A 55,333-nucleotide genomic window follows, 5' to 3' on the forward strand; every position below is an offset into this window, starting at 1 on the left:
CGAGCGTGCGGAAGACGCCGAAGACCCGGAAGACGCCGAAGACCCGGAAGACGCGGAAGACGCGGAAGACGCGGAAGACGCGGAAACAAGGAGGCAGGAGTGCTGGAGCCGTTCAACCGGGCCCTGGAGCACATCGAGGCGCGTCTCGACGGGCGCGTCGAGGTGGCCGAGCTGGCCCGGATCGCGATGACGTCGGAGTACCACTTCCGGCGGATGTTCTCCGCGCTGGCGGGCATCCCGCTGTCGGAGTACGTCCGGCGCCGCCGGCTGACCGTCGCGGGCGCCGAGGTCCTCGCCGGGGAGCGGACGCTCCTGGAGATCGCGGTGCGCTACGGCTACACCTCGGGCGAGGCGTTCGCGCGCGCGTTCCGCGCCGTGCACGGGGTCGGCCCGGGCGAGGCACGGCGGACCGGCGCGGCCCTGCGCTCCCAGCCCCGTATGTCCTTCCGCCTCGTCGTCGAGGGCAGCGGCAGCATGCGCTACCGAGTCGTGGACAAGGGGGAGTTCCGCGTGGTCGGCAGGAAGGCGAGGGTGCCCCTCGTGCACGAGGGCGTGAACCCGGCGCTCGCCGAGTTCATCCGGGGCACCGGCCAGGAGGCCGCCGGGCGCCTCACCGGGCTCTGCGACCAGGAGCCGCGGGGGATCGTCGGGGTGAGCGACGGCCTCGACCCGAGCCGGGCCGAGGGGACCATGTTCGACTACTACCACGGGGTCGTGACATCGGCCGCCGCGCCGAAGGGGCTGGACCAGCTCACCGTCCCGGCGGGCCCGTGGGCGGTCTTCGAGAACTCCGGCCCGTTCCCGGGGGCCCTGCAGCACCTGTGGCGGGACGTCTTCACGCAGTGGTTCCCGTCCAACCCCTACCGGAGCCGCCCGGGGCCCGAGATGCTGCGCACCCGGCTCTCGCCGGACGGGGCGCGGGCGGACGCCGAGCTGTGGATCCCCGTGGAGCGCGCGACGGGCTGAGCGGGCGGCGGCGCGGGCGGCTCCCGGCCCGGGAGGCCGCCGAGCGGGCTCAGTGGGGGATCGCGTCGATCAGCTCCCGCGCGCCCTGGCGCAGCAGCGTCACCGCCACGGACGTGCCGAGCGTCGCCGGGTCGAGGGGACCGGCCCACTCGTGGGCGTTGAGGACCCGCTTGCCGTCCGGGGTGAAGACGCAGGCGCGCAGGGACAGGTCGCCGCCGGGCTCGCTGCGGGCGTACCCGGCGATCGGCGAGTTGCAGTGCCCCTGGAGCACGTGCAGGAGCATGCGCTCCGCCGTGGCCTCGCGCCAGGCGTCGCGGTCGCCGAGGCCGGTCACCGCCTCGATGGTCGTCACGTCGTCCTCGCGGCACTGCAGGGCGAGAATCCCGGCACCGATCGGCGGGCACATCGTCTCCACCGGCAGCACCTGGGAGATCAGCCCGGTGGCGCCGATCCGTTCGAGGCCGGACACGGCGAGCAGCAGCGCGTCCGCGTCGCCCGCGGCCAGCTTCTCCAGGCGGCGGCCCGCGTTTCCGCGCATCGGCACGCACGTCAGGTGCGGGTGCGAGGCGGCGAGTTGGGCGACACGGCGCACCGACGACGTGCCGATGCGGCTGCCCGGCGGCAGCTCGTCCAGGGTCAGCCCGCCCGGGTGGACGAGCGCGTCGCGGATGTCGTCGCGCTTGAGGAACGCCGCGAACGTCGTGCCCTGCGGCAGCGGCCGGTCCGCCGGCACGTCCTTCACGCAGTGCACCGCCAGGTCGGCCTCGTCGGCGAGCAGCGCCGCGTCGACCTCCTTGGTGAACGCGCCCTTCCCGCCGAGCTGGGCCAGGTCCCCCATCCACCGGTCGCCGGAGGTCGTCACGGGCAGGACTTCGGTACGGATGCCGGGGTACAGCGCCGCGAGTTCCGTGCGCACGCGCTCCACCTGGGCGAGGGCCATGGGGGAGGAGCGGGACACGATGCGGATCAGGTCGGGAGCGGACATGCCGTACACCATAGGCCCTGCCGGGTGCGAATCCGTCACCGGTGCCTCATCCAACTGGGTTACACGCTCCAGGGGTTGACGTCCGCCCCGGGCCCGTGCCCGTCCGCGCGCCACGGCCGGCGTGCGGACGGCCGTGCCCGCTCGTACCGTGAGGACGAGCCCCCGGACCGTCCGGGGCCCGCCCCTTGGAGGCCCCATGACCAGGCCCGACGCCGAGCGCCAGTCCGTCGGGCTCGCCCCGATGGAGCCCGGCCACGCGCCCGCCGTCCTCGCCCTCGGCCGTCAGGTCTACGACACGTCCGTGAAGCCGTACACCTCCTGGTCGCTGTCGGCGATCGCCGGGCACCTGGACGCGGAGGCGCCCGCCTGCTGGGTGGCTCTGGCCGACGGCGCGCTCGCGGGGTTCGTGCTCGGGTCCATGGGGTTCGACCAGCGGGCCGACTGGGGGAACCTGGAGTGGATCGCGACGGCCCCCGCCCACCAGGGCCGCGGTATCGCGAGCCGGCTGGTGCGGGCGTGCTGCGGCACGCTCACCGAGGCGGGCGCCGCCGCCGTCGTCACGGACGTGGAGTCCCGCAACACGGCCTCCGCCGCGCTGATGCGCCGCAACGGCTTCGTGGAGGGCGTGACGGTGACGCTGTTCGTACGGGAGGTGTGAGCGGGCGTGCGGTCCGCGCGCCCGCGGCCTCCTGGGGGACGCGCCCGCTCACATGTGGACCGCGCCGTCGCTCAGGTGCCCGTCCGCGGGGCGGCCCCTGCGGTACAGCACGAACGTCACGACGAGCCCGATGGCGAAGAACAGGGCCGACCACCAGTACGCCGTCTCGTAGCTGCGCATCTGGGCCTCGGCCCGCGCGCCGGAGGTCGGCCTCCGGCCGGAGAGGTAGTGGGAGGCGGCGGTGGTGGCGAGCGTGTTGAGCAGCGCCGTGCCGATGGAACCGCCGACCTGCTGGGTGGTGTTGACCAGCGCGGAGGCGACGCCCGCGTCGTGCGCGGCGATGCCCGAGGTGGCCATGCTCATCGCCGGGGCGAAGATGAGGCCGAGGCCGAGCCCCATGACGAGCAGCGGCGGCAGCACGTGCGCGGCGTAGCCGCTGTCCGTGCCGAGGGCGGTCAGCCAGGCCATGCTCGCCGCCGACAGGCCCATGCCGAGCGGCACGATCGGCTTCGCGCCGAAGCGGGGCACGAGCACGTTGGTGGTCAGCACCGACACCACCACCATCACCGCGACCATCGGCAGGAACGCCAGGCCGGTCTTGATGGGGGAGTAGGCGAGGATCTGCTGCATGTAGTACGTCAGGAACAGGAACACGCCGAACATGCCCGCGCCGGAGATGAACATCGCGAGGAACGACGCCCCGCGGTCCCGGTCGAGCACCACCCGCAGCGGCAGCAGCGGGTGCGCGGCCCGCGTCTGCCACCAGGCGAACAGCGTCACCAGCACGGCACCGATGACCAGGAAGCCCCAGGTCATCCAGTCGCCCCAGGCGTGCGTCTCGGCGTTGGAGAAGCCGTAGACAATGCAGAACAGGCCCGCGGAGACCAGGATCGTGCCGGGCACGTCAAGGCGCGGCCGGTCCGGCGGCGCCCCCGGGTGCAGCAGGCGCGCGCCGCCGAGGATGGCGGCCGCCGCGAAGGCCAGGTTCACGTACAGGCACCAGCGCCAGTCCAGGTACTCCGTCAGGACGCCGCCGAGCAGCAGGCCCACCGCGGCGCCCGAGCCGGCGACGGCGCCGTAGATGCCGAACGCCTTGGCGCGTTCGCGCGGGTCGGTGAACGTGGTGGTCAGCAGCGACAGCGCGGCGGGCGCGAGCAGGGCGCCGAACACGCCCTGCAGCGCGCGGGCGAGGACCAGCATGCCGAAGCTGGTCGCGGCGCCGCCGAGCGCCGAGGCGAGCGCGAACCCGGCGAGGCCCGCGATGAAGACGGCCTTGCGGCCCACCAGGTCCGCGATGCGCCCGCCGAGCAGCAGCAGGCTGCCGAAGGCGAGGGCGTAGGCGGTGACGATCCACTGCCGGTTGCCGTCGCTGAAGTCCAGGTCGCGCTGGGCGGACGGCAGCGCGATGTTCACGATCGTCGCGTCCAGGACCACCATGAGCTGGGCGACGGCGATCACCGCGAGGATCAGCCACCGGTGTTCGTGCTTGCCGCCCGCTCGGTGCGGGTCGTGCGGGGCGGGACGCGCCGCCTCCTGGGGCGTGTGGTCCGCGGCGTCCCCGGGCTCGGGCGTGTGCTCCATGGCGGCCTCCAGACCCCCCGCCTCGAAAAACACCCCTGTCCACGCTAGGCGCCCCGCCCGGCCGCCGCGACCTGGGCGGACGGGGGCGGGGTGCTCGGCGGAAGGGGGGCGACGGCGGGGCGGAGGGCGGTCCGGGCGTCCGGGTGTCCCGCCGGTCAGCTCGCGTCGACGGCTCCGTCCGGTGTCCGCGCGCCGGACGCGGCCTCGCGCTCCGCCGCGGGCTCCGCACACGCCCGGGGGGCCGCCGCCGGGTCCTGCGGTGCCACCGAGTCCTGCGGTGCCACTGGACCCTGCGGTGCCACCGGCTCCTGCGGTGCCGCCGAGTCCTCCCGGCGGTGGGACAGACCGCTCACGAGGGCCGCGAGCGGCTCCACGTACCGCGCCGTCAACGGCCCCGCCACCACCAGGATCAGGACGTACGCCGTCGCCAGCGGGCCGAGCGACGGCTCGATGCCCGCGGAGACCGCGAGGCCCGCGATGACGATGGAGAACTCGCCGCGCGCGACGAGGGCGCCGCCCGCGCGCCAGCGCCCCTTGGCCGAGATCCCGGCGCGGCGCGCCGCCCAGTACCCGGTGGCGATCTTCGTGCACGCGGTGACGACGGCCAGCGCCAGCGCGGGCAGCAGCACCGGCGGGATGCTCGCCGGGTCGGTGTGCAGCCCGAAAAAGACGAAGAACACGGCGGCGAACAGGTCGCGCAGCGGCGCGAGCAGCGTGTGCGCGCCCTCCGCGGCCTCGCCCGACAGCGCGATGCCGACGAGGAAGGCGCCGACGGCGGCCGACACCTGGAGCTGCTGGGCGATGCCCGCCACGAGGATGGTCAGACCGAGGACCACCAGGAGCAGCTTCTCCGGGTCGTCGCTGGAGACGAACCGCGAGATGAGACGCCCGTAGCGGACGGCGACGAACAGCACCGCCCCCGCGGCGCCCAGGGCGATCGCCAGCGTGAGGCTGCCCGCGGCCCACCCGACCCCGGCCAGGAGTGCCGTGATGATGGGCAGGTACACGGCCATGGCGAGGTCCTCGAGGACGAGGATGCTCAGGATCACCGGTGTCTCCCGGTTGCCGAGCCGCCCGAGGTCGCCGAGGACCTTGGCGATGACGCCGGACGACGAGATCCAGGTGACCCCGGCGAGGACCACCGCTGCGACCGGCCCCCACCCCATGAGGAGGGCCGCGGCGGCGCCCGGCACCGCGTTGAGCGCGCAGTCGACGATCCCGGCCGGGTACTGCGTCTTCAGATTGCTGACGAGGTCGCTGGCCGTGTACTCCAGGCCGAGCATGAGCAGCAGCAGGATGACGCCGATCTCGGCGCCGATGGCGACGAACTCCTCGCTGGTCCCGAGCGGCAGCAGGCCGCCCGTGCCGAACGCGAGACCGGCCAGCAGGTACAGCGGGATGGGGGAGAACTGGAACCGCCCGGCGAGGCGCCCGAGCAGACCGAGCGCGAGGATGATCGCGCCGAACTCGATCAGGAGGACAGCGGAGTGCACGCGCTCACTCCCTGCCGAGTATCGCCGCGGCGCTCTCCACGCCCTCGCGGGTGCCGATCACGATGAGCGTGTCGCCGCCCGCGAGCCGGAAGTCCGGCGCCGGCGAGGGAATGGCCTCGGCCCGGCGCAGCACCGCCACCACCGACGCGCCGGTCTCGGTGCGCAGCCGGGTGTCGCCGAGCAGCCGCCCGTTCCAGTGCGAGGTCCCGGCGACCTCGATGCGCTCGGCGACCAGGCCCAGGTCGGTGGTGTGCAGCAGCGTGGAGCACTGCGGCGCGGGCAGCAGCGCGTCCGCGAGGGCGGCGGCGTCACCGGAGGACAGCCGCAGCGACAGGGCGCACGCGTCCGGGTCGTCGGACCGGTAGGCGCTGAGCGTGCGCCCGCCGTCCCGGTGCGCCACGACGGAGAGGCGGCGCTGCTCACGGGTGGTGAGGTCGTAGCGCGTGCCGATGCCGGGCAACGGGGTGCGGCTCAAACGTGAAGTGGACACAGCTCTCCCTCGGTGCTGATGGGGTTGATGGGCGACTTCGTGTTCATGCCACCCTATCGTCCGGATTTTGCCGCTCCTTGGTGGTGCCGGAGCCGGGGTGACGCTAAGAGCCCTCCGCGGGCCGGAGGGGCTGTCTCCCGGGCGCCGGTGTCCGGGCGGGAGGAGGCGCTCTCCTGGGCGCCGATGCCCAGGGCCGGAGGTGACGATTCCCCGGGCGCCGGCGCCGCCGAGGGGGCGCGCGGAGGCGGAGCCGCCGTTCAGGCGTCGGCCGACACCACGCTGTCGTACGGTTCCGCGGCGACGACCAGGACGCCCCGCTCCCCGCCGACCGGCAGGGAGGCGCGGCGGATCAGCGGCTCCCACTCCTCGGGCCAGAGCGTGGCCGCGTCCCACCTGATGCCCCCCAGTTGCACGCCGTCCAGCCGTGCGGCCCGCAGATCGGCGCCCACGAAGTCCGTGCAGGCCCGCTCCACCTCCGCGACCGAGCGCCGCAGCGCCACCGCCTGTTCGTACGCGTCCGCCACGTCGTCCACCAGGTCCTGCGCCACGACCCCGGCGCCCGGCGAGGGACCGGACCTGACCGCGTCCGCCAGGCAAGGGGCGAACTCCTCGTCGAGCAGCAGCCGCACGTCCCGTACGGAACGGACGAGGTGCTCCGCCCCCGGCGCGAGGAACTCCTCCACGGCGGTCAGGTAGTCGCTGCCGATCACGGGGGCCGGACGGCGCCGCGGCGCGGGCGGCAGCCGGACCCGCGCGAGGTGGACGCGGAGCCGGCTCGCGGCGGCGAGCGCCGCGACAGGGGGCACGTCCGCGTCCAGGGTCTCCGCCAGCCGGCTCGCCTGTCGAAGGGCGGCCTGCAGTGACTCCAGGAGCCCTCCGGGGCAGAGGGCGCGGGCGACTTCCAGCGCCTCCAGGCGGTACTTCAGGCGCACGGCCGCGGGCCGCCGCATCAGGGCGCCGCCCGCGTCCGACCCGGGCCCCCGCTCCGTCCGCGGCTGCTCGGCGGCCGCCTCGCGCGCCAGCCGCGCGGTGACGGCGAGCCCGGACTGCCGGTGCGCGGTGGCCAGCATCCGGTCCAGGGCGAGGTCCGGGTCGCGGAGCTCGGGCAGACCGCCCTGGCCCATGAGCCGGTCGTGGACGGCGATACCGACGCGGTGGTGCGCCGCCGCCAGAACGCCGTCCAGCACCCGCTCGGCCACCCCGGCGGCGTCGTGACCGGTGACCGCCTTGGTGCCGTGGCCGGTGGCTGCCCCGGCGTCGCGGCCGGTGACCGCCCCGGTGTCGTGACCAGTGGCTGCCCCGGCGTCGTGGCCCGTGTCCACCGCAGGCGTGTGACTAATGTCCACCGTGGCCGCGTGACCGGTATCCATCGCGGCCTCGCGTCCGGCCCCGTACGCACCTTGCCCCCCGCTCACGGCCTGCGCACCCCCGTCCCGGCCCATCACTGCCGCTCCCCGCGGACGTCCCGCCGCTCGTCCTCGCGTACGTGACCCTGCTCGTGCTCGTGGTCGTAGTTCTGGCCCCCGTCCCGGTCGCGGTCCCGGTTCAGGGCCTGGCCCTGCTGGTGGCCCGCGGCCCGCCGGGGTCGAGGCGGGCCCTGCTGTTCCCGGCAGGCGTCCCGCCCGTCCTCGCGTACGTCGTCCACGCCGCCGCCCTCCAGGCCGAGGCCCACGCGCAGTGCCGCCCGTGCCCGCGCGAGGTTCTGCCGTACGGCGGCCTGCGTCGTTCCCATCGCGCGGGCGCTCTCCTGTGTGGTGAAGCCGTCCAGGTGCCAGGCCATGGCGGCCCGTTGCTTGGCGGGCAGCCGCAGCAGCAGGGCCGTGACGCGCCGGGCCTCCTCGCCGAGCTCCGCCGCGTGCGCGGGCGTCTGCCACCGTACGAGCGCGCGAGGCTCCGGCGGCTCGGCGCAGCTGTCCTCCAGGCGGACCTGCTGCGCCACCCACGAACGCCAGGCCACCGTGCGCAGCCACGCCTTGGGGTAGCGGATGGCCACGCCCGGCGCGCACATCTGCGTGAACGCGTCCTGCGCGGCGTCCTGGGCCTCGTTCCAGGACGCGCCGTGCAGCAGCAGGAACCGCACCAGCGCCGGGTACTCCGTCTCGTGCAGCTCCTCGGCCAGGTCGCGGCCCGGCAGCGCCGCCGTGTCGGCCTCCAGCGGCCGTGGCGGGCTCAGCTCAGCGCTCGTCGCCTCCTCCACGGCGGCCACCCCCGATCCCGGGGGCCACGGCCGCGGTGCCGGCGGCCGTGCCGGCCGCGGCCGCCGCGGACGCGTGGTGCGCCGTGGCCACGACCCGTACCCGACGGCCGTCGTGGGTCTCCCGCAGCGACGCCCACGGGGCGGCGCAGCGCACCCGCTCGGTCAGGGCCTCATGGGTGATGCGCGCCAGCTCCACCTCCCTGCCGCGCCACTCGCGGACCGTCCTCACCACGCCGCTGACGACACTCACGACCACCGTCGCCACTGCCCCGGCCACCACAGGATCCACCCGTGCGCCCCTTCCCGTCGCCGCGCCGCGCACTCGCGCGGCACTCCCGTCCAACAGTGGTGTCGTAGCGGGGAGTTGTGACATGGCGCTGGTCGCGGGACGTTCCGGCACGCGGGACCTTCCGGCACACGCGAGAGCGGCGCCCCGGTGCGTGTCGGGACGCCGCTCTCGCGTGTGCCGGGGGTCAGAGGGCTCCGGTCCCCTTCTTGGCGCCGGTGACCTTGGACGCGGCCGAGGTGGCGTCGGTGTCCTTCAGTTTCTTGGCGAGGTGGTGGACGGTGGTGACGACCTGCTTGGTGTTCTGGCCGCCGACGGCGTCCAGCGGGGTCTTGTTGCCGGTGATGGCCGGCCTCACCGACTGCTCACCGCCGCCCAGCGGCCCGGCGGCGGCAGCGGGGGACACGGCTCCGAGGGCCATCGCGACACCGGCGAAACCGGCGGCGGCCTTGGCGATCTTCACGGTCGTTCTTCCTTCCCGGCAAGGGCGGCCTGCGGAACGCGACGGGCATGCCGTCGGGGGCGTCGCGGTCGGACGCTCATCTCGCCCTGCCGCAACCCGTAACCGCTCCTGGGCCGGAAAGGTGACCAGGCGTCACTCGTTCGGCTGTGCCGCACCGCCAAGCGTTTTGTAGGAGCTGACGACGTACCGCGCCTCGTCGTCGACCGCGTTCCTGTCCCAGTCCAGGGTGATGCGCGCCGGGTGCCCGTCGGCCGCGTACGCGGCCTCGGCCGTGTGCGCCTTGTCGCGCCGCGCCTGCGCCAGTTCGCGCACCAGGTCCCCCAGGGTGGGTACGCGGTCGGGCCTGTCCCGCACGAACCGGCGGGCGCTGTCGTCCAGGCCGACCGCCTCGACCACCTCCCCGTCGCGGACCGTCACCCGGAACGTGCCCAGCAGCGCCCGTTCGCCCTCGCTGGAGGTGAGCGTGTAGGTGTACGCCGACGGCTCCTTCCAGGCGGGCGGGCCCGGCGTGGTGAGCGCCGTGGGAGCCGACGCGGCGACCTCGGCGGAGGAGCCGTCGCCACAGGCCGCGGCGGCCCACAGGGAACTCCCGGCCAACAGCGCCACGGCCCAGCGCCGGGCGCGGCACCGGCGGTGGGTGCGGGAACCAGGGGAACCACGGAAGGCGCGTACGGCGGTCATGCCGGTCCTTTCGACGACGGATACGTCTATGACGTGGCGGGAGTCCGGAACGTTCGAACTCCTGGCCCCGGCTCCTGATCCCCCGGCCCCGCGCCCCGGGCACGGCGGTGTGCGGCGGCGGAGCGCAGGAGTTCGAAGCGGTTATCGGTCATTTGCTTGGCGGAATGCGGTTGTTTCAGGGGAGTTGGCGGGGCCCCGTCCGGAGCTGGTTAGGATCACGGCGTGGTTACGGCTTGGTCACCCCGGCGCATAGCGCGGGCCCGTGCTGCCGGCAGTCCGCTGCTGCGGTTGCTGGCCTTCGGCGTGCTGCTGTTCGGCGTCGCCCTCGCACACGGCGCGAGCGCCGAGACCGCCCAAGGCCACGTGGTCACCAGCGCGGTGTCCGTGCCGGGCACGTCAGAGGCCGCGCCGCAGGCCGACGTACAGCGAGTCGATGTGCAGCGAGTCGATGTGCAGCGAATCGACGTACAGCAAGCCAACGTGCGGCAAGCCGTCGTGCAGCGAGTCGAAGCACAGGATGGCGGCGGCGCGCAGCAAGGCGACGCCCTGCGAGCCGAGACACCGGAAGCCCGCGTGCCGGACACCGGCACCGGAACCACCGTGTCACTGGGTGCGGCCGACGACCGGCACGGGACCCCGGGCCCTGCGCACCCCGGCGAGCAGTGTGCCTCCGGGCAGCCGGTACAGGGGTCCGCGTCGGCGCCGCCGTGCCTCGCGCCCTCCGTAGGGCGGCCCGACACCTCCGGACAGCGCCCGGCCGGGCGGGGCCCCGGCGGTGCGGAAGGCGCCGCGACGTCCTCGGCGGGCCTCAAGTCGTCCGTGGTGCAGCAGGTTTAGAGCCTTCCGTCCGGCGTCCTGCCCTACTCCGCCTCTGTAGCGAAGCGGTGGGTGCGGGCCGCCGGACCGCGCAGGCGCCGCCCCCCACACCCGATCCACGTCTGTCGTCGCCTCCGCGAGAGGCTGCCGCCCTCGAAAACCCCTCCAGGACCACACGAGCCGTGAGGGGCCCCGAGGAGTCCGCGGGAGCCCTCCTCGTGCGGGCCGACGACCGGAGAACCCGTGTCCGTACCCCTCCGCCCGCCCCTTTGTCTGCCCGTCGGTCAGCCCGTCGGTCGGTCCGTCCGTCTGCCCGTCCGCTCCCCATGGCGCTCCCCGTGGGCGCGGCGGTTCGCCGCGTTCGTGCGCGGCGCCCTGCTCACCGTCATGGCGCTGTGCGCCCTGGCGCACGGGCCGTTGGAGGAGAACCGCGGGCCCGTCCCGCCGCCCCTCACCGCCACGGCCGCCCCCTCCCCCTCGGGGGACGCCGAACCCCACCGCCCCCATCAGCACCACGGAGCCGAGGAGTGCGCCCCGGACGGGCCCCTGCGCCCGCCTGCCGCCCCGGCGGCGGAGCACGCGCCCGCCGGGGCCGGAGCGGCGGCATCGGCTGCCACCGTCGTGGTCCTCCGCCGGCCGCGACCCCGGCGTGCGTACCAGTGCCGAAGAGCGCGGACCGGCCGTGCCGCGCTCGCCCGCACGGCCCGGTGGCGCATCTAGACCGCTCGCCCGCGGCCGCGACAGCGGCCGCCGCGCACGCGCCTCCGCGACGGGTCGCCCGTCCGCCGCGGGGCCGCGACGCGAGATGAACACGCACCGCGCATTCGTCGAGCGAGAGCGAAAAGAGAAGCAGTCGATGCAGTCACCGATGAACACCGCCAGGCCTGCCGACCGTTCCGCGCCGTCGGCCTTCCCCGTCCCGTCCGCCCCCGTCCCGTCCGCCCCCGTACCGTCCGTCCCGGTCCCGCCCCTCCCGGTCCCGTCCGTCCCGGCCCCGTCGGTCCCCTGTGCACCCCCGACGTCCCCCGCCCCTGCCGACCCCCCGGTGCCCTCCGCCCTGGCGGCACTCGTGGGCAACACGCCCCTGCTGCGCGTGTCCGAGCCCCTCGCCCCGGCCGGCCGCGGCTTCTGGGCCAAGCTGGAAGGGTTCAACCCCGGGGGCATCAAGGACCGCCCCGGCCTGCACATGGTCGCGCGCGCCCGGGCCCGGGGCGAGCTGCGCCCGGGCGGGCGGATCATCGAGTCCACCAGCGGCACCCTCGGCCTCGGGCTGGCCCTGGCCGGCATGGCGTACGGGCACCCCGTCACCCTGGTCACCGACCCCGGACTCGAACCCTCCATGACCCGTCTGCTCCGCGCCTACGGAGCGCGGGTCGACATCGTCACCGAGGCCCACCCCACCGGCGGCTGGCAGCAGGCCCGCCGCGAGCGCGTCACCGAACTCCTCGCCGCCCACCCCGGCTCCTGGTGCCCGGACCAGTACCACAACCCCGACAACACCAGCGCGTACACCCCGCTGGCGCTCGAACTGGGCGCCCAGCTCGGCCACATCGACGTGCTCGTGTGCAGCGTCGGCACCGGCGGGCACTCCGCGGGCGTCGGCCGCGTGCTGCGCCAGCTCCACCCCGCCGTCGAGATCGTGGGCGTCGACACCATCGGCTCGACCATCTTCGGCCAGCCCGCCCGGACCCGGCTGATGCGGGGCCTCGGCTCCAGCATCTACCCGCGCAACGTCGCCTACGACACCTTCAGCGAAGTCCACTGGGTCGCCCCGCACGAGGCGGTGTGGACCTGCCGCCGGCTCGCCGCGTCCCACTACGCCACCGGCGGCTGGAGCGTGGGCGCCGTCGCGCTCGTCGCGGGCTGGCTCGCCCGCACCCGGCCCGCCGCCACCCGTGTCGCGGCCGTCTTCCCGGACGGCCCCCAGCGCTACCTGAGCACGGTCTACGACGACGACTACTGCGCGCGCCACGGCCTGCTCGACGCGCCGCCGCCCGCCGAACCGGACGTCATCGGCCGCCCGGACGAGAAGGAGGTGCACCGCTGGACCCGGTGCGCCGACGTCGTCGACCCGCTCACCCTGCCCGGCACCGCCGCCCCGGAGGCGGCCCGGTGAAGGGCACCCTCGGCACCCTCGGCCAGCTGCGGTCCTACGAGCGCAGCGTCCAGCTCCTGATGGTGAACCAGTTCACCATCAACCTCGGCTTCTACATGCTGATGCCCTACCTCGCCGCCCACCTGTCCGGGACGCTCGGCCTCGCCGGCTGGCTCGTCGGACTCGTCCTCGGGGTCCGCAACTTCAGCCAGCAGGGCATGTTCCTCGTCGGCGGCACCCTCGCCGACCGGTTCGGCTACAAGCCCCTGATCGTCGCCGGCTGCGTCCTGCGGACCCTGGGCTTCGCGACGCTCGGCCTGGTCGGCTCGCTGCCCGCGCTGCTCGCCGCCTCCGCGGCGACCGGCCTCGCCGGCGCGCTGTTCAACCCCGCCGTGCGCGCCTACCTCGCGGCGGACGCGGGGGAGCGCAGGGTCGAGGCGTTCGCCCTGTTCAACGTCTTCTACCAGGCCGGAATCCTGCTGGGGCCGCTGGTGGGCATGGTGCTCACCGGGGTGGACTTCCGGGTCACCTGCCTGGTGTCGGCGGGGATCTTCGCGCTGCTGTCCGTGGTGCAGATCCGCGCCCTGCCCGCCCGCGGGGGACGGAAGGCCGACCAGGGCACGGGGGAGCGGATCCTCGCCCAGTGGCGGGGCATCCTCGCCAACCGCCCGTTCCTGCTGTTCGCCACCGCCATGATCGGCTCGTACGTCCTGACCTTCCAGGTCTACCTGGCGCTGCCCCTGGACGTGCGCAGGCTCGGCGGGGACGGGCGGTTCGGCACCGTGGCCGTGGCCGTGCTCTTCGCCGTCAGCGGGCTGAGCACCATCGTCGGCCAGACGCGGGTCACCGCCTGGTGCAAGGCCCGCTACGAACCCGGGCAGGCCCTCGTCCGGGGCCTGGCCGTCATGGGCCTGGCCTTCGTGCCGCTGCTGCTCGCCACCGCGGTGCCCGTGCCCGCCCCCGGCCCGGGACTCTGGCTGCTCGCCGCGGTGCCGCCGACGCTCGCCGCGCTGCTCCTGGCCGTGGGCACGATGATCGCGTACCCGTTCGAGATGGACACCATCGTCCGCCTCTGCGGCGACCGTCTCGTCGCCACGCACTACGGCCTGTACAACACCGTCTGCGGAGTCGGCATCACGCTCGGGAACCTCCTCACCGGAGCGGCCCTGGACGCCGCCCGCGAGGCGGGCGTGCCCGCGCTGCCCTGGGCCGCGCTGCTCGCCCTCGGCCTCGCCTGCGCGGCCGCGCTGCACGGCCTGCACCGCAGCGGCCGGTTGGCGTCACCCGCGCCCCGGCCCGCGGCGGTCTGACCCGCTGATCCGTGGGGGACAGGGGCAGGCGTCACCCGGCGCCTGCCCCGGCCGCCACCCGGCGTTTGCAACGCCGCGGGTCCTGGGCCTGTCGTGCCGCCCACGCCCTCAGGAACCGTCGGAGCCTTCCGACCTGCCGGAGCCTTCGGGACCGTCGGAGCCCTCGCCGCCGTTCCGGGCGCCGTACTGCTCGAGGACCGTCTCCACCGTGTCCGCGTCCTGCGGCCGCTTGTCCTCCCGGTACCGCACCACCCGCGCGAACCGCAGGGCCACCCCGGCCGGATAGCGCGTGGACCGCTGCAGGCCGTCGTAGGCGATCTCGACCACCAGCTCCGGGCGGACGGTCACCACGGAGCCGTCGTCATCGACGGCCAGCTCCCGCAGCCGCTCGGTCTGCCAGGCGAGGAGCGCGTCCGTCAGGCCCTTGAAGGTCTTGCCGAGCATGGCGTACGTGCCGTCGCCGCGGCGTGCCCCCAGGTGGAGGTTGGACAGCTTGCCGGTGCGGCGCCCGTGCCCCCACTCGGCGGCGAGCACCACCAGGTCCAGCGTGTGCACGGGCTTGACCTTCAGCCACGACGCGCCCCGGCGGCCCGCGCTGTACGGCGCGTCGAGGCCCTTGAGGACGACGCCCTCGTGGCCGCGCGCCAGCGTCGCGGCGAAGAAGTCGTCGGCGGCGCGGCGGGCCGCCTCGTCGGCGGGGCCGTCGACGACGAGGCGGCGCACCCGCATCGGCTCGGGCACGAGCCGCGCGAGCGCCGCGTGCCGCTCGTGCAGCGGCAGGTCGAGCAGGTCCCGGTCGTCGACGGACAGCACGTCGAAGAAGACGGGGGAGACGGGCAGTCCGGCCGCGGCGGCGGCCACGTCGAGGCGGGAGCCGACACGCCCGGCGATCTCCTGGAAGGAGCGGGGCCGCCCGGCGGCGTCCAGCGCGATGACCTCGCCGTCGAGGATGAACCGGCCGCCCGCCATCTCCCGCGCCGCGGCGGTGACTTCCGGCAGGCGGTCCGTGATGTCGTCCAGGGTGCGCGTGTACACGCGTACGTCGTCCGCGTCCCGGTGCACCTGGACGCGGATGCCGTCCAGCTTCTCCTCCACCGCGCACGGGCCGAGCTTGTCGAGCCCCTCACCGACCGTCGCCGCGCTGTGCGCCAGCATCGGCTGCACGGGCCGGCCCACGGTCAGCCGGAAGTCCGCCAGCGCGTCCGGCCCCCGCTCCAGGAGGGCGCGCGCGACCGGCGTCAGCTCGCCCGCCAGCATCACCGCCCGCCGTACGTCCGCCGCGGGCGCCCCGGTGGCCTGCGCGAGCCCCTCCGCGGCCAGCGCGTCCAGGGCCCCCTGCCGCACCTCCCCGCTCAGCAGGCCGATCAGGAACCGCTGCTCGTCCGCCGTGGCCGCGCCCAGCAACTCCTGGACCAGGCGTCGCCGTTCGGCCTGCGCCCCGGCGCCCGCCACCGCCGCGAGCGCGGTGAGCGCGGCGTGGACGTCCCGCACCGCGAGCGTCGGCGCGGCCGCCGGGGCGACGGGATCCTTCAGCGCGTTCCAGCCCACGCCGATCCGGCCCTGCGGCAGCCGCCCCGCCAGGTACGGGATGACGACCGGTACGTCGGCGGGCTCCGCGGCGCGGAACAGCTCGGCGAGCAGCGCGGTCTTGCGCGACCGCGCCGCGGTCGCCGCCACTCCCTTGGAGACCTCCGCGACCCGGGCGAACAACATGCGGCCATCCTGCCCCGTGCGGCACGGTCCCGCACCGCGGGCCGATCTTTCCGGGTGCCGCCCGCGGGGGTGTGTCAGCGCGGGACGACGCCGCGTACGACACCCAGGTCCACCAGGTCCTCCGGGCGTACCCGCAGTTCGTCGGCGAGGGCCGGGGCGTCCGCGCGGGGGCGCTTGAGGATGGCGGCCGCCGCCTCGGGGGCGATCACCGAGAAGTAGCTGTCCGGCGTCGCCCAGGTGCGGCCGGGCGCGGCGAGGGCGAGCGCCCCGCCCGAGCCGCCCTCGCCGACGACCAGGCTGGTGACGGGCACCCGCGCGGCGGCGACGGCCGCGAAGACGTCCGCGATCGCGGCCCCGGCGCCCGCCCGCTCGGCCATCGCGTCGTTCGCGGCCCCCGGCGTGTCGATCAGCGTGAGCACGGGCACGGAGAGGCGGTCGGCCAGGCGGATGAGGCGGGCCGCGGTCCGGTAGCCGGCGGGCCGTGTCGGGGTGCCGCACTGGGCCACGTAGGCGACGGAGCGGCCCTCGCGCAGCCCGAAACCGCACAGCAGGCCCGCGTCCGTGCCGCCGCAGCGGTCCCCGCTGACGGGCTCGCGCGAGGCGAAGTAGGCGTCGAGGTAGGCCGCGGCGCGGGGCCGTTCCGGCGCGCGGGCCCGGCGCACCGCCTCCCAGCCCGTGCCGGACGGCCGGGTGTCCCCGAGCGCGCGCGGCGGCGCGGCGGGCCCCGCGGCGGGCGAGGTGAGCAGCCGCAGCCAGTGCCCGAGGCGCGGACGCAGCTCGTGCGGCGGCACGACCGCGTCGACGGCACCCGCCGCGAGCTGGTCCTCCGCTGTGTACGCCGCCGGGTCCGCGTCCGGCGGCCGCACCCGCGACCCCGCGAAGCCGACCTGCGCGCCGGGCAGCGCGAGCACCACGTCGGCGCCCGCGCCGAGGGTGGCCCAGCCGCCGCCTGTCGTCGGGTCGCGCAGGACGGCGACCTGCGCCAGTCCCGCCGCGCGGTGGAGCGCCGCCTGGGCCGCCACGCGCTGGAGCTGGGACAGGGCCCGCATGCCTTCCTGCATGCGGCTGCCGCCGGTGGCGACGAGCGAGACGAGCGGCAGCCGGTGCGCGCGGGCCGCCGCGTACGCCGCTTCGAGGCGGTCGCCCGTCCGCTCGCCGAGCGAGCCGCCCAGGTAGCCGAACTCGAAGGAGACGAGGACGGCGCGCACGCCCCCCACGACCGCCGTGCCGCACACCACGGACTCCGTCTCCCCGGTGCGCTCGGCCGCCGCGGCCCGCGCGGCGCCGTACCCCGACCAGCCCAGCGGCCCGTCGGGGAGCGCTCGCCCGGGCGGCTCCGGGAACTCGGTGAAGTCGGCGGTGACGGCGGCGACGGCCTCGCGCGCGGAGACACGTCCGGCGGCGCTGGACGGCTGAGGAGTGGACACGCCTCGTACTCCTACCCGATCTTCCGTGCCCCGTCGAGATCGCCCAGGCCCGGTGACGGGTGAGCACGGGCCCGCGGCGGGGACGCCGGACATGACAGGGCACTCCTGTACCGCTGTGGGCGGTTTGGGAGAGTTCGAAAGCCTAAGTCGCTGTTGCCGCAAATCTCCTGGGTAAGTGACACAGGTCACGGCAATCTCTTCATGCGCGTCCGTAATCAGGGCACCCGCTACGAGGTCGTAGGGGTAAGGAAACAGCAGAAGTGGAGCCCGGCCATGCCCGTCACGCTCAAGCAGTCCGCACGCGCCCGTCTCGTCACGCCGGAAGGCCGGGAGCGCCCGATTCCGGTGACGCTGCGCTACACGGCGTCGGACCCGTTCGCGGTGCAGGTCACCTTCCCGCCCGAGGTGTCCCTGGACGGTGACGAGGTCCACTGGGTCTTCGCCCGCCGCCTCCTGGAGGAGGGCCTGACCGCCCCGGCGGGCACCGGGGACGTGCACGTCTGGCCGTGCGGGCGGGCGCGGACGGTCCTGGAGTTCCACGCCCCGGACGGCCTGGCGCTCGTGCAGTTCGACCGGGCCGTGCTGCGGCGCTTCCTCTCGCGGTCGTACGCCGTGGTGGGCCCGGACGGCGAGGAGGCGGGCCTCGACCTGGACCGGGAGCTCACCGAACTGCTCGGCGGCGTGTGACGGGCGCGGGATCCGGCCGCCCCGGATCCCGGTGGGCTCCCCCTGCGCGTCCCCTACGCGTGCAACAGGTTAGGCTTCCCTAACTCGATCACGTGCGTCCTGTTCCACGTGAGACGGGCGTACGAGGATCTCAGGGGAGGAGACCGGAGTGGGGCATGGCTGGGAAGGCGTCGTCCTCAAGCTGTTCCGCGGCAAGGACTTCCGGTTCACGGTGACCGGTGCCGAGGACGTGACGGACCACTACCGCCGCGTTCATCTCACCGACGGCGGCATGCTCGCGCAGACCGGCGTGCACCCCACCATGTGGGTGCGCCTGTGGTTCGACAACGGGGGCAGGCCGCATCAGCGCGCCTACACCCTCGTCGCCCCCGACCCCGATGCGGGCACGTTCAGCCTGGAGTTCGCGCTGCACGACGGCCGCGCGAGCGAGTGGGCACGCACGGCCAAACCCGGCGACACCATCGAGGCGACCGTGCAGGGCACCGGCTTCACGGCGCCCGAGCCGGTGCCGTCCCGCCTCCTCGTCGTGGGCGACCCCGCGTCGCTGCCCGCGATCAACTCCCTGCTCGCCGCGGTGCCGGGCGTACCGGCCACGATCTGGTTCGAGACGCAGCAGCCCTCCGACCGCGACCTGCCGCTGCACACCGACCCGGCGCTGCACGAGGTGCACCGGATCGAGCGCCGCGCCGCCGGGGCCGACCTGGTCGAGCGGGCGAAGGCGGGCCTTGCCGCGGCCGTGGACGCCGCACCGGACGCGTACGTGTGGATCACCTGCGACACGGCCACCACTCGCGCCCTGGCCGCCTACGTCCGCAAGGAACTGGGCCTGCCGAAGAGCCGCGTGCACGCGCTCGGCTACTGGCGCCCGGAGCGCGGCTGAGACGACCGCCGCTCCGCCGCGTCGCCGCCGAGCGGCTCGCCCCCCGCGCCGAGGACGGCGAGGCCCGGCCGCCGGGCCGCCGGGGCCGCACGCCGCCGGGCGATCACCGCGCACCCCGCGAGCAGCACCGCCGCGCCCGTGCCGCCCAGGACGATGGCCAGCCAGTCCGAGCCGCCGGAGCCGGGCGGCGGCACGAGCGCGCCGGTCCCCGCGGGCCGGGCCTGGTCCGGCGCCGTCCGCGGCCTCGCCGGGAGCAGCGAACCCACCGGCCGTACGCGGCCCATGGCCTCGAAGCCCCAGTCGAGCAGCAGCCTGGCCTCCTCGTACACGGTCTCCAGCCCGCCGTTCTGCGGGTTCATCACCGTCACCACGAGGGTCTGCGCGCCCCGGTGCGCGGCGGCGATGAGGGTGCTCCCGGCGCGGCTGGTGTAGCCGTTCTTGACGCCGATCAGGCCGGGGTAGCGGGCCACGCCGCCCGCGCCGGTGAGCAGCCGGTTGGTGTTCCGGATCGGGTACGACCAGCCGCCCGCCGGGAAGGAGGCGAGCGCCGTCGAGCAGTAGCGGGCGAACTGCGGGTCCGCGAGGCCCGCCCGGCCGAACACCGCCAGGTCGTACGCGGACGACACCTGCCCCGGTGCGTCGTAGCCGTCGGGGGAGACCACCCGGGTGTCGCGGGCGCCGAGGGCGCGGGCCTTGGCACGCATCTGCCGGAGCGTGCGGTCCATGCCGCCGTTCATCGCGGTGAGCACGTGCACCGCGTCGTTGCCGGAGCTGAGGAACACCCCCCGCCACAGGTCGGCCACGCGGTAGCTGCGCCCGGCGGCCACGCCCACCAGGCTGCTGCCGCCGCCGACACGCGCCAGATCCGCCTCCGTGACCCGGTGCCGCGCGTCGGGGTGCAGCCGGGGCAGCGCCGCGAGCGCGAACAGGGCCTTGAGCGTGGAGGCGGGCGGCAGGCGGCGGTGCGCGTCGCGCGCGGCAAGGACCTCGCCCGTCCGGGCGTCGGCCACCACCCACGACAGGGCGGACACCTCACCCGGCAGCGCCGGGGCGCCGACGCCGGGGCGCACCTGCGTACCGGGCCGGTCGAGCAGGGTCGAGGAGTACGAGGGGCGCCGCTCGGGCGGTGACGGCTCGGCGCCCGCGGCCGTGCCGGTGAGGCAGAGCAGCGCCCCCGTGGTGAGGGCCGTCGTACGGACAGCCGTACGGACGAAGGCGCAGCGCAGAGAGGGCGGCAGGAGTCTGAGGGCCATTCAGCCACCGTAGGAGCGGGCCCCGGAGCGCGCAGATCGGCGTGGCCCGCCCGGGGCCGTACGGTGCCCGCGGCTCCCCCACTCGGGCGGTACGGGCCGCTCCGCGGGCCTGGCGGCGGCCCGGGCCCGCGCCGCCGCTCCCCGCGGGGGTCAGAACGCCGTGTCCTCGGCCCGCGCGGTCGACGCGATGAGGTGGTCGACGACGTCGACCGGGTTGCCGTGGCGCCGGAAGGCGGCCCGCTGGCGGTCCGCGCCGGTGCCGTGGGCGCGCAGCCGGGCCCAGGCGGCGCTCACCAGCGGGAGGTCGCCGTGGCGTTCCAGGGCCGGCCGCGTCCGGTCGAGGAGCCGGTCGACCTGCGCGGCCGCGGGTACCAGCCTGCGCGTGGACAGGTCGATGCCGGCGCCGCCCAGGCCGTCGCGCGCGGCCCGCCAGCAGGCGGCCCGCAGGATCTCCGGCTCGGGGCGGGGCGGCGGGAGCCCGGCGGCCGTCTCCCGCAGCGCGGTGTCGGCCAGGGCGCGTACGACGCCCGCGAGCAGCACGGTGTCGTCGACCGTCGACGCCGCGTCCGCGACCCGGACCTCCACCGTGGGCACGTGGTGCGAGGGCCTGATGTCCCAGTACACGCCGCCGCGGTCCAGGGTCGTCCCGGTGGCGATGAGGTCGCCGACGAGGTCCTCGAAGTGGGACTGCGACTCGAAGAACGGCGGCGGCCCCGAGACCGGCCAGCGCCCCCAGACCAGGGTGCGCCAGCTCGCGTACCCGGTGTCCTGACCGCCCCAGAAGGGCGAGTTCGCCGCCAGCGTCACCAGGGCGGGGAGCCAGGGGCGCACATGGTTGCTCACCCGCAGGGCGGTCGGCAGATCGGGCACGCCGACGTGGATGTGGCAGGCGCAGGTGCTCTGCTCGTGGTCGAGGGCGCGGAACTGCGCCAGGCTCTCGGCGTAGCGCGGCCCGCCGGTGAACGGCGGGGGCACCGGGTGTCCGAGGACCGGCGTCCCGCTGGAGACGATGTGCAGCCCCAGGCGCCCCGCCGCCCGCGCGATGCTGCCGCGCGTCGCCCGGAGCTGCCGGGCCAGGGCGGCCAGGTCGGTGTGGGGGTCGGTCCGCCCCTCGACCTGGTACCGCGTGATCTCCGTCGAGACGCGGTCCCCCAGTTCGCCGCAGGCCCCCGCCACGACCTTGTCGGCGCTGGGGCTCAGCTTCCGGGAGACGGGGTCGACCAGGAGGTACTCCTCCTCGACGCCGACCGTGACCGCCGGTGCCCGCCGGCGGTCCCTCCGGAGGGCGTCGCGCGCGGCCGGTGGCGGACCGGCGTTCCCGGCCATGTCCCCGAAGTTCCCCATAGCGGCCATGGTGGCACGCGATGCCATGACCGGCTCTGACGCGATATCGCCAAATGCCTGGCCAGTAAGGGCCGTACAGTCCCGCGCACCCGGCGCGGGCGCCCCCGGACGGGCGCAAGGCGTACGATCCCGCGCTCCCGGCACGGGCGCCCCGGCCGGGCGTGGCGGACGCCGGGGCGGGCGACCAAGGCGCGGCCACCCGCCCCGGCCCGGGTCAGTCGCCCGCCACGGCCCGGAAGCGGGCGGTGGTCGCGTCCTCGCTCCGGCGCCGCAGCCCGGCCTTCTCCAGGACACGGACCGAGGCCGGGTTCGACAGTTCCACGGTCGCGTACACGGTGTGCACGTCCGGGCCGGTCAGGGCGTGCTCCACCACCGCCCGGACGGCCTCCGGCGCGTAGCCGCGGCCCCGGCGGGACGGCACCACGCCGTAGCCCACCTCCAGGGCGCCGTCCCGGGGCGGCCAGAACAGGCCGATCGAGCCGACCACGAGGCCGCTGTCGCGCTCGACGATCAGACGGTGGCCGTACGGGTGCAGGCCCTCGGGGTGCGCGGAGAGGAACCCGGCGATGACGCCGTCGCCCTCGGCGGGGAAGTCCTCGGCCCAGTCCGCGAGCCGGTCGCCGTCACCGACGGCGGCGAGCTCGGCGGACGACCACGGGCGCAGCAGGAGCCGGTCGGTGGTGAGGCCGGCCCCCGTCACCGTGAAGGACGGCGAGGCGGACGGGGTTGCCGAGAGGGCCGCAGCCCCGGTGGCGGGTGTGGGGTTGGACGGCGCCGCAGAGCTGCTGGAAGGCACCGAGGAAGAAGGGAAGGACACGTGACACTCCTGGTCGTGTGGTCGACCGGGCCGCTCACTGTCCTTGCGCGGCCCGGACTTGGGCATGCCGATGACGGGCCTGGCAGGCCATATTCATCAACCTCCCTCGTCGGAGCGGCAGTCGCGTGCGGGCGCGGAGTCAGCGCGCGCCGGGTGATCGTAGCAAGGCGCCTCGGCGGCCGGTACGGGTGCCGCAGCCTGCGGCCGGGCCGGTTCGGCGACGGGCTCCGGCCGGGCTGGTTCGGTGACGGGCTCCGGCAGGGCGGGTTCGCGCAGGGTGCGGATCAGGAGCCAGCCGAGCGCGGGCAGCGCGATCAGCGGGGCCAGAGCGGTGCGCAGCGACGTGACGTCGGCGAGCGCGCCGATGAGCGGGCTGGCGACCCCGCCGACGCTGACGGTCAGGCCCAGGGTGACACCGCTGGCGGTGCCCACGCGGCTCGGCAGGTAGTCCTGGCCGAGCGTCACGTGCAGGGAGAAGGGCACGTACAGACCGGCCGAGGTGAGGGCCACGAACAGGTACAGCAACGGGCCTGGGACGAGGACGACCCCGGCGACCGCGAGCACGGTCAGGGCGTACGACCGGCGGACCACCACGACCCGGCTGTAGCGGGCGGCGAGCCGTCCGCCGGCGACCGTGCCCACCGCCCCGCCGACGTAGAGCACGAACAGGGCTACCGTTCCCGCGAGTTCGCCGCCGCCGGAGCGCTCGCGCACGTACAGGGAGATGAAGGTGCTCAGCCCGACGAAGACGATCGAGCGGCACACGATCGCGCCGGAGAGCCGGAGGAAGGACGGCCAGTCGTCGGCACCGGCGTCCTTGGCCGCGCGGGCGGCCGCCGCCGTCGCCGCGAGGGGCGCCCTGATCTCGCGCAGCGCCGCCGCGCACAGCGCCGCGCCCGCCAGGGCGGGGACGACGAGCAGCGGTGACGCGCGCAGGCCTCCGGTGGCGACGACGACGGCGACCAGCAACGGCGCCGTCGCGAAGCCGATGTTGCCGCCCAGCGAGAACCAGCCCATCGCGGTGTGGCTGCCCCGGCTGGCGACGCGCGCCACGCGGGCGGCCTCGGGATGGTAGGCGGCGACACCGATCCCGGACACGGCGACGACCGCCAGGGTCAGGGTGTACGAGCCGAACACCCCGCTGAGCGCGACACCGGCGCCGCCGACCAGCGTGCTCACCGGCAGCAGCCAGGGCAGCGCCCACCGGTCGGTGAGCGCGCCGAAGAGCGGCTGCACCACCGACGACAGCAGCGACGCGGCCAGCACGATGCCGGAGGCGGCGGCGTAGCCGTACGCGCGCTCGGCCACGAAGTACGGCACCAGCGCGGCCACCGCGCCCTGGTAGACGTCGACGCAGGTGTGGCCCAGGGACATCAGCGTGAGGGGCCTGTTGCGGGAGGGAGGAGACGCGGCAGGGGAAGCGCAAGGGGAAGACGAAGACGGCGAAGGGGATGAAGGGGGCGTAGAGGGCGATGAAGGCGTGGACACGTTTCGATCGTCGCCACCCGGGTGGCTGTCGGGCTTCCGATAAAGTGCCAAGGTCTGACGGAAACCCGCCAGCTTCCGCCGTCCAGTGAGCATCCCGCACCCATGCCGGAACCCGTCCGCCACACCCCTGTCGCCCCCACCCACGTCCGCGTCCTCGCCCCCGGCGACCGCATCGACGCCCACCGCCACGACGACCACCAGATCGCCTACGCCGGGTCGGGCGTCGTGGCGGTCACGACGGACGCCGGTACGTGGTGCGCGCCCGGCACCCGCGCCATCTGGGTGCCCGCGGGCACCGTCCACTCGCACCGGGCGTACGGGCACCTGGAGATGTACTTCGTCGGCCTGCCCGCCGACGACAACCCGCTGGGTCTCGACGAGCCGACCGTCCTCGCGGTCAGCCCGCTGCTGCGCGAACTGATCATCGAGTACGCCCGCGGGCCCAAGGACGCCGGCCCGGAGCGGCGCCGCCTGCGGGCCGTCCTGCGCGACCAGTTGCGCGCCTCCCCGCAGCAGCCCGTACGCCTGCCCACGCCGGAGGACCCGCGCCTGGCGGCGGTCTGCGCGCTCGTCCACGACCACCCCGCGGAGCCGCGCACCCTCGCCGAGCTCGGTGCCGCCACCGGCGTCGGGGAGCGCACGCTCAGCCGCCTCTTCCGCGCCGAACTCGGTATGACCTTCCCGCAGTGGCGCACCCAGTCGCGGCTCTACCACGCGTTGCTGATGCTCGCCGACGACACCCCCGTCACCGCGGTGGCGCACCGCTGCGGCTGGTCCTCGACGAGCGCCTTCATCGACGTCTTCCGGCGCTTCTTCGGCTACACCCCGGGCGCGCACCAGCGGCGGTCCTGACCCCTGCCGGGCCCCGCCCGCGCGCCCCGCGCGCCCTGCCCGCGCTGAACGCGCCGCCTCTGTGGGGGATCGCGGCGCGCCGGGCGCGTCGACCAGCCTGGGACCGGCCCGCGCGCCGCCGACCGGCGACCGCAGCTCGCGGACCCGGCGGGCCCCGACAGCGAAGGCGGAACAACATGCGCAAGGCAAGGACGATGAGGAAGCGGCTTCCCGCGCTGGTCGCGGCGGTGGCCGCCGCGACCGCCATCCTGGTCCCGGCCACCGCGGGCCCCGCGGTCTCCGCGGGCTCCGTCACAGCGGCCACCGCCCCCGCGGCCGACGGGTACGACCGGTGCCCCGACGGCTACTACTGCATGTTCTCGGGCCTCGACGGCACGGGCGACATGATCAAGCTCCGGGGCAACACCCCCGACCTCGCGGCACTCGGCATGGACGACCGTTCCAAGTCCGACTGGAACCGCACGCCCTCGACCATCTACCTCTGGTCCGACGCGCAGTACACCGGCTGTACGGCCGTCACGTCCTCCGGCCCGACCGGCAAGGGCAACTTCTTCCCCACCTACCAGGACTTCTTCAGCTCGGTGCAGTTCGACGGACCCGGCGGCCCCAGCTGCGGAACCCCGCCCGGCGAGGGCGGGCGGGGCCCCGCCCGCTGACGCGGCGGCCATAGGATGCGGGCATGGCTGCTCCGGACCCCTCGCCCCGCACGACCACCAGGGATCCGGAGCTGGGCTTCCCGCCGCCCGGCGAGGTGCTGCACCGACTGCGTACCCAGCGGGGCATGTCGCTGCGCCAAGTGGCCGCCGAGTGCGGCCTTTCGGTGTCCTTCCTCGCCGCCCTGGAGCGCGGCGAGACCGACATCGCCCTGGAGCGGCTCGGGCGCCTGGCCAAGGTGTTCGGCCACGACGTCGGCTCCTTCCTCGGCTTCTCGCGCGGCCGTGCGGCGCCCGCGCTGTACCCGAGGGAGGAGCAGGAGACGTTCGACCGCGCCCCGGGCGTCGTCTACCGGCTGCTGCGCGCGCCGGAGCTGGGCTACCAGGTCGTCACCGGCGACTTCGCCCCGCACAGCGGCCTGACCGAGGACCTCCAGCACGAGGGAACCGACCTGGTCATGGTCACCCGGGGCACACTCGTGGCCCGGTACAACGGCATCGACCACGTCCTGCGTGCCGGGGACTGCGTCCAGTGGGCCGCCGGCCATCCGCACACCTTCCGCAACGACGGCGACGAAGCCGCGCAGATGGTCGTCGTGCTCTTCTCCAGCCTGTACTAGTCCAGCCTGTACCAGCGAGGGCCTGACGCGGGGCATCGTGCTGTCGCAGGCGGCAGGTTGCGGGCCCGGTGCCCGACCGAGCGCGGCATCCGGATCGCCGTGGCCTTCCGAACCGGGGGGCGCCGCCACCCCGCCGCTGTCCGACGGCACCTGCCGCCGCAGCCTCTGCGGACGCCTCTCCGTCAGGTGCTGATGCGCAATCGCGCCGCCCGGGACGGCCGTTGCGGCTTTTCTCCCTGTGCCATCGGCGGCGGGACACCTCTCGATGTGGACGATATTTTGGTCTAGTGTGCGGTTTACTGAACAACGTGGGGCGGCAGCGCACACGACGACTTCTCGGGAGGACCGCATGGTGGCGGAGCTTGTCAGGACCTGGGCGGCGGGCTGGGCTGTGTCGCGGCGTACGCCACCGCCGGTGGTACGGCCCTGGGGGGTCTACCTCGACGTGCGGGGCCCAGGCCAGGTGGGGCGCCATGTGCTGCCGCACGCCACCGAGTCGGCCGTGCGCGCGGCGGCCGCCTCGGTGAGCGTGCCGGACACCTGGCTGAAGGTGCCCGCGGAAGCGGAGGGCGTCGAGCCGTGGCTGCCGGAGGGGTGGGTGGTCGACAAGGAGGAGTCCGGATACTTGATGGCCGTGGACCTCCGGCCGGCGGCCCCGGCGCTGCCGGACGGCTACGCGCCGACGACCGGGACCCGTGACGGCGTCACCTTCCTGCGCGTCCACGACGGGACGGGCGCGCTCGCGGCACAGGGGCAGATGGCCGTCCTGGGTGAGGCGGCCGTCGTGGACCGCGTCGTGACCGCCCCGGCGCACCGCCGCCGCGGCCTCGGCGGCTACGTGATGCGCGCCCTCGCGCGGGACGCGCTGGCGCGCGGTGCCCGCCTGGGTGTGCTGGGCGCGACCGACGACGGCCGCGCCCTGTACGAGACGCTGGGCTGGACGCTCCGGGCCCCGCTGGCGGCGTGCGTCTACCGGCCGCGGGAGGTGCCGTAGGGCGTGGCGCGGGACCGCCCCGGAGCCCCGAACCCCGCCCTGACCCCTATGTGGCGAGAACACCACCCGCGACAGGAGCGTCACCCCCTATAGCCGATGACACGCTCGGCGGCGGCGTGTTTGGGTGGGCCGCCCGATCACCGAGGCCCCGTGGACCGGGGCGGAGCCGCGCCCCGTGGACCGGGGCGCAGAAGGGGGAGTCATGCAGTTCGCCAAGGTGCCCACGCGTGTCCTCGTACCGCTGGCCGGAGCCGGGCTCGCCACAGTGACCGCGGTCGCGCCCGCGTCGGCCGCGCCCGAGCACTGGGTCGCCGGGGAGGCGCAGTACGCCAACTCCCGGAACGTCCTCACCCCGCACGACGGCACCCAGGGTTCGCGGATCCTCGTCCGCGTGGACTGGGAGGCCGGCAAGGGCGGCGTCTACGGGAACATGTGGGACCTCAAGAAGGACGGCAACGACGCCCGCCTCGAAGCCGGTTACTCCTGGCTGAGCGGCGGCACCTGGAAGCCCGTGACGCGCACCCTCAACACCGTCGCGGACGGCAGCGACAGCGGTGTGCACACCAGCCTGCACACCGACCCGAATGTGAAGATCAGGGACCTGAAGGTCAGGACCTGCACCGTCAACAGCGCGGGCGCTCACGTCTGGTGCGGCGCCTGGTACTAGCCGGGTGAGCCGGGGCCGGGTCCGTTGGGGTCCGGGCCGTCGGTGTCCGCGCCGGGCTCGGTGCCGGGCCCGGGTCCGAGGTCGGGCTGGAAGAGGTGCGCGGTCCCGGTGATGTCGAGGATGACCCGCAGCGGCTCGGAGACGCCGATGAGGCGCAGCGCGCCGCCCTTGGCCGCGGCCCGGCGGTAGTGCGCGAGCAGCAGGTTCAGCGCGGTGGAGTCGGCGAACGTCACCTGCGCCAGGTCGAGTTCGCAGGCGCGGTGCTCCGTCCGCGCGAGGACGTCGGCGAGCTGGGGCACGGTGGCCAGGTCCAGATCGCCGCTGGCCCTGATGAGCACGGCGTCGAGGGCGTCGACGACGTCCACGGTCAACGGGTTGCTCGACGCCATGGGAGAAGTACCTATCGGATGGTCGGAGGTGCCTCGGTCGCGGGGCGGGCGCCGGGAGCCGCCGCCCGCGAAGGCCTCTGCGTGCACGTACGCCCCCTGGTGCCGGCGTGCTTCCGTACCCGCTTCCCGCCGGTCCGCGCACACGCCCGGCGCGGCCCCGGTTCAGACGGAGTTGCTGCGCGCACGGCGGGCCGCGCACGCCTTCCGGGCGGGCCGGGAGCGGGCACGGGGCGTACCGGGGTCGTCGTTCTCGCAGCCGGGGGACGTGTCGTGCGGGGCGCAGCAGCGGTGCGGCTGCGGCAGGTGGGGGGAGTCGAGCCAGTACGCGCCGACGAGCTGGGCGAGTACGTGGGGGGTTGCGTCGTCGGTCTCCATGCCCTGGACAACGCGGCGGCCGGCGGCCGGGCCACGGCGGCGTCAACCGCCGTGAGCCAGGGCCACATATATGGCGGACGCGCCCGGGGGAAGAGTTTGCGCCATGGCATTTCAGGGCAGACGGGGTGCCATTCGCCGAAGACCGGTTCTCTCACGCCTCAAGCGCCTCAGGCGGGCAGCGCTGCCTCGATCGCGGCCACCATCTCGGGGGACTCCGGCTCGGTCTGCGGCGAGAAGCGGGCCGCGACCGTGCCGTCGGCGGAGATCAGAAACTTCTCGAAGTTCCACCGGATGTCGCCGGTGTGGCCCTCGGCGTCCGCCGCGGTCACGAGGCGCTGGTAGAGCGGGTGGCGGTCGTCGCCGTTGACGTCGACCTTCTCCGTCATGGGGAAGGTCACGCCGTACGTCGCGGAGCAGAACTCGGCGATCTCCGCGGACGTGCCGGGTTCCTGCCCCATGAACTGGTTGCACGGTACTCCGAGCACGGTGAAGCCGCGCGGCCCGTACGTCTCCTGGAGCCGCTCCAGGCCCGCGTACTGCGGGGTGAGGCCGCACTTGGAGGCGACGTTGACGATCAGGACGGCCTTGCCGCGGTACTGCGACAGGTTCGCGGGGCCGCCCTGGAGGCTCTCGATCTCTACTGCGTCGTAGACAGACATGCCGCGGAGCCTACGCCCCGGCCGCGGGGCGCGGGGAGCCGGGTGCGGTGGCCTCCGGCGGCTCCTCGCGGTGCAGCCTGCCGCGGGCGACCAGCTCCACGGTGACGGCCGTGGCGATGGCCTGCACCGCCATCAGGGCGACGAGGACGAAGAGCTGCACCGCGCCCGCCTGCACCGGGGACGCGCCGCCGAGCAGCATGCCGACGAACGCGCCGGGCAGCGTGACGAGACCGACGGTGCGGGTCTGGTCGAGTCCGGGCAGCAGGGCGTCGGACGCGGCGGGGCGGACCAGCTCCAGGCGGGCGTCGTGCGGGAGCAGACCGAGGGCCAGGCCCGCCTCGAACTCGCCGTGGCGGGCGCGCAGCTCGTCCAGGGCGCGGCGCCCGGCGAGGACGGTGGCCGTGAGCGCGCCGCCGATGAGGATGCCGGTCACGGGGATCATGGCGATGCCCCGTACCGGTACGAGCCCGGCGAGCGTGAGCGCGGCGACGACCGGCACGACGGGCGCCGCCAGGGGCACCGCCGCCCACCACCAGGTGCCGTTCGGCGTGATGCGGCGCCCCGCCGTCCTGGTCGCCACGGCGAACATCAGCAGCAGGAAGGCGAACAGGGCCGGGACGTGGCGCACCACCCAGCCGATGAGCAGAGAGACCGCGGCGAGCTGAGCCGTCGCCCGGACCCCGGCCACCGCGATCTCACGGGCCCGGCCGCGGGAGCCGTCCGGCGCGAGCCGGAACACGGCGGCCGTCGCGGCCGCGGCGACGAGCAGGACCAGCAGCGCGGCGCCGAGCGTCGCGGTGACCGGCAGCAGGGTCTGAGCAGCGAGGACAGGCACACGCACACCCTAGGCGGGGTGGCCGTACGCTCCTCCTACCGGCGCGTTCGGCCCTGGGCGGGGCGAGCGCGCGGGACGGACGTACGCAGCGACAGAAGGGCGAGGAGTCATGGCGCAGCAAGTGCGCGGCGTGGTCGCACGCGCGAAGGGCGAACCGGTGCGGATCGAGACGGTCACCGTGCCGGATCCCGGGCCGGGCGAAGCCGTGGTGCAGGTCCAGGCCTGCGGGGTCTGTCACACCGATCTGCACTACCGCGAAGGCGGCATCAACGACGACTTCCCGTTCCTGCTCGGCCACGAGGCCGCGGGTGTCGTGGAGGCGGTGGGGGAGGGCGTCACGGAGGTCGCGCCCGGTGACTTCGTGATCCTCAACTGGCGTGCCGTGTGCGGCCAGTGCCGGGCCTGCCTGCGCGGCCGCCCGCAGTACTGCTTCGACACGCACAACGCGCGGCAGAGGATGACCCTCGCCGACGGCACCGAGCTGACGCCCGCGCTCGGCATCGGCGCGTTCGCGGAGAAGACCCTGGTCGCCGCCGGGCAGTGCACCAAGGTCGACCCGGCCGCGTCCCCGGCCGCCGCGGGCCTGCTCGGCTGCGGCGTCATGGCGGGCATCGGCGCCGCCCTCAACACCGGCGGGGTCGGCCGCGGCGACTCGGTCGCCGTCATCGGCTGCGGCGGCGTGGGCAACGCGGCCGTCGTGGGCGCGCGCCTCGCCGGCGCCGCGAAGATCATCGCGGTCGACGTCGACGACCGGAAGCTGGAGACCGCCCGCGGGCTCGGCGCCACGCACACCGTCAACTCCCGCTCCACCGACCCGGTCGAGGCCGTCCGGGAGGCCACCGGCGGCTTCGGCGCCGACGTCGTCATCGAGGCCGTCGGCCGCCCGGAGACGTACGAGCAGGCCTTCTACGCCCGTGACCTCGCGGGCACGGTCGTCCTGGTGGGCGTGCCGACCCCCGACATGCGCATCGACCTGCCGTTGCTCGACGTCTTCGGGCGCGGCGGCGCGCTCAAGTCGAGCTGGTACGGCGACTGCCTGCCGTCGCGGGACTTCCCGATGCTCATCGACCTCTACCGGCAGGGGCGCCTGGACCTGGACGCGTTCGTGACCGAGACCATCGCGCTCGACGAGGTCGAGGAGGCCTTCGAGCGCATGCACCACGGCGACGTGCTCCGCTCGGTGGTGGTCTTCTGATGTCCCCCGCGACGGCGGGCCCGGTCCGCGTCGAGCACCTCGTCACCTCCGGCACGTTCTCCCTCGACGGCGGCACCTGGGACGTCGACAACAACGTCTGGATCGTCGGCGACGACCGCGAGGTCCTCGTCATCGACGCCGCGCACGACGCCGACGCCATCGCGGCGGCCGTGGGCGGCCGGCGGGTCGTCGCGATCGTGTGCACCCACGCCCACGACGACCACGTCGACGCCGCGCCCGCGCTCGCGGACCGCACCGGGGCGCCCGTCCTGCTGCACCCGGACGACCTGGAGCTGTGGAAGCTGACCCACCCCGACCGCGCCCCGGACGGCGACCTGGCCGACGGGCAGGAACTGGCCGTCGCCGGAGTGACGTTGCGGGTCCTGCACACCCCGGGCCACTGCCGCGGCGCCGTCAGTCTGTACGCCCCCGCGCTGGGCACCGTGTTCACCGGGGACACGCTGTTCGCGGGCGGCCCGGGCGCCACCGGCCGGTCCTTCAGCGACTTCCCGACGATCATCGAGTCGATCCGCGAGCGGCTGCTGACACTGCCGCCGGAGACGGTCGTACGCACCGGCCACGGCGACCACACGACGATCGGCGACGAGGCCGCCCACGTGGAGGAATGGATCACCCGCGGCCACTGACGCCCACCCGCACCGCCCAGAGCCACCCCCGGTCCCACCCGAGGGTGGCTTTGTGCTGCCACAGGGGACATGACCGCCCGTCCGGTGCTTGAGGACGAGGCGCGAAGCGCCACAACGGGTGAAGGGTGAAGCCCCCTAAGGAAGAGGTGCGGCCTGGCCGTCACTCCCGATCTCCGATAAGTTAGGCAAGGCTTACCTAATGGAGGTTGGAGATGGGTGTCCGACACGTCAGCACGACCATGCCCGCAGCGGCGGCCCGCGCCCGCTCCGTGCTGGCCACCGCCTGGTCCTGCGCGGTGACGACCGAGATCGGCAGGGACGAGCTCCTCGGCGCCCACAGCGTCACCGAGCGGGGCACGGTGCGTCTCGACCCGCCGCGGGACAGCGCCCTGGCCGCCGCCCTCATCTGCGCGCCACGGGGTGAGCCCACCACGCTCGTGGAGTTCGCCGACGTCGCGCCGGTCCCCGTACGGGACCGGGTGCGCGCCCGGCTCTGGCTCTCCGGCTCGCTCAGGGCCGACCGCGACGAGCTGCTCTTCGAGCCGGTCGCCGTCGTGCTGCACGACACCTACGGGCGCACCGGCATCGACCTGGAGGAGTTCGCCCTGGCCGACCACGACCCGCTCGCCCACGCCGAGTCACGGCTCCTGACCCACCTCGCCGACTCCCACCCCGACGCCGTCGAACAGCTCACCCGGCTCATCGCGGCGGAGAGCCTGAGCGGCGTCGTCGCCGTCAAACCCCTCGCCATCGACCGGTACGGCCTCACGCTGCGCCTCGAACGCGTCAGCAGCCAGGCCGACGTACGCCTGGCCTTCCACGCCCCCGTGGAGGACCTCGGCCAGGTGACCGAGCGGATGCACGCCCTGCTCACCAAGGCCCGGCTGCTGCGCCGTCCCGCGCTGCGCCCGGCGCCGCCCGAGGCCTGAACCGCCGCTTCCCGCAGGGCGGATGGCGCGGCGGCGCAACGGTGGGGCCAGTGCCGGTCGTGGCGGCGGCCCAGGCATGATGGGCGCCATGAGCGCGCAGAGTAAGTCCTTGCCCAACGATCCGGTCCAAGCCCTGATCGTCGTCGACATGCAGTCCGCCTTCGTCTCCGGCCGCGACGCCATCCCCCACGCCGAGCGTGTGCTCCAGCGCACCGAGCAGCTCATCGCCAAGGCCCGCGCGGCCGACGCCCTCGTCGTCCAGCTCCAGAACGACGGCCCCGAGGGCGCCACCGACGAGCCGGGCACCCCCGGCTGGCGGCTCCACCTGCCCGTGGACACCGACCGCGGCGAGGTCGTGATCCGCAAGCTGTACGACGACGGGTTCGAGGACACCGAACTGGAGGACCTGCTGCGCGACGAGGGCGTCTCCTCGCTCGCCCTCTGCGGCGTCATGTCGGAGATGTGTGTCAGCGCCACCGCGCGCACCGCGCTCGACCTGGAGTTCCGCGTGGTCGTGCCCCACGACGCCCACGGCACGTACGACATCCCGGCGGCCGAGGGCATCAGCGACGCCGTGCCGGCGGCGACCGTGTCCCGCGTCGCCGAGTGGGCGCTCGGCGACGAGGTCGAGATCGTGCCCGGCGCGGACGACGTGAGCTTCGTCGCCTCCTGAGCCGAGCCCGTCAGGAGCGGCCCGGGAGGGGGGGCTCCGGTAGGCCCGCGGGGCGGCGGACACCACCGCCCCGCACCTCCGCGGCGCCTACAGCGGCAGCACGCACATGGCGACCGGCGCGGCGAACGGCTCGCCGCTCAGGGCCAGTTCGCCGGTCCGCGCGTCGACCCGGAAGATGCTCACCGAGCTGGACCGCTGGTTGGCGGTGAACAGCAACCGCTGCGAGGGGGAGAAGGCGAGGTGGCGCGGGAAGTCCCCGCCCACCGGCGTGGTGCCCAGGAGCCGCAGCCGGGCCCCGCCCCGCTCGACGGCGTACCGCGCGACGGAGTTGTGCCCGCGGTTGGCCAGGAACACGAAGCGGCCGTCGCGCGTGACGAGCGGCTGCGCCGGATAGTTGGTGACCCCGGGCGGCGTCCCCGTGGACTGCGGCGCGCCAGGGGTGAGGCGCCCGTCGGCGGGGTCGTACGCACAGACCACGACGGTGTTGTCCAGCTCGTCGGCGACGTACGCGAAGCGCCCCGAGGGGTGGAACGCCAGGTGACGGGGCCCGGCGCCGGGCCGCAGCGACACCTGGGCGACCAGGCGCAGGGTGCCCGCCCTCGTGTCGAGGCGGTACGTGTACACGGTGTCGGTCCCGAGGTCGACGGCCAGGACGTGGCGGCCGTCCGGGGAGGTCACGACCTGGTGGGCGTGCGGGCCGCTCTGGCCCGGGCCCGGCGCCGGCTGGGTGTGCGTGACGAGGTCGGTGCGCTCGCCGAGCGCCCCCGACGCCGCGACGGGGTGCACGGCCACGCTGCCGGAGGTGTAGTTCGCGCTCAGCAGCCAGCGGCCGCCGGGGTGCACGGACAGATGGCAGGGGCCGGCGCCCCCGGTGTCGCGCGTGCCGAGCACGCGGTGGGAGCCGTCGGGGGAGAGCGCCACGGCGGTCACGCCGCCCTGGGGCCGCTCGTTGACGCAGTACAGCGTCCGGCCCGAGGGGTGCGGCACCAGGTACGACGGGTCGGGCACCCCGGTCAGCGCCCCGGTGGTCGTGACGCGCCCGCTCGCCTCGTCGTACGAGGCGAGCCCGATGCCCGTGCCGCCGCCCGGCTGCGAGGTGTACGTGCCGAGGAAGAGGGGCCGGTCGCGGCGGGGGCCGGGGGCGGCCGCCGCGGGCGCCGCGGCCCCGGCGAGAGCCGTCGCGGCCAGCGTCGTACCGATGAACCGTCGTCTGTCCATGGCTGAACCTCACGTGTCGGGTGGGGAACCTGTGAGCTGTGTGAGCCGTGTGGCAGACACCCTGGACCCGTAACGGTTGAACAAGCAAGAGGTGCACCACGAGTTGCATTCTGTGCAACGCGGAGGTGTCCGGCACGTCGGTCATGCCGGGGCAGAGGCGGCGCCGCGCGGGGGCGGGCAGGTTTTCTCGCGCGGCAGTGCGGGGGCTGGGCGGTTGCTCAGGCGGCGGCGCGGGAGCGGCGCCGGTAGCCGCCGGGGGCCTGGCCGTACTCGCGCTTGAACGCCTTGGCGAAGGCGTACTCGGAGCCGTAGCCGGTGCGGGCCGCGACCGCCGTGAGCGGCGCCGCGGACTCGCGCAGGAGCCGGGCGGCCGTGGTCATGCGCCAGCGCGTCACGTACGCCATCGGCGGCTCGCCCACGAGGGTGGTGAAGCGGCGGGCGAAGGCCGCGCGGGACAGGCCGGCCCGCTCGGCGAGCGACTCGACGGTCCACTGCGCGGCCGGCTCCGCGTGGATCGCGGCCAGGGCCGGGGCGACCGCGGAGTCCCCGAGCGCGGCGGCCCAGCCCTGGGCGGCGCCGGGCGGCTGCTCCTCGAGCCAGGCCCGCAGGATGTACAGCAGCAGCGAGTCGATCAGCCCCGGCACGATGCCGGCGGAGCCGAGGCGCGGGTGCTCCAGCTCGGCGCCGAGGAGCTGGACGGCGGCGCCCAGTTGGGGGTGGCGGCCGTGGCCGGTGGACAGGCGCACGACCTCGGGGAGCTGGCGCACGAGTGGGTGCGGGCGCCCCCGGTCGAGGTGGTAGTTGCCGCACAGCAGGCTGGCGCGGGGGCCGTCCCCGCCGAGCGTGACCGTCCCGAGGGGCGAGCCGGGGCTGAACTGCTCGGGCCGCTCCGGCTCGGCCGGTGTGGAGGGGTGGTCGGCGAGGGCGTGGGCGGTGCCGTCGCGCAGGAACACCACGTCACCGGTGCTGAGCGCGAGCGGCGACAGGTGCGGCGCGTCCAGCGGGACCAGCCAGCAGGTGCCGGACAGCACCACGTGGAACCCGGCACCGGCGACGGCGGGCAGGCGCAGGCCCCAGGGGGCACGGCCCTCGGTGCGTACGGACGTGGGACTCCCGGTCCGCATCGACGCCAGCGCCTCGGTCAGGATGTCCACGCCCCGCCCCCCGTCACCCGCACACGATCACCGGCCCGCCACGATAGCGCCACCCGCTCACGCCACCGTCAGCACCACCTTGCCCCGCGTACGGCCGGACGCGACCAGCTCGTGGGCCCGGGCGGCCTCGGTCAGGTCGAACGTCGCCGACACGTGCGGCCGGACGCGCCCGTCGTCGACCAGGCGTGCGGTGGCCTCCAGCGAGGCGTAGTCCGGCTCGACGGAGACCCCCGCGAAGCGGCGGCCCGCCTGCTCGACCCGTGCGGCCAGCTCCCGGTCGCCGTGCTCCATGATGCTCACCAGGGTTCCGCCGGGGCGCAGCACCGACAGCGAACGCGTGCCCTCGGAGGAGGAGTCGAAGACGACGTCGAGGTCCTCGACCGCCTCGGTGAAGTCGACGGTCCGGTAGTCGACCACCTCGTCGGCCCCCAGTTCGCGCACGAACGCGTGCTTGGGGGCGCTCGCCAGCGCCGTCACGTGCGCGCCGCGCGCCTTCGCGATCTGTACCGCGAAGTGCCCGACGCCGCCCGCCGCGCGGTGGATCAGCACCCGCTGCCCCGCCTCGAGCCCGGCCGCGTCGACCAGGCCCTGCCACGCGGTGAGCGCGGCCAGCGGGAGGGCGGCGGCGTGCACGTGGTCGACGGCGGCGGGCTTGCGGGCCACCTGCCGCGACGGTACGGCGACGTAGTCCGCGTACGCGGTGGCCGCACGCGGGAAGAACGGCATGCCGAACACCTCGTCGCCCGGCTTGAACCGGGCGCCGGGGCCCGCCTCCTCGACGACGCCGGAGATGTCCCAGCCCACGCCGTACGGGGGCTCGCCGAGCAGCGGGTACGCGCCCGACCTGACGGCCAGGTCGACCGGGTTGACGCCGCTGGCGTGCACCCGGACGAGGACTTCGCCGCCGAGCGGCGCGGGACGCTCGGTCTCGACGGTCTCCAGGACCTCGGGACCGCCGAAGGACTTCTGGATGACAGCGCGCATGACAGGGCGCATGACAGGGTCTCCCTGGGGGTGGGGACCGGGCCGCGGAGTCGTTCCGCGTACCGGCCCGGCTGGTTGATGTGCTCAACCCTAGGAAGATCGAACGAGCCGCTGAATATCCCGCACGCTCCAGAAAATGTCCCGTCGTCTCACTGGCGGGGAGGAACACCTGGGGACGGGGTCCAGACCGTTCCGCGGGCCTCGTACTCCAGCATGGCCTCCAGGCCGAGCGCGGCGTCGACGCCCAGTTCGCGGCGGACCAGCCACAGTGCCAGGTCGAGGCCCGAGGTGACGCCGCCCGCGGTCACCAGGTCGCCGTCGTCGACGACGCGCGCGTTCTTCAGTACGCCTCCCTGCCGTTCGAGGTCGGGGCGCGCCTTGTGGTGGGTCGTGCAGGGGCGGCCGCGGGTGACACCGCCGGCGGCGAGCAGCATCACGCCGGTGCACAGACCGGCGACGGTCAGTCCCGGCCGACGCGCCTCGGCGAGGGCCCGGGGCAGGGTGCCGCGCCGGATCTCCGCCCAGACCCCGGGCTGGTCCTTGCGGGCGTATCCGCCGCCGGGGACGACGAGGAGGTCCGCTTCCTCCGGGGCCCAGTCGTGGCGGACGCGCAAGGTGGTGCCGAAGGCGGCGTCGACGGTGCGGCGGCCGTCCACGGTGACGTAGCGGACCTCGACGTCGCGGTCGGTGAAGTGGTCGGAGGCGCTGAGCACTTCGTAGGGCGCGGCGAGGTCGAGCTCCTCCACGCCTTGGAACAGCACGACGTGCACACGGAGCGGGCCGCGCGGGCGCGCGGAGGACGAGCCGGTCGCGCCGGCCGCCGAGGCCGCGTCGAGGGAGACACCGGTCGTGAGACCCGCGGCCCCCAGGGCCGTCGCGGTGCGCAGCACGGTACGTCGGTTCATGCGTTTGTCTCTTTCCGTGGTGGGGGGCATGGTGAATACCTGGGGTGAGCCCTGGAGTTTGAGCCTCGCGAGGTCGCGGTCGGCGGGGGCTCTCACGCCACGTGGACCGTGCCGCGGCGTTCGTACTCGAGGACTTCCTCGGCGAACAGGGCCGCGTCGGCGCCGAAGAAGCGCTCGATGAGCCAGAGCCCCAGGTCGATGCCGGAGGTGACACCTCCGCAGGTGACGAGGTCGCCGTCGTCGACGACCCGGCCCGCGACCACGCGCCCGCCCTGCTCGCGCAGGTCGTCCAGGGCGATGTGGTGGGTGGTGCAGGGGCGACGGGCGGTGAGCCCGGCGGCGGACAGCAGCATGGTGCCCGTACACACGCCCGCCAGGACGAGGCCGTTCCTGCGGGCCGCCGCCAGCGCAGCGGGCAGGACGCCGCGCCGCACTTCGCGCTGGAGCGCCGAGCCGTCGCCGTACCCCGCGCCGGGGACGACGATCACGTCGGCCGCGCGGGGCGACCACGGGTCCCGGCAGACGATGTCGATCCCGGCGGAGGTCCGCACCCGGCGCGAGTCGTCCACGGTGACGAAGGACTGCGCGAGCCGTTCCTCGCCGACGATGCCGAACACCTCCACGTGACCGGCGAAGTCCTGCTCCTCAACGCCGTCGTAGAGCACGGTGTGCACCCGCAGGCGCCGTGGGCGACGGGGGCCACCGGGTCCGGCCGGGGGCGGCGGGGGAGTGGTACGGGACGGGGACGGCATGAAGGGGCCTCCGGGAGGACGACGGGGCGGCGCGTTTCCGACAGCCGGGGTCGGGCCCAGGCCGTGAGTCCCGGCTCCGCGCATGCCGCCCGGGCCACAAGGAGTGCGGACCGGGGCCGGAGCCGGGGCGCCGGGACGTCGTCAGTCTTGCCGCGACGGGCGTCCGACGGCACCGGCGCCCGTGCCGCGAAGGCGCAAGATACGGCCAAACCAACCGGGCGGGCCGTACACACGAGTCCGGGGACATCTGCTACTTGCGCACACGCGTTCACGCGTTCACGCGTGGAAGGCCGCCCGATAGGCGGAGGGCGTCGTACCCACCTGGCGGACGAAATGGTGGCGGAGGGTTTCGAGGGAGCCGAAGCCGGTGGCCTCCGCCACTCGCGTCAGCGGCAGCGGCGTCGTCTCCAGCAGCTCCCGGGCCCGCTGCACGCGCTGGGCGAGCAGCCAGCGCAACGGCGTGGTGCCCGTCTGGGCCCGGAAGTGGCGTGCCAGGCTGCGCCGGCTCATCATGGCGTGGGCGGCGATGTCGGCGAGGCTGAGGGGCTCGCCGAGCTTGTCCCGCATCCACCGCAGCGTGGGACCGAGGTCCGCCGAGTCGCACTCGGGTGTGCGGTACTCGATGAACTGCGCCTGGCCTCCCGTACGTTGGGGCGCCATCACGAGCATCCGCGCGACCCGGGCCGCGACGGCCGCGCCGTGGTCGACACGGACCATGTGCAGGCACAGATCGAGACCGGCGGCGATCCCGGCGGAGGTGAGCACCTGCCCGTCGTCGACGTAGAGCACCGAGGGGTCGACGCGGACGTCCGGATACCGTTCGGCCAGGGCGGCGGCGAAGTGCCAGTGCGTCGTCGCGGGCCGCCCCGCGAGGAGCCCGGCGTGCGCGAGGGCGAACGCGCCGGTGCAGATGGACGCGATCCGGGCCCCGCGGTCGGCCGCCTGCCGCAACACCCGTACGGCACGCGGGTGCGGGACGCGCTCGGAGGGCACCCCGGGGACGACGACGGTGTCCGCGGACCGCGCGTCCTCCATGCCGTACGGGGACGAGAGCTGGAACGGCGCCGAGGGCCCGGCCATGGCCGTCACGGACCGGTCGGCGCAGACACGCACGTCGTACGCCGGGGAACCGTCGGGGAGGTTCGCGAGAGCGAACACCTGGCAGGGGATGGTGAGATCGAAGGCCGACACCCCGTCGAGCGCGAGGACCGCGACTACATGCATGCCAACGGAGCCTAGACGCAGCTCCGTTCGCGTCCCCGGGAGGGGCTACCACGGCCACGGCGCCCCCGGGAAGTCGCCCGGAAGTGTTCGGGAAGTCCTCAGGGAGCCTCCGGCCGCTGCCGCCTCACGACCGCCCCGGCGCTCGCCGCACCCACGCAGGCCAGGGCCGCCCACTGCGTGGTCCGGAGGTGCTCGTCGAGGACCAGCATCCCCGCGAAGCCCGCGCTCGCCGGTTCGAGGGCGGCCAGCACGCCGACCGTCCGCGTCGGCAGGCGGCGCAGGGCTGCCAGCTCCAGTGAGTACGGGAGCACGGCCGACAGCACCGCCACCACCGCCCCGGCCGCCAGCACGTCCGGGGCGAACAGGCGTGTCCCGTGCCGCGCCACGCCCAGCGGCACGGTCAGTACCGCCGCCCAGGCCACCGCCAGGGCCAGGGTGCCTCCTCCGCCCCCGGCGGCCCCGGCTCTCTTGCTCAGGACCAGGTACGCGGCCATGCAGGCGCCGGAGGCCAGCGCGAGCAGGACGCCGCCGAGCGGGAAGCCGGCGCCCTGCGGGGAGTGGAACAGCCACACCCCGCCCCCGGCCAGGAGGGCGCACCCCGCCTCGCGGGCGCGACGCGCGGTCAGCAGCGCCAAGGTGATGGGACCGAGGAGCTGGAGGGCGCTGGCCAGGCCCAGTGGCAGCAGGACCATCGCGGGGTAGACCAGGTTCATGCCCGCGACGGCCGTACCGAAGCCGAGCACCAGGCCTACGTCCGTACGGCTGCGCGGCAGCGACGGGCGGTACAGGAGCAGCAGGACCACGGCGGCCGTTCCGAGGCGCAGGGCCACGACGCCCGACGCGCCGACCGCACCGGTGAGCTGTTTGCCCACGGCCTGCCCGAACTGGATGCTCAGCACGCTCCCCAGCAGCAACGCGGGAGCAGGAAGCTTTGTCATCACTCCAGGCTTGGCGCCGCGACCATCAACGTCCAGCGACGTCTAGTGCGGTCAACTGTTTAGGCTGGGCTGCATGATTGACCGTCGGCTGCACGTCCTGCGAACCCTCGCCGAGCACGGCACCGTGACCGCCGCCGCGGCCGCGCTGCATCTGACGCCCTCGGCCGTCTCGCAGCAGTTGCGGCTGCTCGCCCGGGACCTGGGTGTGGAACTGCTCCGGCCGGAGGGGCGGCGCGTACGGCTGACTCCGGCCGCGCACATCGCGCTGCGCCACGCCGACGTGTTGCGGCTGCAATGGGAGGCGGCCCGGGCGGAACTCGCCCAGCAGGGCTCGGGCCCACGGGGCGCACTGCGGCTGTGCGGGGTGTCCTCCGCGCTGGCCACGTTGGCGGCCCCGGCCGTGGCCCGGCTGCGGACGACGTACCCGCTGGTGGAGCCCCTGCTCGTCGAGGAGGAGAGCGGTGAGTGCTACCGCCTGCTGCTCGCCGAGGAGGCGGACGTGGCCCTGGTGCTCCCCGGCCCGGACGCGCCGCCCGCCACCGACCCCCGCTTCGAGCAGACGCCCTTGCTGACGGACCACCAGGACCTGCTGGTACCCGAGGGCCACTGGCTCGCCCGGCCCGGAGGGGTCCCGCTCGGCGCGGCGGCCGAGGAGGCGTGGATCGTCAAGACGCGCGACAACGACACCCACCCCCTGGTGCTCGCGGCGTGCGCGGCCGCCGGTTTCACGCCTCGTGTCGTGCACCAGGTCAAGGAGTGGTACGCGGTCTCCGCGCTCGTCGCCGAAGGCCTCGGGGTCTGCCTCGTCCCACGGATCGTGCCGCTGCCCCGGCACGCGGTGACGCGGGTCCCCGTGACCGGCGCGCCGGTCCCCGTGCGGCAGTTGCTGACCGCCGTACGCCGCGGCAGCGCCGAGCACCCTCTCGTCAGGGCCGGTCTCGAAGCGCTGAGGGAGGCGGCGTCGGGGCACGTCCTCGGCACGTGACAGCGGGGGTTCGTCTCCGGCGCGTGGTAGGGGAGGCGTGGGGCCGAGGCTGCGCCGCGGCGGCTTCGCGCGGGGGGCACGGGGGACGGGCCACCTGGGCGTACGACGTCACACGGGATACGACGTCACATGGGGTACGACAGGAGGCGTACCTCTCCGTCCGTCCATTCCGCGCCCTCGCGCAGCGGCGTCCACATGGTGCGCAGGGGCATGGCGACGGGCCCGTCGGGCTGCTCGACGTACACCTCGCGGTCGAGTGTCCGCCAGCCGAGGCGTTCGTACAGGGCGACGAGGGGCGGACGGCAGAAGAGCAGGGCGTGGTGCGGGCCCATCGTGCGGGCGTGGTCCAGGGCCGCCGCGACGACGGCCCGCGCGAGCCCGCGCCCGCGCACGTCCGGCGCGACCGCCACTCCGCCGACGCCCACGACCTCGGTCCTGGCGCCGCCGACCGCCAGGGGGATCCGGCACAACCCGGTGTGCGCCACCAGGCGGCCCTCCAGCCGGATGCCGAAGTGCTCCTCCTTGGGGAGCCACGTCAGGCCGGTGTCCGCGACGCCGAAGGGGTCGGGGCCGTCGCCGAGGATCTGCTCCTGGTGGGCGCGCGTGTACTCCGTGAGCCGTACGGCCGCTGCCGGGCCGGTCACATCGTCAGTCATCCCAGCATGATCCCCCGGGGCCGGGGAGCCGGGGGCACCGGGTCAGCGTTCGACCGGGATCAGCCCGCGCTCGTACGCCTTCACCAGGCGCTGCGGCACGAGGTGCGTGACACCGTCCACGGTGACGGGCACGAGCTGGGCCGTGCTGGCCTTCCACTGGGCACGGCGGTGGCGGGTGTTGCTGCGGGACATCTTCCGCTTGGGAACGGCCATGGTGATCCTCCGGGGTACGGGGCGGGTAGGACCCCCCGACCGTACATGAAAATGGCTTCCATTAGCAAAGGCCTGGCGCCGGCACGCCACGGGCCACTGCCTGGGCCGGGCTGGTGTGGATGCTGGGGTCGTTCTCGCCGTCCTGCTGTTCTTCGGCTTCCGAAGCTGTGACCGCCCTGGCCCGGGTGTTCGTCGAGCGTGCACAACAGGCCCAGGACGGCCGCGAACCCTCCGCCCGCGCGGTGTTCTGAGCACCCGGTGCACGAATCGCAAGGGCGGTGGCGCGGCGGCCTTCGCGGTCGGCGGGCAGTACCGCTGAGGGCGGTAGAACGCTCTTTCTAGGCGGGCCGCTGCCTTGAACCAGCGGACGCGCTCGGTGCTCGGCCCGGCGTCGGCTGCCCACGAGGTGGAGCAGTCCTGCCCGGCCACGCCACCCACGCCGTGTTTACCGTGCGGGCGGCCCTGTGCGGGTCCGTGGTGCTCGGCCTGGCGTGCTTATCGTTGTGTGGGTTGCAGCGCGCTCGCACGCTGAGGTGCGGAACCTGCCTGCGGAGCGCGATGTGAACGGGGGTGTCCCCCCTCAGGACTGTCGCGAGCACGTCGGCTACGTCGGCAGGCAGGCTCTCGTCCGACCGTGCATGCCCCATCGCCGATCGGCCAGCCAGGGTGTTCACGCTGCCAGCACCGGGACGGTGCCGACGCACGCGGACCACCAGGGGTGCAGTCCCTGTTGCCGGGCCGCGTCCACGATGGTGGGAAACCGCGGTCACGGCTCATCCCTGTTCCCCTTCACCAGGGGCGAAGGGGAACAGGGGCCGCGGGCAGGGGTCAGCAGCGGATCGAGGACGCGGTGTCGTTCTCGTTCGTCGGAAGGTTGACGCGGAAGCCGTTCCTCATGTCGTGCGAAGCTCCCTGGAAGTGTTCGTGTTCGAACCAGTAGCAGGTGACGCCGGAGTCGTTGGACCACGACGACATCTGGTCGTTCATACGGACGTTGTGGAGCGACCAGAGGTCATCCCCGCGTTCGAAGGCGACGCCGCCGCCCCGGAAGTTGCCGTCCTTGTAGATGCAGAGGCTGCGGGAGGGGCAGTTGGAGCCGGAAAAGTGTGTGACGGCGGACGGGCCCTTGGAGGGTTCGGCCGCGGCCGGGCCGGCGCTGAGGCCGGCGGTCATGAGCACGGCGGCCAATAAGGCGGTGCGGAACATGAGGACTCCAGTTCTTGGTGTCGGAGTGAGGTGTGCTGCGTCGACGTCAGGTGTGCTGTGTCGACGTCAGGTGTGCTGTGCTGAACGTGCCGAAGCGTGTTGTGGCGTGCTGGGGCGCTGGACGTTGCGGGCCTGCGGAACGGGCTCGCAGCAAGGGTCCTGCGGGAAGGTGGCTGGTGAGGCCCGGCCTTGCGGTACTCGCGTTCCACTTGGGCGCGTACAGCCGAAGGGTGTTCACGATGCGTCAGCAGCCGACGCCGGCTCAGTCGCAGACTCGCGGCGACTGCTGTGAGAACCGTCGCCGACACGGGCCGCTCTTACCGTTCTACAACCGACTCGTCCGACGTGGGGTGTCCGTACGCGCACGGGAACTGACCGAGTATGACCGGCCCCGCTCGCGATGGCTTGGTGCCCGACGTGTTCGAACGACGGCCGCGATCACGGCGCCGGTGCCCGCCCGGCTCGTCGGGCGGCCCGTTCTCCGTCCGTGCGGCGGGGTGAGGGCCGGGGGCCCTGTGGACACGCTCACTCGGTTGCTTGCACGGCGTGGCGGGACCGTGCGGTTGGCTGCCGGGGTGGCGGGCGGACGTACGCCCGCAGAGGCTGTGGTCGGTCGAGCGGTGGTCGGTCAGCAGGGGGCTGCCACGCCCGCCGGGTGTGACAGCCGTCGCTGGTTCAGTGGCGGGCCGGAGTGGAGATGCCGGTCCCGCCAGGGAGGTCGGCGCCGAACTGCGCGATGACCGCGTCCAGGTCGAGCGGTGCGAAGGCCGTGCGGGTCACCTCGTCGGTCCTGTCGGCGGGCACCAGCCAGCACACTTCGAACTGCAGGCCGTCCGGGTCGCCGGCGTACAGCGACTTGGTGGTGCCGTGGTCGATCTCGTGGACCGGCCCACCTGCCCGCAGCAGCTTGCCGCGGATCTGCTGGAGCTCGGCCAGGGTGTCCACCTCCCACGCCAGGTGCGCGAGCCCGGGACGGCGGCCCGGGCTCTGCGGGGAAACCGGGCCCTCGATCTGCATGAGGGCCAAGTCGTGGTCGTTGGTCGACCCTTCGGCTCGTAAGAACGCGGCCTCGGGCATCGTGCCGCCGTCGGCGTGGAGGCGGTGGTCGACGCGGAAGTTCAGCAGCTCGGTGTAGAAGGCGACGCTGCGTTCGACGTCGCGGACATGGAGCACGGCGTGGTTGAGACGCTGGACGGGCATGTCACTCCTCGCTTGGTTGCGAATAGTGCGTAGCCACACCATAGGGATGTGGTGACGGTCCTACAAAAGGCACATTGATGTGCGTAAAGCACACCACTGACCCCGACCGTGGCAGTGTCGCCGCCCCGCACCTGGGCGACCCCTGGCCCGCCGACGTCCCCGATCCACGCATGAGCTGGCCGGACAACGGGCGCCGGACCGCCGCGGACCCGCGGACCCCTGCTGTGCCGACGCTGAAGATGCCGCGGGTTGTGCGTGACTCCGAGGCCGAATACCGGGGCGGGTGCCGGCGCACAAGGCCGACGAAGAGAGGCGAGGGGCGGGGACCGACCCCTTCGAAGCGGAGACCCCGATGGTCAACCCGATCCCGACGTTCCTCTCACCCGCCCCCTGGCCAAGAACCCCGAGCGCGGCTTTGACTTGCTCGGACACAGCAACGGCAGTGAAGGGACACGGTTGTGCGCGCACGGGGCATCAACTACGACACAGGGTTCCTCCCAGGGGAAGAACTCTCCCGCAAGAGCTTCAGCATTGAGACGGTCCGGCACGACATGACGGTGATCTCCGGAGATCTTCACTGTGACGCCGTTCGTATCTCGGGACGAGAGCCTGAACGGTTGAGCATCGCTGCAAGACAAGCTGCAGAGGTCGGCCTTGAGGTCTGGTTCGCCCCCTTTCCCGTGGACCTTCCCCGCGACCAGTTGCTCCCGTTCTTCGCCGACTGCGCCGCTCGTGCCGAAGCCGTACGGGAGGTCGGCGCCGATGTGGTGTTCGTCGCCGGATGCGAGATCAGCGCGTTCTGCGGCGGTTTCATCCCGGGCGACACCTACGGTGACCGTATGCGGGCCATGGCAGCCGCCGACATGGAGTGGTGGTCCTCCCTCGGGCCGGTGCAAGAACGCCTCAACGACTTCCTCCCCCAGGTCGCCGCGACCGTCCGTACGGACTTCGGCGGGCAGGTCACCTACGCCTCGGCACCCTGGGAGTTCATTGACTGGGGTGCGTTCGACCTCGTCGGCATCGATGCCTACCGGGCCTCCTACAACGCCGACAGCTTCCGTGACGAGTTGCGTGGGCACCTCGCCCACGGCAAGCCCGTCGCGGTGACCGAGTACGGAACCTGTGCCTACCAGGGCGCGGGCGAACGTGGCGGCATGGCCTGGCAGGTGCCCCACGGCGCGGTCCCGGACGAAGACGAGCAGGCGCGCTACCTCACCGAATTGCTGGACATCTTCGAGGACGAAGGCGTGGACACCGCGCTCTGGTTCACCTTCGCCGGCTACAGCAGGCCCGGGGAGCAAGACCTCGGCTCCTACGGCGTCGTCCGGATGCTCGACGAGACGCGCTGGGAACCGAAGAAGGTGTTCCACACGATGGCCGCCAGATACCGACGCGGCTGACGTACCAAGACCTCCAGCCCTTGGCAGCAGCACCCGCTCTACAGCCCCCCATCACCGGCGGCTCAGCAGCCTGTCCTTCTTGGGTGACTAGGCGCGCGTCGTCGCGGGGCCACGAGACGTCCCATCTGCGTCCGAAGGGTGCGGGCCCGGGCGCCCCTGCCGGTGCCGGAAAGCCGTGCGTACGTGCGGTGCGTGAGTGGCAGGCCTTCTCGAAGGCGTCAGTCGGGGTGCACTCACCGGCTCGTTGTCGTTCTCCTGAGACCGGGCAAGCAAGACCCGGCCTCACGTGACCCCGGAGACGGCGCGTGCCGTTATGCTGCCGCCCCGTGGATGCAGTCGTGGTGGTGCGCGCGGGCTCGGGGCCGGAGGTCCTGCTCGTGCACGGGGGCGCCGGCCCGCGGACAACGTGGGGTGCCTTGTCCGTACTGGGCGACCGCTGGCGGCTGGCGTGCGTGCACCGACGCGGCTATCCGCCGAGCCCGGCGCCACGGAACGGTCAGGACTACGAGGTGGATGCCTTGGACCTGGCGCCGCTGCTGGTCGGCCGCCCGCACGTCGTCGCCCACTCCTATGGCGCTCTGGGAACGTTGGTCGCGGCTGCGGCCGCGCCGGGCAGCGTGCGCTCGCTCACTCTGATCGAGCCGCCCCTGGCCTTCTTCGTCCCGGACGATCCCGATGTGGCGCGGCTCGAGCACCTCGGCGATGCGGTCCTCACTCACGGAATGGACACGGACCCCGCCGAGCTGCGGGAGTTCCTGCGCCTCGCGGGCGCCGTCGTCGACGACGGCCCGCTCCCGGATGGTGTGGCCGTCGGCGTCCGCCGGGCGCACGGGGCCCGGCTGCCCGGCCAGGTGCGTCCACGGCTCGACCTCATCCGTCGAGCTCGCGTCCCGGTGCTCGTCGCATCGGGAGACCACGCAGTCGCACACGAGCGGATCTGCGACGCCCTCGTGGTCGCGCTCGACGGCGAGCGCGCCGTATACCCGGGCGCGGGACACTTCGTCGCAGCGGCACCGGGCTTCGCCGCCCGGCTCGACACCTTCCTCCGCGCGAGCGAGAACTGAGGGCCCCAAGGCGTACGCGGACTCGCAGTAGCCATGCTCACCGGGCACGGCGGTGAGGCAGTCGGCCACCCGAAGCGCACCGAACACACCGAGCAGCAGCCACGCCAGCTCAAGGCCGTCGGCGTGAGACTCCGTCAGCGCGGCCTTTTCCTCCTCACTGCTCTGCTCCTGCCAGACCAGTCCCACTAGTCGGCGGCCCGCAGGAGGATCTGCTCCGGGGCGAGCCGGGGATCTCGGCGATGCCCTTGAGATGCTTATCGATCGCGCGTCGCCGGCTGCTGGAGCCGCTTCCAGGTGTGAGCCTGGTTGGGTTCGGTGTGCCGCAGCACCACCTCCTGGCAGTTCTGGACCGCCTCGGAGACCAGCTGGTGCATCGCCCGCCGCAGCGGTTCGGGCATCTGGGGGCCGTCCATGGCCCGCACGCTGGAGGCGCTGCGCACCCGGCCACCGGAGTCGTGGCCCTTGCTCACCCGGACGGCCCTCCAGCGCGGGCAGCGACCCGTAGGTGCAGACCCCTTGACGCTGGTCAGCAGGGGGGCGGATCGTAGCCGTTCGCGGCACTGCCAGGCAGGCGGCCGGGTTCAGCAGGGACGTGACGCGCGGCAGGGGGTGATCGTGCCAGGTGCGTGGCGGCCCGCCGCCGACAGCGCCACCAGGAGCAGGCAGCTCGCCACGGCGAGGGCCGCCGTCGCCAGCAGGGTCTCCGAGGCCGTGAGGACACCGTGGTCGGTGAGGAGGGTGACGGCGTACGGGGCGAACATGCCCGTGTACGCGGCCGTCCAGAAGTACGAGGTCAGGCTGGCCAGGCGGTGTGGGGGCGCGGCCGCCGTGACCTGGGTGAGGCCGTGGGTGAGGGTGAAGCCATAGCCCGCGCCCAGGGTGGCTGCGGCGGTCATCGCCCATGGCTGGGAGTCGGCGTGCACCGCCCACGCGGCCAGCGACAGGCCCGTCGCGATGGCCAGGAGGCCCGTGATCGCCGAGGCGAGGTGGTGGTGGGCCGCCGCGCGGCGGGCCAGGGGCTGGACCAGGAGGCCGGTCCCTGGAACCACGGCGGTGGCTGCGCCTGCGTAGACGAGGTGGGCGTGGACCAGGGCGGGGAGGGTGACGAAGCCGATCGTCGGCGCGGCGAAGATCCAGGGAGCCAGGGGGAGGACCGTGCGGCCGAAGGTGAGGGGGCGCGCATTGATCTTCGCAGCGTCCGGCACCGGGGACGGTGCCCGCCCTTCCCCACGTTCCTGGCTTGGCTCGCGTGCGGGGAGCCCCACTCGCCCCGCGGGACGACTGCTCAAGGCCGGGGCGGGACGATTGTCCACAACGGCGACAGCGACAGGACGGGTTTCCGGTGCGGTGCGTGCCGCCAGCCAGGCTGCTGTGGCCAAGAGAACGTGTGGAACGTAAGCCGTGATCATGGGGTGGGGGGACCACTGGGCGATCAGCGCCGCCGTCAGTCCGCCGGAGGCGAAGCCCGCCGAGACGAAGAGGCCTGCCCGGCGGGAGGCCGTGGACGCGGGCGCACCCGACGGCACGTACGGCGGTGAGGACAGTTCCTTGATCCACGCGCTGCCCGCTGTCAGGAGTACGCCCGCACTCACGCCCGTGAGGAAGCGCCCTGGCAGCAGCAGCGCCGGGGCTGTCGCCCCCTGGATCAGGAGCAGCGTCGACAGCAGGTTCGCCGTGAGCGCGCTCAGCGCGATGCGGCGGCGGCCCCTGCGGTCCGCCAGTGGTCCGGCGATCAGCAGGCCGGGGACGAGGCCCACGACGTACACCGCGAACAGGCCCGTGACGTCGGACTCGGTGAGGCCCAGTTCGAAGCGGTAGGCGCCGAGGAGGGCCGAGAACTGGTTGGCGCTCCAGCCGGAGGCCAGCATCATCCAGGCGGCGCGTATGCCGTGCCGGGGAGCGGTGCCAGGCGTTGCGCCGATGGGTGTCAACGGTGGCTTTCGCGCAGGTGGGGAGGCGGGTGCTTCGGTACTCATGCCCTTAGTTCTAGGCGCCCCACCGGCCCTCGCGCCGTCGGCGTTCACCATTCCTGAAGGCCACAGAGGTGCCCCGCCGGAACCCGCTTACGCTGGCAGGCATGACCTCGTTCTCCCTCGACCTGCGACTCCTGTCGTCGTTCCTGGCCGTCGTGGAGGAGGGCCACTTCGGGCGGGCCGCCGCCCGGCTGTTCCTGTCGCCGCCCGCGGTGACCGCGCACGTGCAGCGCCTGGAGAACGACCTGGGCGTACTGCTGCTCCACCGCAACCCGGTCGCCCCGACCCCGGCCGGGGAGCGCCTGGCCGGGCACGCGCGCACACTGCTCGCGGCGTCCGCTGCGGCGCTGGACGACATGACGGAGCTGGTCCACGACACCCGACGGGCGCGCCCGCTGCGTGTCGGCATCATGGGCCACGGCTCGGCCGAGCTGACCCCGGCGGCCATCAACGCCTACCGCCGTGCCCGCCCCGAAGCCCCTGTCGACATCAGGAACTTGGACTTCACCGAGCACGCGTCCGCCCTGGTCGAGGACCGCGTCGACGTCGCCTTCGTCCGCCCCGCTCCGGACGACGACCGCGTCACCGCCGACCTCCTCACCACCGAGCAGCGCATCGTTGCCGTCCCCGCCCGCTCGGCGCTCGCCGACGCCCACGCCACCGGAGCCACCGTCGCGGACGTCGCCGATCTACCCTTCGTCCGTGTCCCCGGGCACACCCCGCGCCCCTTCACGCAGTACCTGTACTTCGACGACGCGGGCCGCCGCCGCGGGCCCGACTCCGCCGTCACCCCGCAGGAGGTACTGACCAGTGTCGTCACGGGCCGCGCCGCGGGCTCGGGCCTGAAGTCCTTCGCCCGCTACTACGCCTGGCCGGGCGTTGTCTTCGTGCCGGTCGTCGACGCCCCCTGGGAGAGCAGCTACCTCGCCGTCCGCGCGACCGACACCAACCCGGAGGTGCGGATCTTCCGCGCCCTGACGGTGGCGCTGGCGCGGGGGGCCGGGGGAGCGGGGCTGACGGTCCGCTGATGACGCCTGCCCATGGAGCGGATCGCCGACCGACCGTGGAAGGCCCTTAGCCTCGGAGCCCAGTCCGTCGTGCTGCCCCGCCGCTGGGTGGTCGAGCGCTTACTGTGGTGGAGCATGCGGCCCGGCGGCACTGCCGCGACCATGAACGGCTCCCGCGCGTGAGTGCATCGCTCATCACCTGGGCAACCAACACGCTCATGACCCGCCCGCCCGCCCGAACGACGAGCAGCAGCGGCGGGCCGTGCCCGGGTAGAAGGCCACCGGCTTGTTCTCCCGTCTGCGCCGCTGAGCCAGGCAGCATCGGGCGGGCGCGGGCCAAGGGCACCCTGGACAAGCCCACGTCGGCGGCGGCGAGGTGATGGGTACAAGTACCGGTATGGCACGGGAAGGCGTCCAGTTGGCTGGCCGTGTGGACCGGGCCCGGGAGGTCGTGGATGGTCCGCGGCTTCGGCTCGCAGTCGTACGCCGCCATCGTCCACGACCGCGTCACCGCCAACCCCGCGCGAGGCCGTGCTCCTGGTGGTCAGGGGACCGCGTCCGGCGGAACCTCCCCTACGCCTACGCCTACGCCTACGCCTACGCCTCGGGCACCGGCGTATGGGGTCTCGCGGGCGCGGTGGAAGCATGCCGGTTCAGCGGAGCGGTGGCGTTTCGCTGTCGCCGGCGGTCAGGGCCACATGACCGCGCACGTGCAGGTCAGTCCGCATCATCGGTGCGGAGCGCCAGGTCGAGGAGGCCGGGGAAGCGGGCGTTGAACTCCTCGCGGCGCAGCCGGTTGAGCCTCTTGGGGCCCTGGTCGCGTTGTTCGACGAGTCCGGCGTCGCGCAGGACCGAGAAGTGGTGGCTCTTCGCGGCTCGGCCGACCGGCACGTCGAAGTTGCTGCAGCTGAGCGTCCAGTCAGGGTGGCTCGCCAGATCGCGTACCAACTGGATGCGCACGGGGTCGGCGAGCGCGGACAGGGCCGTCAGCAGTGGCACGTCGTCGGGGTGGGTGTGCACCGGCGACTGACGGTGGCTTCTGCTCTCTGTGCGGTCCGTCACGACTCAGCCTCCCGCGCCCAGTGTTCGACGCCCATCATACAGTGCTAGTGTTCGCTTCCCGTCGAACACTAGCGGAAGGGTGCTGCGTATGCGTGCGGTCGAGTTCCAGGAACACGGCGGCCCTGAGGTGCTGCACATCGTGGAGGCTCCGGTGCCTGAGCCAGGTCCTGGTCAGGTCACTGTCGATGTGGTCTGGGCCGGGGTGAACTTCGCGGACGTCAAGGCGCGGGCGGAGGGTTACCGGGTGCCTGCGCTGCCCTACCGTCCCGGCCTGGAGGTGTCCGGGCGCATCCGGGCGGTCGGTGAGGGCGTCGAGAGGCTGCGGACGGGACAGGAGGTCGCCGCTCTCGTCGGTGGCGGCGGCTATGCCGACGTGGTCCTCGCCGAAGCCGCGACGGTGTTCGCGCTGCCCGGCGGGATGGACTTGCGGACCGCGGCCACGCTCCCCGTCGTGCTGCCGACCGCGCACGCCCTGATCCACGAGGTGGGACGGCTGCGCGCCGGGGAGAGCGTGCTGGTGCACGGCGCGGCCGGGGGCATCGGCACGGTGGCGGGACAGTTGGCCCGGGCGGCGGGCGCCGGTGCCGTGTACGGGGTGGCCTCCACCGACGCCAAGGCCGAGTACGCCTTGGCACACGGCTACGATGAAGTGTTCTCTCCCGCCGCCTTCGACAGGGACGTCCGCCGGGCAACCGACGGCAAGGGCGTCGACCTGGTCCTCGACCCGGTGGGCGGCGACACGCTGCGCCGTGGCCTTGAGGCACTGTCCGTCTTCGGACGCATGGTGTCCTTCGGCAACGCCGGCGGGGCCGAACCCTGGCAGGCCGGCCAGGGCGAGCTGTATCCGCAGGGACGCTCCATCGGGGGCTTCTCCGTACTCGCGCTCGCCCAGTCGGCGCCCGACGCCCTGCACGCACTGACCGAGCGCGCTGTGCGCGCCGTCGCCGACGGAAGGGTCACCCTGCCCGTCACCGCCGAATTCGACTTGGCCGACGCGGCAGGCGCACACCGCCTCGTCGGCGGGCGTGACTCCACCGGCAAGCTCCTGCTGCGCGTCGCCGCCTGAACTCACGCCGTCGCAGACCGGACGGCCGCCAGAAGCGACAACTCGGGACGTATGCACCGCCCTCGCCTCAAGGACACGGACATTCCCATGCAGTACTCCAGCCCGGCCCGGAGCGTTTCCGCCCTGGCGGAAAGGGCGCCCGCCCCTCTGCTCGTGATGGCCGGTGTCAGCGGCATTCAGTTCGGCGCGGCCCTCGCCCCGCTCGCGTATCCCCAGGCAGGCGCCGCCGGGGTGGTCTTCCTGCGTCTGCTGATCGCCGGCGTGCTGTTGTGCCTGCTGTGGCGCCCCGGCCGTCACACTCTTACGGAGACGAAGGGATCCTGGAAGACGGTGCTCGCCGCCGGGACCCTCCTCGCCGGCCACCACATCGCCTTCTTCGAAGCCGTCGACCACATCCCGCTCGGGATCGTCGCCACGATCGAGTTCCTCGGCCCCTTCACCATCGCCCTGCTCGGCTCACGCCGGCTGATCGACCTGCTGCCGGCGTTCCTGGCGGCAGGCGGCGTCATCATGCTCAGCGGCACGGGCACCGGCCCCCTTCCCCCGGCCGGCCTCGCGCTGGCGGCCGCAGCAGCATGCTGCTGGGCCGGATACATCCTCGCCTCCTCCCGCATGGCCACCCGACTCGGCGGCGGCCAGGGCCTGGCCGTGGCCATCAGCTGGGCAGCCCTGCTCAGCGCCCCCTACGGCATCGCCCACGCCGGCAGCGGCCTGCTCGACCCGAAAGTCCTGGGCATCGCGGCCATCGTGGCCGTCGCCTCCAGCGTGCTGCCCTACACCCTCAACCTGGAGGCCCTGCGCCGTATCCCGCCCCGCGTCTTCAGCGTTCTCACCAGCCTGGAGCCCGCCGCAGGCGCCCTGTTCGGCCTGCTCATCCTCGGACAGCGTCTCGGCACGACCCAGTGGCTCGGCATCGCCGCAGTCGCCGGCGCCTCCACCCTCGCGAGCCTTATGGGAACCCGAGGACGCAAGACCTCACAGGTCCACGCAGCACAGACCCGTACTCCCGACCAGGACACAGCTCCACCGAACCAGGCACCTCCGCAGCCGCTCGACACATCAGCCACCTGAAGCGGCGTTCCTGTCCTTAACCAACCTGTCGTGCCCACTCGCTCGAGACCGGTCAGGAGTGCCGTGACGGTCGTCCTGGCCGAACGAATGACGCTTCATGGCGGGCGGGGTGAGCTCGTGTCAGTGTGTCGGTCCACTCCGCCGTGCCCCGGTCGTGTCTTGGACCGGCCGGCTTGCCCGAGTCGGGGCGATGCTCGGTGATTCAGCGAGCGGCGAGCAGGCCCGAGGCGGCGGTGACGGCGTTGGGTGCCCCCTCTGACCGCGCCACCGACCGCGCCGCTATGTCCAGCCTCACCCTGCCGCTGGACGACGCCCCCACCCGCGCCCTCGTCCTCATCGCCGGAGGGAACGAGTGGTGGGCCGCCTCCAAGGAGCCGCTGTGCCCGAACCGCCGCGCGGGCCGGTCCCGCCGATAGCTGCCCGGACCGCACCAGGGGCAGGCGATCTCAGGCCGGATTACTGCCTTCATGGCCTGACCCTCAGTTCCCGGTGTTCGTTCGTGACGTCACTATGGGCCAGTGCGGAAGGCCGTACAAAAGGCACATCGGTGTGCGCGACGGAGAGGAACGGGCGTCATGCGGGACAGCGCGGACATCGGGCAGGGCGGCGCGTGCATCGGGATGGCGGCTTCGGCCGGGCCGTGCGCGGGCATCCCCGTCGAGCACATGGACTTCATCCGCCAGGTGCTCGACCGGGTGGGCGACAAGTGGAGCATGTTAATCATCGCCGTTCTGGAAGGCGGCCCGATGCGCTACAAGGACGTGCAGCGCCAGATCCCGGGCATCTCCCCACGCATGCTGACCCGCACCCTTCACCAACTCGCGGAGGACGGGTTGATCAGCCGTACCGCCTACGCCGAGGTGCCACCACGCGTCGAGTACGCGCTCGCCCCGCTCGGCAGCGGCCTGCACGACATCGTCAGGGAGCTGATCCGTTGGGCGGCCGACCACCACGACGAGCTGCGCGCCAACCGTTCCCGCGCCGGCACCCCCACCGCCTTCTCCTCATGAGGGCTGTGTCGTGTTCGAGTGGGCACGTGGGTTCCTCGAACGGGAGAGTGTGGTTATGTCCGTCCGGCCGTATCGGGAGTGGGAGTTCGGGTCAGCGCGTCGGATTCGGGTTCCCTGTCGGCCGTCCAGCAGGCGCTGCCGGGCCCGGCGAAGGCCCGGCCCTCCGGACTCGCGGAGGCGCGGCGGCTCGCCCGCCGTGCGCTCGCCCGAGTGCCGCCGCGACGACCCGCTGACCGCACCGCATCCGGCCCCCCGTTGACCCTCACGTCGCGTCAGGCCGCAGGCTGGTCGTCGACGAAAGGGCAAGCGCCATGAGTTACACCGTCGGGCAGGTGGCCGGGTTCGCCGGGGTCACGGTCCGTACCCTGCACCACTACGACCGCGCCGGGCTGCTCACCCCGAGCGAGCGCAGCCCCGGCGGCTACCGGCTCTACAGCGACGCCGACCTGGCACGCCTCCGGCAGATCCTGTTCTACCGGGAGCTGGGCTTCGCGCTCGACGAGATCGCCGAGATCCTCGCGGACCCGGAGGCCGACGCCCTGGACCGGCTGCGGGCCCGGCGCGCGGCCCTGCGGGCGCGGATCGCCGAGCTGGAGCGGCTCGTGGAGGTCACCGAGCGGGCGATGGAGGTGCAGCGGACCGGCGTACGGTTCAGCCCGCGCGAGCGGTTCGAGGTGTTCGGCGACCTCGCCTTCGACCTCAGCTACGCCACCGAGGCCGGACTCAAGTGGCAGGGGAGCGCCGCGCACCGGCAGGCCATGGCCCGCGCCGCCGAGCACACCAAGGAGGACTGGGCCCGCATCATGGCCGAGGCCGCGGCCTGGCGCGAGGAGGTGCTCGCGGCCTTCGACGCCGGCGAGCCCGCCGACGGGCCGACGGCCATGGCCCTCGCCGAACGGCACCGGGCCCACATCGAGCGCTGGTTCACCGACTGCCCGCCCGACACGCACCTGCGCGTCGCCGCCGACTTCGTGGCCGACCCGCGGGCGTTCGCCCTGCTCGTACCGGTGCCGCAGCAGCGGCCCGGACTCGCCGCGTACCTGGCGGACGCCGTGCGCGCGAACGCCGCCGCGCACGGCGTCCACGAGCCGAAGTCTCACCCTGGACCTGAGGTTGAGGGTGGTGCC

At 74.0% G+C, this 55,333-nt stretch carries 57 protein-coding genes and 2 pseudogenes; 26 read left to right on the forward strand and 33 right to left on the reverse strand.

Translation table 11 applies throughout. The features are described from left to right. Positions 1-99: 99 nt before the first annotated feature. Positions 100-966 carry an AraC family transcriptional regulator gene (locus tag QK440_RS03570; RefSeq protein ID WP_282791445.1) on the forward strand — a complete coding sequence of 289 codons (867 nt, stop codon included), beginning with the start codon at positions 100-102 and terminating at the stop codon, positions 964-966. 49 nt (positions 967-1,015) lie between these two features. Here the strand turns inward: QK440_RS03570 and hemC are convergent, their stop codons facing one another. Next, positions 1,016-1,951 (reverse strand): hydroxymethylbilane synthase, encoded by a 936-nt coding sequence (hemC, locus tag QK440_RS03575; protein ID WP_282791446.1) that lies wholly within the window; start codon positions 1,949-1,951, stop codon positions 1,016-1,018. Between the two features lie 196 nt (positions 1,952-2,147). Here hemC and QK440_RS03580 point away from each other — a divergent pair, with 196 nt between their 5' ends. Continuing rightward, entirely contained in the window at positions 2,148-2,609 is a 462-nt protein-coding gene (locus QK440_RS03580) for a GNAT family N-acetyltransferase (protein ID WP_282791447.1), read from the forward strand. Positions 2,610-2,657: 48 nt separating this feature from the next. Here the strand turns inward: QK440_RS03580 and QK440_RS03585 are convergent, their stop codons facing one another. From QK440_RS03585 to QK440_RS03620, 8 genes are all read right to left on the reverse strand, one after another. After that, complete coding sequence (locus QK440_RS03585) at positions 2,658-4,190, reverse strand: MFS transporter (protein ID WP_282791448.1); 1,533 nt, start codon at positions 4,188-4,190, stop codon at positions 2,658-2,660. Between the two features lie 155 nt (positions 4,191-4,345). Then, positions 4,346-5,683, reverse strand: coding sequence for a cation:proton antiporter (locus QK440_RS03590; protein WP_282791449.1), 1,338 nt, complete (start codon positions 5,681-5,683; stop codon positions 4,346-4,348). Positions 5,684-5,687: 4 nt separating this feature from the next. Further along, positions 5,688-6,158 (reverse strand): TrkA C-terminal domain-containing protein, encoded by a 471-nt coding sequence (locus tag QK440_RS03595; protein WP_282791450.1) that lies wholly within the window; start codon positions 6,156-6,158, stop codon positions 5,688-5,690. Between the two features lie 272 nt (positions 6,159-6,430). Then, positions 6,431-7,543 (reverse strand): hypothetical protein, encoded by a 1,113-nt coding sequence (locus tag QK440_RS03600; protein WP_282791451.1) that lies wholly within the window; start codon positions 7,541-7,543, stop codon positions 6,431-6,433. A 71-nt stretch (positions 7,544-7,614) separates the two neighbouring features. Continuing rightward, a complete protein-coding gene (locus QK440_RS03605; RefSeq protein ID WP_282791452.1) occupies positions 7,615-8,370 on the reverse strand; it encodes a sigma factor-like helix-turn-helix DNA-binding protein in 756 nt (251 codons plus the stop codon). After that, positions 8,348-8,659 (reverse strand): hypothetical protein, encoded by a 312-nt coding sequence (locus tag QK440_RS03610; protein WP_282791453.1) that lies wholly within the window; start codon positions 8,657-8,659, stop codon positions 8,348-8,350. The genes QK440_RS03605 and QK440_RS03610 overlap by 23 nt, the downstream gene beginning before the upstream one ends. 184 nt (positions 8,660-8,843) lie before the next feature. Continuing rightward, complete coding sequence (locus QK440_RS03615; RefSeq protein WP_282791454.1) at positions 8,844-9,119, reverse strand: hypothetical protein; 276 nt, start codon at positions 9,117-9,119, stop codon at positions 8,844-8,846. A gap of 132 nt (positions 9,120-9,251) precedes the next feature. Next, positions 9,252-9,800, reverse strand: a complete 549-nt coding sequence (locus QK440_RS03620; RefSeq protein ID WP_282791455.1) for a DUF6174 domain-containing protein — start codon at positions 9,798-9,800, stop codon at positions 9,252-9,254. Positions 9,801-10,088: 288 nt separating this feature from the next. On the opposite strand from QK440_RS03620, the gene QK440_RS03625 reads away from it, so the two are divergent. The 3 genes from QK440_RS03625 (at position 10,089) to QK440_RS03635 (ending at position 14,021) form a co-directional block, all read left to right on the forward strand. Continuing rightward, on the forward strand, positions 10,089-10,637 hold the full coding sequence (locus QK440_RS03625; RefSeq protein WP_282791456.1) for a hypothetical protein: 549 nt from the start codon (positions 10,089-10,091) through the stop codon (positions 10,635-10,637). Between the two features lie 1,024 nt (positions 10,638-11,661). Further along, positions 11,662-12,732 (forward strand): PLP-dependent cysteine synthase family protein, encoded by a 1,071-nt coding sequence (locus QK440_RS03630; RefSeq protein WP_282791457.1) that lies wholly within the window; start codon positions 11,662-11,664, stop codon positions 12,730-12,732. Between the two features lie 59 nt (positions 12,733-12,791). Then, positions 12,792-14,021, forward strand: coding sequence for an MFS transporter (locus QK440_RS03635; RefSeq protein ID WP_282791528.1), 1,230 nt, complete (start codon positions 12,792-12,794; stop codon positions 14,019-14,021). 108 nt (positions 14,022-14,129) lie between these two features. On the opposite strand, the gene QK440_RS03640 is transcribed toward QK440_RS03635, so the two are convergent. Together QK440_RS03640 and QK440_RS03645 are read right to left on the reverse strand one after the other, a co-directional pair. Then, positions 14,130-15,734 (reverse strand): ATP-dependent DNA ligase, encoded by a 1,605-nt coding sequence (locus tag QK440_RS03640; protein ID WP_282791458.1) that lies wholly within the window; start codon positions 15,732-15,734, stop codon positions 14,130-14,132. Between the two features lie 74 nt (positions 15,735-15,808). Beyond that, positions 15,809-17,161, reverse strand: coding sequence for a carboxyl transferase domain-containing protein (locus QK440_RS03645; RefSeq protein WP_282791459.1), 1,353 nt, complete (start codon positions 17,159-17,161; stop codon positions 15,809-15,811). Between the two features lie 273 nt (positions 17,162-17,434). Here QK440_RS03645 and QK440_RS03650 point away from each other — a divergent pair, with 273 nt between their 5' ends. Together QK440_RS03650 and QK440_RS03655 are read left to right on the forward strand one after the other, a co-directional pair. Beyond that, a complete protein-coding gene (locus QK440_RS03650) occupies positions 17,435-17,848 on the forward strand; it encodes an SsgA family sporulation/cell division regulator (protein WP_282791529.1) in 414 nt (137 codons plus the stop codon). 148 nt (positions 17,849-17,996) lie between these two features. Further along, positions 17,997-18,728 (forward strand): siderophore-interacting protein, encoded by a 732-nt coding sequence (locus QK440_RS03655; protein WP_282791460.1) that lies wholly within the window; start codon positions 17,997-17,999, stop codon positions 18,726-18,728. On the opposite strand, the gene QK440_RS03660 is transcribed toward QK440_RS03655, so the two are convergent. The 4 genes from QK440_RS03660 to QK440_RS03675 form a co-directional block, all read right to left on the reverse strand. Next, complete coding sequence (locus QK440_RS03660) at positions 18,704-19,981, reverse strand: serine hydrolase (RefSeq protein WP_282791461.1); 1,278 nt, start codon at positions 19,979-19,981, stop codon at positions 18,704-18,706. The genes QK440_RS03655 and QK440_RS03660 overlap by 25 nt on opposite strands. A 150-nt stretch (positions 19,982-20,131) precedes the next feature. Continuing rightward, positions 20,132-21,325, reverse strand: coding sequence for a glutamate--cysteine ligase (locus tag QK440_RS03665; RefSeq protein ID WP_282791462.1), 1,194 nt, complete (start codon positions 21,323-21,325; stop codon positions 20,132-20,134). Positions 21,326-21,539: 214 nt separating this feature from the next. Beyond that, on the reverse strand, positions 21,540-22,025 hold the full coding sequence (locus tag QK440_RS03670) for a GNAT family N-acetyltransferase (RefSeq protein ID WP_282791530.1): 486 nt from the start codon (positions 22,023-22,025) through the stop codon (positions 21,540-21,542). A gap of 213 nt (positions 22,026-22,238) precedes the next feature. Then, positions 22,239-23,516, reverse strand: a complete 1,278-nt coding sequence (locus QK440_RS03675) for an MFS transporter (RefSeq protein WP_282791463.1) — start codon at positions 23,514-23,516, stop codon at positions 22,239-22,241. A 216-nt stretch (positions 23,517-23,732) separates the two neighbouring features. On the opposite strand from QK440_RS03675, the gene QK440_RS03680 reads away from it, so the two are divergent. The 5 genes from QK440_RS03680 to QK440_RS03700 all read left to right on the forward strand — a co-directional run bounded on the left by QK440_RS03680 (position 23,733) and on the right by QK440_RS03700 (position 27,416). After that, positions 23,733-24,482: a helix-turn-helix transcriptional regulator gene (locus tag QK440_RS03680; RefSeq protein WP_282791464.1), complete on the forward strand. Its 750-nt coding sequence runs from the start codon at positions 23,733-23,735 to the stop codon at positions 24,480-24,482. A 176-nt stretch (positions 24,483-24,658) separates the two neighbouring features. Then, positions 24,659-25,138 carry a peptidase inhibitor family I36 protein gene (locus QK440_RS03685; protein ID WP_282791465.1) on the forward strand — a complete coding sequence of 160 codons (480 nt, stop codon included), beginning with the start codon at positions 24,659-24,661 and terminating at the stop codon, positions 25,136-25,138. Between the two features lie 23 nt (positions 25,139-25,161). Then, positions 25,162-25,755 carry an XRE family transcriptional regulator gene (locus tag QK440_RS03690; RefSeq protein ID WP_282791466.1) on the forward strand — a complete coding sequence of 198 codons (594 nt, stop codon included), beginning with the start codon at positions 25,162-25,164 and terminating at the stop codon, positions 25,753-25,755. A gap of 349 nt (positions 25,756-26,104) precedes the next feature. Continuing rightward, the gene (locus tag QK440_RS03695; RefSeq protein ID WP_282791467.1) at positions 26,105-26,749 is read left to right on the forward strand and encodes a GNAT family N-acetyltransferase; all 645 of its coding nucleotides are present in this window, start codon (positions 26,105-26,107) and stop codon (positions 26,747-26,749) included. A 202-nt stretch (positions 26,750-26,951) separates the two neighbouring features. Beyond that, positions 26,952-27,416, forward strand: coding sequence for a hypothetical protein (locus QK440_RS03700; RefSeq protein ID WP_282791468.1), 465 nt, complete (start codon positions 26,952-26,954; stop codon positions 27,414-27,416). Here QK440_RS03700 and QK440_RS03705 read toward each other — a convergent pair. From QK440_RS03705 to QK440_RS03720, 4 genes are all read right to left on the reverse strand, one after another. After that, positions 27,413-27,805, reverse strand: a complete 393-nt coding sequence (locus QK440_RS03705) for an STAS domain-containing protein (RefSeq protein ID WP_282791469.1) — start codon at positions 27,803-27,805, stop codon at positions 27,413-27,415. The genes QK440_RS03700 and QK440_RS03705 overlap by 4 nt on opposite strands. A 162-nt stretch (positions 27,806-27,967) precedes the next feature. Then, positions 27,968-28,180: a hypothetical protein gene (locus QK440_RS03710; RefSeq protein WP_282791470.1), complete on the reverse strand. Its 213-nt coding sequence runs from the start codon at positions 28,178-28,180 to the stop codon at positions 27,968-27,970. Positions 28,181-28,347: 167 nt separating this feature from the next. Beyond that, positions 28,348-28,839: a glutathione peroxidase gene (locus tag QK440_RS03715; protein ID WP_282791471.1), complete on the reverse strand. Its 492-nt coding sequence runs from the start codon at positions 28,837-28,839 to the stop codon at positions 28,348-28,350. 10 nt (positions 28,840-28,849) lie between these two features. Beyond that, the gene (locus QK440_RS03720) at positions 28,850-29,674 is read right to left on the reverse strand and encodes an ABC transporter permease (protein ID WP_282791472.1); all 825 of its coding nucleotides are present in this window, start codon (positions 29,672-29,674) and stop codon (positions 28,850-28,852) included. Between the two features lie 109 nt (positions 29,675-29,783). Between QK440_RS03720 and QK440_RS03725 the strand changes: the two genes are divergently transcribed. The 4 genes from QK440_RS03725 (at position 29,784) to QK440_RS03740 (ending at position 33,118) form a co-directional block, all read left to right on the forward strand. Beyond that, on the forward strand, positions 29,784-30,869 hold the full coding sequence (locus tag QK440_RS03725; protein WP_282791473.1) for an S-(hydroxymethyl)mycothiol dehydrogenase: 1,086 nt from the start codon (positions 29,784-29,786) through the stop codon (positions 30,867-30,869). Continuing rightward, positions 30,869-31,516, forward strand: a complete 648-nt coding sequence (locus tag QK440_RS03730; protein WP_282791474.1) for an MBL fold metallo-hydrolase — start codon at positions 30,869-30,871, stop codon at positions 31,514-31,516. Before QK440_RS03725 ends, QK440_RS03730 begins: the two co-directional genes overlap by 1 nt. A gap of 212 nt (positions 31,517-31,728) precedes the next feature. Further along, a complete protein-coding gene (locus tag QK440_RS03735) occupies positions 31,729-32,445 on the forward strand; it encodes a DUF2470 domain-containing protein (protein WP_282791475.1) in 717 nt (238 codons plus the stop codon). A gap of 88 nt (positions 32,446-32,533) precedes the next feature. Next, a complete protein-coding gene (locus tag QK440_RS03740) occupies positions 32,534-33,118 on the forward strand; it encodes a cysteine hydrolase family protein (RefSeq protein WP_282791476.1) in 585 nt (194 codons plus the stop codon). 87 nt (positions 33,119-33,205) lie between these two features. Here the strand turns inward: QK440_RS03740 and QK440_RS03745 are convergent, their stop codons facing one another. The 7 genes from QK440_RS03745 to QK440_RS03775 all read right to left on the reverse strand — a co-directional run bounded on the left by QK440_RS03745 (position 33,206) and on the right by QK440_RS03775 (position 40,293). Next, entirely contained in the window at positions 33,206-34,336 is a 1,131-nt protein-coding gene (locus QK440_RS03745) for a lactonase family protein (protein WP_282791477.1), read from the reverse strand. Positions 34,337-34,554: 218 nt separating this feature from the next. After that, positions 34,555-35,490, reverse strand: coding sequence for an AraC family transcriptional regulator (locus QK440_RS03750; RefSeq protein ID WP_282791478.1), 936 nt, complete (start codon positions 35,488-35,490; stop codon positions 34,555-34,557). A gap of 57 nt (positions 35,491-35,547) precedes the next feature. Beyond that, complete coding sequence (locus QK440_RS03755; protein ID WP_282791531.1) at positions 35,548-36,474, reverse strand: NADP-dependent oxidoreductase; 927 nt, start codon at positions 36,472-36,474, stop codon at positions 35,548-35,550. Between the two features lie 149 nt (positions 36,475-36,623). Next, positions 36,624-37,379: a DJ-1/PfpI family protein gene (locus tag QK440_RS03760; protein WP_282791479.1), complete on the reverse strand. Its 756-nt coding sequence runs from the start codon at positions 37,377-37,379 to the stop codon at positions 36,624-36,626. A 92-nt stretch (positions 37,380-37,471) separates the two neighbouring features. Further along, the gene (locus tag QK440_RS03765; protein ID WP_282791480.1) at positions 37,472-38,053 is read right to left on the reverse strand and encodes a DJ-1/PfpI family protein; all 582 of its coding nucleotides are present in this window, start codon (positions 38,051-38,053) and stop codon (positions 37,472-37,474) included. A gap of 354 nt (positions 38,054-38,407) precedes the next feature. After that, the gene (locus QK440_RS03770) at positions 38,408-39,355 is read right to left on the reverse strand and encodes a helix-turn-helix domain-containing protein (protein WP_282791481.1); all 948 of its coding nucleotides are present in this window, start codon (positions 39,353-39,355) and stop codon (positions 38,408-38,410) included. A gap of 98 nt (positions 39,356-39,453) precedes the next feature. Then, a complete protein-coding gene (locus tag QK440_RS03775) occupies positions 39,454-40,293 on the reverse strand; it encodes an EamA family transporter (RefSeq protein ID WP_282791482.1) in 840 nt (279 codons plus the stop codon). A 73-nt stretch (positions 40,294-40,366) separates the two neighbouring features. On the opposite strand from QK440_RS03775, the gene QK440_RS03780 reads away from it, so the two are divergent. Continuing rightward, positions 40,367-41,278 carry a LysR family transcriptional regulator gene (locus QK440_RS03780; RefSeq protein WP_282791483.1) on the forward strand — a complete coding sequence of 304 codons (912 nt, stop codon included), beginning with the start codon at positions 40,367-40,369 and terminating at the stop codon, positions 41,276-41,278. Between the two features lie 125 nt (positions 41,279-41,403). On the opposite strand, the gene QK440_RS03785 is transcribed toward QK440_RS03780, so the two are convergent. The 4 genes from QK440_RS03785 to QK440_RS03800 all read right to left on the reverse strand — a co-directional run bounded on the left by QK440_RS03785 (position 41,404) and on the right by QK440_RS03800 (position 44,553). Beyond that, a complete protein-coding gene (locus QK440_RS03785) occupies positions 41,404-41,934 on the reverse strand; it encodes a GNAT family N-acetyltransferase (protein WP_282791484.1) in 531 nt (176 codons plus the stop codon). A gap of 42 nt (positions 41,935-41,976) precedes the next feature. Then, the gene (gene rpmF / locus QK440_RS03790; protein WP_282791485.1) at positions 41,977-42,147 is read right to left on the reverse strand and encodes a 50S ribosomal protein L32; all 171 of its coding nucleotides are present in this window, start codon (positions 42,145-42,147) and stop codon (positions 41,977-41,979) included. 828 nt (positions 42,148-42,975) lie between these two features. Next, on the reverse strand, positions 42,976-43,353 hold the full coding sequence (locus tag QK440_RS03795; RefSeq protein WP_282791486.1) for a peptidase inhibitor family I36 protein: 378 nt from the start codon (positions 43,351-43,353) through the stop codon (positions 42,976-42,978). Positions 43,354-44,028: 675 nt separating this feature from the next. Then, positions 44,029-44,553, reverse strand: a complete 525-nt coding sequence (locus QK440_RS03800; protein WP_282791487.1) for a VOC family protein — start codon at positions 44,551-44,553, stop codon at positions 44,029-44,031. 617 nt (positions 44,554-45,170) lie between these two features. On the opposite strand from QK440_RS03800, the gene QK440_RS03805 reads away from it, so the two are divergent. After that, positions 45,171-45,953 (forward strand): hypothetical protein, encoded by a 783-nt coding sequence (locus tag QK440_RS03805; protein ID WP_282791488.1) that lies wholly within the window; start codon positions 45,171-45,173, stop codon positions 45,951-45,953. A 326-nt stretch (positions 45,954-46,279) separates the two neighbouring features. Further along, on the forward strand, positions 46,280-47,017 hold the full coding sequence (locus QK440_RS03810) for an alpha/beta fold hydrolase (protein WP_282791489.1): 738 nt from the start codon (positions 46,280-46,282) through the stop codon (positions 47,015-47,017). A gap of 254 nt (positions 47,018-47,271) precedes the next feature. Here QK440_RS03810 and QK440_RS03815 read toward each other — a convergent pair whose 3' ends face one another. Both QK440_RS03815 and QK440_RS03820 read right to left on the reverse strand, forming a co-directional pair. Further along, positions 47,272-47,487 carry a hypothetical protein gene (locus tag QK440_RS03815; protein WP_282791490.1) on the reverse strand — a complete coding sequence of 72 codons (216 nt, stop codon included), beginning with the start codon at positions 47,485-47,487 and terminating at the stop codon, positions 47,272-47,274. A 111-nt stretch (positions 47,488-47,598) separates the two neighbouring features. Next, complete coding sequence (locus QK440_RS03820; RefSeq protein WP_282791491.1) at positions 47,599-48,888, reverse strand: MFS transporter; 1,290 nt, start codon at positions 48,886-48,888, stop codon at positions 47,599-47,601. A gap of 206 nt (positions 48,889-49,094) precedes the next feature. On the opposite strand from QK440_RS03820, the gene QK440_RS03825 reads away from it, so the two are divergent. Then, positions 49,095-50,018, forward strand: coding sequence for a LysR family transcriptional regulator (locus QK440_RS03825; RefSeq protein ID WP_282791492.1), 924 nt, complete (start codon positions 49,095-49,097; stop codon positions 50,016-50,018). Positions 50,019-50,084: 66 nt separating this feature from the next. After that, positions 50,085-50,224 (forward strand): annotated as a pseudogene (locus QK440_RS03830) (IS5/IS1182 family transposase); the annotation flags it as partial. A gap of 490 nt (positions 50,225-50,714) precedes the next feature. On the opposite strand, the gene QK440_RS03835 reads toward QK440_RS03830, so the two are convergent. After that, positions 50,715-51,059, reverse strand: a complete 345-nt coding sequence (locus tag QK440_RS03835) for a helix-turn-helix transcriptional regulator (protein WP_282791493.1) — start codon at positions 51,057-51,059, stop codon at positions 50,715-50,717. An 88-nt stretch (positions 51,060-51,147) separates the two neighbouring features. Here QK440_RS03835 and QK440_RS03840 point away from each other — a divergent pair, with 88 nt between their 5' ends. The 5 genes and pseudogenes from QK440_RS03840 to QK440_RS03860 all read left to right on the forward strand — a co-directional run. Then, a complete protein-coding gene (locus QK440_RS03840) occupies positions 51,148-52,125 on the forward strand; it encodes a zinc-binding dehydrogenase (RefSeq protein WP_282791494.1) in 978 nt (325 codons plus the stop codon). A gap of 87 nt (positions 52,126-52,212) precedes the next feature. Further along, positions 52,213-53,196 (forward strand): EamA family transporter, encoded by a 984-nt coding sequence (locus QK440_RS03845; protein WP_282791495.1) that lies wholly within the window; start codon positions 52,213-52,215, stop codon positions 53,194-53,196. 281 nt (positions 53,197-53,477) lie between these two features. After that, entirely contained in the window at positions 53,478-53,612 is a 135-nt protein-coding gene (locus QK440_RS03850) for a hypothetical protein (protein WP_282791496.1), read from the forward strand. A 159-nt stretch (positions 53,613-53,771) separates the two neighbouring features. Then, a complete protein-coding gene (locus QK440_RS03855) occupies positions 53,772-54,206 on the forward strand; it encodes a helix-turn-helix domain-containing protein (RefSeq protein WP_282791497.1) in 435 nt (144 codons plus the stop codon). A 311-nt stretch (positions 54,207-54,517) separates the two neighbouring features. Next, positions 54,518-55,282: pseudogene (locus QK440_RS03860) on the forward strand (MerR family transcriptional regulator); the annotation flags it as partial. Between the last annotated feature and the right edge of the window lie 51 nt (positions 55,283-55,333).

Source organism: Streptomyces sp. CC224B (assembly GCF_030010595.1).
Classification (GTDB): Bacteria; Actinomycetota; Actinomycetes; order Streptomycetales; family Streptomycetaceae; genus Streptomyces; species Streptomyces longispororuber.

Excerpts from the sequence above, each read along its gene's own strand:
- QK440_RS03845 (WP_282791495.1), top strand. The coding sequence starts at position 52,213 with ATGCAGTACTCCAGCCCGGCCCGGAGCGTTTCCGCCCTGGCGGAAAGG.
- QK440_RS03760 (WP_282791479.1), bottom strand. The coding sequence starts at position 37,379 with ATGAACCGACGTACCGTGCTGCGCACCGCGACGGCCCTGGGGGCCGCG.
- QK440_RS03785 (WP_282791484.1), bottom strand. The coding sequence starts at position 41,934 with ATGACTGACGATGTGACCGGCCCGGCAGCGGCCGTACGGCTCACGGAG.
- QK440_RS03725 (WP_282791473.1), top strand. The coding sequence starts at position 29,784 with ATGGCGCAGCAAGTGCGCGGCGTGGTCGCACGCGCGAAGGGCGAACCG.
- QK440_RS03710 (WP_282791470.1), bottom strand. The coding sequence starts at position 28,180 with ATGGAGACCGACGACGCAACCCCCCACGTACTCGCCCAGCTCGTCGGC.
- QK440_RS03820 (WP_282791491.1), bottom strand. The coding sequence starts at position 48,888 with ATGATGCTGGCCTCCGGCTGGAGCGCCAACCAGTTCTCGGCCCTCCTC.
- hemC (WP_282791446.1), bottom strand. The coding sequence starts at position 1,951 with ATGTCCGCTCCCGACCTGATCCGCATCGTGTCCCGCTCCTCCCCCATG.
- QK440_RS03675 (WP_282791463.1), bottom strand. The coding sequence starts at position 23,516 with ATGTCCCTGGGCCACACCTGCGTCGACGTCTACCAGGGCGCGGTGGCC.
- QK440_RS03840 (WP_282791494.1), top strand. The coding sequence starts at position 51,148 with ATGCGTGCGGTCGAGTTCCAGGAACACGGCGGCCCTGAGGTGCTGCAC.
- QK440_RS03585 (WP_282791448.1), bottom strand. The coding sequence starts at position 4,190 with ATGGAGCACACGCCCGAGCCCGGGGACGCCGCGGACCACACGCCCCAG.
- QK440_RS03705 (WP_282791469.1), bottom strand. The coding sequence starts at position 27,805 with ATGGCGTCGAGCAACCCGTTGACCGTGGACGTCGTCGACGCCCTCGAC.
- QK440_RS03745 (WP_282791477.1), bottom strand. The coding sequence starts at position 34,336 with ATGGACAGACGACGGTTCATCGGTACGACGCTGGCCGCGACGGCTCTC.
- QK440_RS03680 (WP_282791464.1), top strand. The coding sequence starts at position 23,733 with ATGCCGGAACCCGTCCGCCACACCCCTGTCGCCCCCACCCACGTCCGC.
- rpmF (WP_282791485.1), bottom strand. The coding sequence starts at position 42,147 with ATGGCCGTTCCCAAGCGGAAGATGTCCCGCAGCAACACCCGCCACCGC.
- QK440_RS03600 (WP_282791451.1), bottom strand. The coding sequence starts at position 7,543 with ATGGATACCGGTCACGCGGCCACGGTGGACATTAGTCACACGCCTGCG.
- QK440_RS03855 (WP_282791497.1), top strand. The coding sequence starts at position 53,772 with ATGCGGGACAGCGCGGACATCGGGCAGGGCGGCGCGTGCATCGGGATG.
- QK440_RS03800 (WP_282791487.1), bottom strand. The coding sequence starts at position 44,553 with ATGCCCGTCCAGCGTCTCAACCACGCCGTGCTCCATGTCCGCGACGTC.
- QK440_RS03770 (WP_282791481.1), bottom strand. The coding sequence starts at position 39,355 with ATGCATGTAGTCGCGGTCCTCGCGCTCGACGGGGTGTCGGCCTTCGAT.
- QK440_RS03730 (WP_282791474.1), top strand. The coding sequence starts at position 30,869 with ATGTCCCCCGCGACGGCGGGCCCGGTCCGCGTCGAGCACCTCGTCACC.
- QK440_RS03650 (WP_282791529.1), top strand. The coding sequence starts at position 17,435 with ATGCCCGTCACGCTCAAGCAGTCCGCACGCGCCCGTCTCGTCACGCCG.
- QK440_RS03660 (WP_282791461.1), bottom strand. The coding sequence starts at position 19,981 with ATGGCCCTCAGACTCCTGCCGCCCTCTCTGCGCTGCGCCTTCGTCCGT.
- QK440_RS03755 (WP_282791531.1), bottom strand. The coding sequence starts at position 36,474 with ATGCGCGCTGTCATCCAGAAGTCCTTCGGCGGTCCCGAGGTCCTGGAG.
- QK440_RS03715 (WP_282791471.1), bottom strand. The coding sequence starts at position 28,839 with ATGTCTGTCTACGACGCAGTAGAGATCGAGAGCCTCCAGGGCGGCCCC.
- QK440_RS03795 (WP_282791486.1), bottom strand. The coding sequence starts at position 43,353 with ATGTTCCGCACCGCCTTATTGGCCGCCGTGCTCATGACCGCCGGCCTC.
- QK440_RS03695 (WP_282791467.1), top strand. The coding sequence starts at position 26,105 with ATGGTGGCGGAGCTTGTCAGGACCTGGGCGGCGGGCTGGGCTGTGTCG.
- QK440_RS03580 (WP_282791447.1), top strand. The coding sequence starts at position 2,148 with ATGACCAGGCCCGACGCCGAGCGCCAGTCCGTCGGGCTCGCCCCGATG.
- QK440_RS03635 (WP_282791528.1), top strand. The coding sequence starts at position 12,792 with ATGGTGAACCAGTTCACCATCAACCTCGGCTTCTACATGCTGATGCCC.
- QK440_RS03780 (WP_282791483.1), top strand. The coding sequence starts at position 40,367 with ATGATTGACCGTCGGCTGCACGTCCTGCGAACCCTCGCCGAGCACGGC.
- QK440_RS03665 (WP_282791462.1), bottom strand. The coding sequence starts at position 21,325 with ATGGGGAACTTCGGGGACATGGCCGGGAACGCCGGTCCGCCACCGGCC.
- QK440_RS03700 (WP_282791468.1), top strand. The coding sequence starts at position 26,952 with ATGCAGTTCGCCAAGGTGCCCACGCGTGTCCTCGTACCGCTGGCCGGA.
- QK440_RS03640 (WP_282791458.1), bottom strand. The coding sequence starts at position 15,734 with ATGTTGTTCGCCCGGGTCGCGGAGGTCTCCAAGGGAGTGGCGGCGACC.
- QK440_RS03690 (WP_282791466.1), top strand. The coding sequence starts at position 25,162 with ATGGCTGCTCCGGACCCCTCGCCCCGCACGACCACCAGGGATCCGGAG.
- QK440_RS03735 (WP_282791475.1), top strand. The coding sequence starts at position 31,729 with ATGGGTGTCCGACACGTCAGCACGACCATGCCCGCAGCGGCGGCCCGC.
- QK440_RS03825 (WP_282791492.1), top strand. The coding sequence starts at position 49,095 with ATGACCTCGTTCTCCCTCGACCTGCGACTCCTGTCGTCGTTCCTGGCC.
- QK440_RS03685 (WP_282791465.1), top strand. The coding sequence starts at position 24,659 with ATGCGCAAGGCAAGGACGATGAGGAAGCGGCTTCCCGCGCTGGTCGCG.
- QK440_RS03740 (WP_282791476.1), top strand. The coding sequence starts at position 32,534 with ATGAGCGCGCAGAGTAAGTCCTTGCCCAACGATCCGGTCCAAGCCCTG.
- QK440_RS03775 (WP_282791482.1), bottom strand. The coding sequence starts at position 40,293 with ATGACAAAGCTTCCTGCTCCCGCGTTGCTGCTGGGGAGCGTGCTGAGC.
- QK440_RS03850 (WP_282791496.1), top strand. The coding sequence starts at position 53,478 with ATGTCCAGCCTCACCCTGCCGCTGGACGACGCCCCCACCCGCGCCCTC.
- QK440_RS03620 (WP_282791455.1), bottom strand. The coding sequence starts at position 9,800 with ATGACCGCCGTACGCGCCTTCCGTGGTTCCCCTGGTTCCCGCACCCAC.